Consider the following 55,482-nt stretch of genomic DNA (forward strand, 5'->3'; position numbering starts at 1 on the left):
CGCAGCGGACCGCGGGTGCCAGTCGGCACCCGGTCTTCCCTGCGCCCTCTTGGATGAGAGGGTGAAGTGACCAGGCAAAGCTCGGGCGAAACGCGCCGCGAGGATGAACATGCATGTCCGCAACCACACACTCACTGTCATCGCCCGGCTTGACCGGGCGATCCAGTACGCCGAGACGGTTGTGATTGAATCGATAGGCCGCGGCTTACTGGATTCCCCGCCTTCGCGGGGAATGACAGTGTCAGTTGGAGAACCAGGATGCCGCCTCATACACCGTCATTGCGAGGAGCTCTTGCGACGAAGCAATCCAGAGTCCTTCCGCGGAGGGATTCTGGATTGCTTCGCTCCGCTCGCAATGACGAGGAGAGAGCCAGGGCCAAACTCCGCTCTCGTGCCCCGGACGCAGCGCAGCGCTATCCCGGCGATGCGAAGCATCGTCCGGAGCGGCGGTGCGCTGCAGCGCGTCCGGGGCACGAGAGTGAGGTGGTCGCCATGACCCTGATATCGCCGCGCAATGACGCGCGCGGATCACACGTGCTGGCCGCCGTTGATGTGGATCTCGGCGCCGTTGACGTAGGAACTGGTGTCCGTGCACAGCACGTAAATGATCTTGGCGACCTCGTCGGGCGTACCGAGGCGGTGCATCGGGATCTGCTGGTCGACGATCTTCTCGGTGCCCGGCGACAGGATCGAGGTGTCGATCTCGCCCGGCGCGATCGCGTTGACGCGGACGCCGACGCGGCCGAAGTCGGAGGCCATTTCGCGTGTGAGCGAAGCCAGCGCGGCCTTCGAGGTCGCATAGGCCGCGCCCGCGAAGGGATGTACCCGCGAGCCGGCAATCGAGGTGACGTTCACCACCGAGCCCTTGGCCGCCTTCAACTCTTCGATCAGCCCGCGCGCGATCATGATCGGCGCGAAGAAGTTGACGTGGAAGACGTGCGTCCATGTATCGAGATCGGTGTCGACCGAGCCGAGCCGGGAGCCGCCGGGGCCCTTCGGCGAGATCGCGGCGTTGTTGACCAGCGCATGCAGCATGCCGCCTTCGAGACGGTTGCGGATCTCGGAGATCGCGCGCGTGGTGTCCTGGGGGTTACCGAGGTCGACCTGGATGTGATCCTCGGGGCCTGCGTCCCACGGGCAGTCCTCGGGAAAGGCATGCCGCGAGCAGGTGATGACGCGCCAGCCCGCCGAGGAGAAGCGGATCACGGTGGCGTGGCCGATGCCGCGGCTCGCTCCGGTCAGGAGCAGCGTGCGGCGCGGCGCATTGGACGAATGCGGCATGGACATCTTTCAGGTCGGCCTTTGGCTTACGGATACATCCGCGTCTTGGACCATGGCTGGCCGGCCGCGTCACGGCGAAATTCGATGCGGTCGTGCAGGCGGAAGGGGCGGTCGTGCCAGAACTCGATGCGGACAGGCGCGATGCGCCAGCCGCTCCAGCCCGGCGGGCGCGGCACCTCGCCGATGACGTGCCTGGCTGCGACCTTGGCGATTGCCTGCTCGAACGCGAAGCGGCTCTCCAGCGCCTCGGACTGCTTGCTGGCCCAGGCGCCGATCTGCGCCTGCTTCGGGCGCGTTGCGAAATAGGCGTCGGCTTCCGCATCGGTCACCGGCGTCACGTTGCCGCGGATGCGGACCTGACGGCGCAGCGACTTCCAGTGAAAAAGTAACGCGGCCTTAGGATTTGCGGCGAGTTCGCGGCCCTTTTGGCTGGCGATGTGGCTGTAGAAGACGAAACCCTCGGTATCGAAGCCTTTCATCAGCACCATGCGCACGTCAGGCATCCCCTCGGGGTCGACCGTTGCGAGCGCCATGGCGTTCGGATCGTTCGGCTCGCTCTTGATCGCCTCGTTCAGCCAGGCCTCGAACAGCGCAAAAGGCTCGTCGGCGGCGGTGAAATCACCGGATGTTAAGGGTGTCTGGTGTTTCATCGAGGTCGTGTCGGTCATGTCCGGAGTCCGAGTTGCGTCCCGCGGCCCTAAACGCGTTGTCGTCCGCTACCGCCCTATATAGGGCATGGGGACGCGTTGGCCTATCGGCGATCCGTCCATCCGGCTTTGTCATGACGATGATTCTGATCGGGCTCGGCACCGGCGGCTGCAGCTTTTCCCGCAACGACACCCGCGCCTATGCCAAGGCCGACGACAGCGACCTCACCGGCTCGATCGCGGTGCAGGCGAAAGACGCCGCGCCGACCGAGACGGATCTCGCCTTCGCCCGCAACGCCGCCTCCGATGTCCTGAGCAAAGGCGACAAGGATTCCAGCCAGCACTGGGAAAATCCGGAGACCGGCGCCCGCGGCTCGGTGACGCCGATCGCGCAGTCCTATGCCGCCGAGGACGGCCGCAAGTGCCGCGATTTCCTGGCGAGCTATGTCAATGGCGCCACCGAAAGCTGGCTCCAGGGGGCCGGATGCCAAAGCAGCCGTGGCCGTTGGGAGATTCATACGCTAAAGCCGTGGCGGAGCTGAGCATGATCCGGGAGCCGGTTTTCCGATAAGATCATCCTCGAATCGTCGCGCTTCGGCCGGCGACCCTAGTTGCAAAAATGCCACTCACCTCCCACATGAGGCTCATGCGGGGCGGGGAGCCCTTTGAACAATTCGATTCCGTGAAGGAGACGTGACGGATGCGCGACCCCTATGAGGTCTTGGGGGTGCCGCGGAGCGCCAACGCTGCCGCCATCAAGAGCGCCTATCGCAAGCTTGCCAAGAAGCACCATCCCGACAGCAACAAGGACGATCCGAAGGCCGCCGAACGTTTCGCCGAGATCAATTCGGCCAACGAGATTCTCGGCGACGAGGACAAGCGCAAGCAGTTCGACCGCGGCGAGATCGACGCCGAGGGCAAGCCGCGCTTCCAGGGCTTTCCGGGGGGCGGCGGGCCGCGCGGTCGTGCCGGTCCCGGCGGCTTCGAGAGCTATACGTTCCGCTCCGGCGGCGGCGCCGGCCCGGGTGGCGGTGCCTTCGAGGACATCCTCAACAGCATGTTCGGCGGCGGGATGCGCGGTGCGCGGCCCGGCGCCGGTAGCGCCGGGCAGTTCGAATTCGACACCGGCGGGATCGGGCTCGATCTCGACGTCAACGTCGCCATGTCCGTTTCGCTGGAAGAGTCGGTCAAGGGCGGCGAGAAGCGCGTCCGGCTGCCGAATGGCAAGGAGCTCAACGTCAAGATTCCGGCCGGGGTCACCGAAGGCCAGCAGATCCGGTTGCGCGGGCAGGGTGAGAGCGCCCAGGGCCATCCGCCCGGCGATCTCCTGATCACCATCAGCGTTGCGCCGCACCCGTTCTTCAAGGTCGAGGGCGCGGACCTCAGGATCGACCTGCCGGTCACGCTGTACGAGGCGGTGCTCGGCGGCAAGGTCCGGGTGCCGACCCTCGGCAATGCGGTGGAGCTGTCAGTGCCGAAAAACACCTCCAGTGGCCGGACCTTCCGTCTCAAGGGTAAGGGCCTGCCGAAATCCGGCGGAACCGGGGATCTCTTCGTCACCATCAGGATTATGCTACCGGATGGGAACGACGCCGAGCTTGAGGCATTGATGGAGAAGTGGCGGGACCAGCACCCATACAATCCACGTAGCGGGCTTGGCTAGGGTGGCGAAGAACTGAAGGGGGTCTCCTAAAGGCCTAGCGCATCGCCCAACGGATGATGCTCATCATACACGCGGAGCGTGGTAGCGCTTCATGTGCTCGACGGGTCGGCTGTCCGGCGGGGCCGCCGATAAAAAGGTGCGGCCTCGAGAGGGGGACCAGCGCGGTACCAAAAACCCCAATCGAGGCCGCCCGCGTCGATCGGCGGATCGAACGCCGCTCATAATCGCGTGATCACCCGGTGCGATAATGAGACGCGCCGATGTCTTGATTCGAAATTTTCAATGACGGAATCGAGGCACCGCGTCTTTTGAAGGACGCCCACGCCAAGCTGGGGCTATGGCGGTCTCATTCAGCCGCCGTTTTTTTCCGCCTGGTCGTACACGGCCTGCGCCACCTTGGTCAGCCGCTCGCGGTCGCTGCCGCCGCTGACGACGTAGCCGACGCCGCGCTCGGCCCAGAACAGCGCGCCGTCCTTGTCCGTCTTGGCGTAGCGCATTTGCGTCGCACCATTCTCGGTCTTGGCGGTGTAGATCGTGTACCGCTCGCCCGAGGCGCCCTCATACATCAGGAATGACGCCGGCCCGTTCGGTCCCGGCAGCAGCCGGCCGCCCACCAGCTTCAGCCCGCTAGCCTCCAAATTCGGCGCGAACACGGTCCAGCCGCAGCGCCGGGTCAGCCAGGCCTGGAGATGGTCGCGCTCGTTGCCGCCGACTTCGACCGGGTGGCGGACCTCGACCACGTAGAGGCGGTGGGCGTCAAGCGCGTCCGCGGTGAAGCTCTGGAAGGTCGAGGGCGCGTTGGCGGCGCCATGGGCGACCCAGCCGGCGGTGCCGCCGGCGACGAAGGCCACCAGCACAGCCGCTGCGGCGCCATAGAACCATTGCCGCGGGCGGCGCTCCAATCGCTCGAGCTCCAGCCGGGCCGGCACCGGCTCCTGGGCGACGGCGTCATAACGGGCGTGCAGCATCTCCGCCATGGCCCGCCAGGATTGCACCCGTTCGGCATCGTCAGGGTGGGCCGCGAGCCAGGCCTCGACGTCGGCGCGGCGCTCTGCCGGCAGCTCGCCGTCGACATAGGCGTGCAGCTCGTCCTCGGTAATGGGAATATTGTGGTCGTTCATATCGGTCGTCTCTGGCTCTGCGGCCCAAAAAATTCGGTGCGGTTCAACTGCGCCGCTTCTGTCTCCGTGCAGGAAATGCGGCTTATGCGATGCATCAATCCTGCCATCATTTCACCCGCCTGAGCGCCGGGCGCTCACCCTCCAGCGAGGCTTTGACGTGGGCTCTCGCCCGAGCCAGGCGCGACATCACGGTGCCGATCGGCACGCCCTGGATGTCGGCAACCTCGCGGTAGCTCATGCCCTCCAGCATCACCAGCAGCAGCACCGAGCGCTGCTCCTCGACCAGCGTCGAGAGCGCCTTCTCGATGTCGCGTCCCTCGGCTTCGGTCCCGCTGGCATCCGGATTGTTCTCCGTCAGCTGCGTGAATTGCGGACGTCGTGCCAGCGAGCGCCGCCGATTCTTGTTGAGGTTGGTCAGGATCGTGTAGAGCCAGCTCCTGACGTCGCCTCCGAGAAACAATCGCTCCGAACGCAGCGCACGCACCAGCGTGTCCTGGACCAGATCATCGGCCGCATCCGCATCGCGCGTCAGCGCGCGGGCGTAGCGGCGCAACGCCGGGATCATGGCTTCCACGCTCTGGCGAAACGCATTCATGCCGTCTTCGATGTCCTGCCGTTCGGCGCAAGCGCCACAATCATCATAACACCCGAACGGAACGGCTATTCCGGTGCCCGAAACAGCGTTAACGCCGCGTATTAGGGCTGTACCGCAAGGGAGGGCTGGTGTACCTCCAGACCTAACGAGAGCTCGACGGGACGTGCAAAAATGGCGCAGAATTCAGGTCTGATGCAGGGCAAGCGCGGGGTGATCCTCGGCCTTGCCAACAACCGCTCGATCGCCTGGGGCATCGCCAAGGCATGCCATGCCGCCGGCGCCGAGCTTGCCTTCACCTATCAAGGCGATGCGCTGAAGAAGCGCGTCGAGCCGCTCGCCGCCGAGATCGGCGGCCTCGTGCTCGGCCATTGCGACGTCACGGACGCCGCGACTATCGACGCGGCGTTTGCGGTGCTGCAGGAGAAGTGGGGCAAGATCGATTTCCTGGTGCATGCGATCGCCTATGGCGAGCAGCTCGACGGCCGCTACGTCGACACCACGGCCGAGAACTTTTCCAAGTCGATGCTGATCTCCTGCTACTCGTTCACTGCGGTAGCGCAGCGCGCCGAGAAGCTGATGACCGATGGCGGCTCGCTGATCACGCTCTCCTATTACGGCGCCGAGAAGTGGATGCCGCATTACAACGTGATGGGCGTGGCGAAAGCGGCGCTGGAAGCCAGCGTGCGCTATCTCGCCGCCGATCTCGGCGAGAAGAACATCCGCGTCAACGCGATCTCGGCGGGGCCGATCAAGACGCTTGCCGCGTCCGGCATTGGCGACTTCCGCTATATCCTGAAGTGGAACGAGAACAACGCGCCGATGCGGCGCAACGTCTCGACCGAGGACGTCGGCGGCAGTGCGCTGTATTTGCTGTCAGACCTCTCGCGCGGCGTCACTGGCGAGGTGCACCATGTCGATTCCGGGTATCACGTGCTGGGCATGAAGCGCCCGGACGCGCCGGACATCTCGTTCGGCAGCAAGGACTGACATCTCACTCGGAATGCCCGTGCCCACGATCTATTACCTTCGCCATGGCGAGACCGAGTGGAATGCGCTCGGAAGACTTCAGGGCACCCGGGACATTCCGCTGAATGCACGCGGGCGCAGTCAGGCCGTGCAGGCAGGCCTCCTGCTGGCCGATCTGTTCAAGCGCGATGGCCGCGACAAGGCGGCGTTGCCCTACGTCTCGAGCCCGCTCGGCCGGGCGCGTCAGACCATGGAACTCGCGCGCGGCAAGCTCGAACTACCGGTCGCGGATTACGCGCTCGACGACCGGCTGCGCGAGATCGGCTATGGCGTCTGGGAAGGGCTGACGCTGGCCGAGAGCGAGGCGAGAGATCCCGAAATTTACGCCAGGCGCCTTGCCGACAAATGGACGGTGGCGCCGGCGGGTGCGGAAACCTACGCCGACGTGCAGGTCCGCGTGCGCGCCTGGTATGACGAGCTCAAGGCCGACACCGTCGCGGTCGCCCATGGCGGCACCTGCCGGGCCCTGATGGTGTCCTTGGGGATCGAGACCCCCGCGAGCGCCGCCGAGCTCTACATCGAGCAGGGCACCGTCTACGTGTTCCGCGACGGCCGGCTGGAGAAGTATAGTTAAGCTCTGACTGCGGAGCGGGTTTGACCCCCGGCCCCCCGCGCGTTACCACACGCCGGAACCGAACCTGCGAGCAGCGATGTCATTCAACACCTTCGGCCACATGTTCCGCGTCACCACCTTCGGCGAGAGCCACGGGGTGGCGATCGGCTGCGTGGTCGACGGCTGTCCGCCGATGATCCCGCTCACGGAGGCCGATATCCAGACCGACCTCGATCGCCGCCGCCCCGGCCAGTCGCGCTTCACCACCCAGCGCCAGGAGCCGGATCAGGTCAAGATCCTGTCGGGCGTGATGGCGCATCCGGAGACCGGCGTGCAGGTGACGACGGGCACGCCGATCGGGCTGCTGATCGAGAACACCGACCAGCGCTCGAAGGACTATTCCGAGATCAAGGACAAGTTTCGCCCCGGCCATGCCGACTTCACCTATGAGGCGAAATACGGCCTGCGCGACTATCGCGGCGGCGGGCGCTCCTCCGCACGCGAGACCGCAACGCGCGTCGCCGCCGGCGCTATCGCGCGAAAGGTGCTGCCGGACGTGAGGGTGCGCGGCGCGCTGGTGCAGATGGGTCCGCACAAGATCGATCGCGCGAACTGGGACTGGGACGAGGTCGCCAAAAATCCGTTCTTCTGCCCTGACAAGGACAAGGCCGCATTCTTCGAGACCTATCTCGACGGCATCCGCAAGAGCGGCTCCTCGATCGGCGCGGTGCTGGAGATTGTCGCCGAAGGCGTGCCGGCGGGATTGGGCGCGCCGATCTACGCAAAACTCGATTCCGATCTTGCGGGCGCGATGATGACCATCAATGCCGTGAAGGGCGTCGAGATCGGCGCCGGCTTCGGGGCGGCTGAATTGACCGGCGAGGAGAACGCCGACGAGATGCGCACGGGCAATGACGGCACGCGTTTTTTGTCCAATCATGCCGGCGGCGTGCTCGGTGGCATCTCCACGGGGCAGCCGATCGTGGTGCGCTTTGCCGTGAAGCCGACCTCGTCAATCCTGCAACCGCGCCTCACCGTCGATCGCCAAGGCGCCGACACCGAGATCATGACAAAAGGCCGCCACGACCCCTGCGTCGGCATCCGCGCCGTCCCCGTCGGCGAAGCCATGATGGCCTGCGTGCTGGCGGATCACTTTTTGCGCGATCGCGGGCAGGTCGGCCGCTAGCGCTGTCCGCGCTTGAAGCTTTCGCGTCAAGGTACCAGCCGACCGCGCAGCTTGACGATTTCACAACTTCGTCCGCAAATGCGGACATGCAAAACTCCGATATCCAGCGCATCACCAACTGGCTGATCGACGGCGCGAGGTCGTCGGGGACGCCGTCCCAGATGATCGCCGCAGTCTGCGAGCATCTGGTCGCGGCCGGCCTGCCGCTGTCACGGTTCGGCATCTTCATCCGCACGCTGCATCCGGAAATCTTCGGACGCAACTTCATCTGGCGGGAGGGCCAGAAGGTCGAGATCGGCACCGTCGATTTCGAGATTCTGGAGACGCCCGAATTCGCCAAGAGTCCGCTGAGGATCGTATTCGAGGAGGGGATCGAGGTCAGGGGCCGCATGGACGACCCCGACAGCAGGCGCTTTCCCTTCCTGGACGACATGCGCGCCGAAGGCGTGACCGACTATCTCGCGATGCCGATGCACTATCTCGACGGCTCGGTTCACGCGACGAGCTGGATCACGCGGCGTCCCGGCGGCTTCAGCGACGACGATATCGCGGCGATCCGGACCATCGTGACGCCGCTGGCGCGCGTCAGCGAGATCGTCAGCCTGCGCCGCACCGCCGAGATGCTGCTCGACACCTATGTCGGCAACCGCGCCGGCGCGCGCATTCTCGGCGGCCAGATCCGCCGCGGTCATAACGACACCATGCAGGCCGCGATCTGGCTCTCGGATTTGCGCGGCTTCACCGCGCTATCGGACCGGCTGCCGCCCGAGACCGTGGTCGAGATCCTCAACCATTATTTCGATTGCCAGGTGACCGCGATCCGGGGACATGGCGGCGAGGTGTTGAAATTCATGGGCGACGGCCTGCTCGCGGTGTTCCCGATCGATGAATATGTCGGCGATGCCGCCCATGTCTGCGCGCGCGTGCTGGAGGCCGCGCGCGAATCCCGCGCCAGCGTCGAGGCGCTCGCCTATCCCGTGGGCGATGTCATCGAGCGCTTCCGCTTCGGCGTCGCGCTGCATGTCGGCAACATCCTCTATGGCAATATCGGCGGCGGCAACCGCCTCGACTTCACCTGCATCGGCCCCGCCGTCAATCTCGCGGCGCGGCTGGAGAAGATCGCAGGGAAGCTCGGCCGCACCGTCGTGGTTTCGGAAGTCTTCGCCAATGCCTGCCGCCACGACTGGCGCGAGCTCGGCGAATTTCCGATCGCAGGTTTTTCCAGGGCGCAACGCGTCTACGGGCTCGCCGAGGAGACGCCGGTGGTGATGGCGTGAGGGTGGACGAATTCGATATCAGCCATCGCGGCGCGAACTTGCGCCTTATTCCTCTGGCTCGGTCGTGAATAGCAGCGGATAGCCCTTGGCGCGGCCGGCATCGGTCGCGCGCGTCGCCTTGGTCTCGGCAACGTCCTTGGTGAACACGGCGACCACGCAAGCGCCGAGCTTGTGCGCGGTGATCATCACCTTGTAGGCCTGATCCTCGGTCATGCGGAATTCGGCCTTGAGGATCATCGTGACGAACTCACGCGGCGTGTAGTCGTCGTTGATCAGGATGACCTTGTGCAGCTTGGGCCGCTCGACCTTGGTCTTTGTCCTGGTTTTCGGCGTGGTGACGGTGTCGGCCATCGTGTCCTGAAGCGCCCCGGTGCTGATGAGCTTCCAGCTGCTCCATCATACTGCAGGACCGGGGAACTCTCCAAGGTCAGCGGTGCCCTCGCGATCATGCCGTCAGGGACGGGCAGGAATGCGCGAGCCGCGCGGGGCTCACGGAAGTGTGCGAACGAATTGCATTGCCGCGATGAGAGCGCCCACCGATAACGCCACGGATGCCATCATGTAGATGGCCGAGCTCCAGGTCTGTCCGCGCTCGATCAGATACCAAGCGTCGAGCGAGAAGGTGGAGAATGTCGTGTATCCACCACAGATCCCGACCGTCAGGAAAATCCGCGCGGCTTGCGGCAGGTTCCATCGGGTCGCGAACAGCGCTGCGAAAAGGCCGATCAGGAACGAACCTGTGACATTGATGATGAGGGTACCCCAGGGAAAATCGGTGCCGAACAGACGGCCCGAACCGATCGCAACGAGATAGCGCACGACTGCGCCGAGTGCTCCGCCCGCAGCAACCGCCAGAATGAATTGAACGTTCAACGTCTCGTCCCCCAGTTTGCACTGTGCATGATCATGTGTCCGCCGCAGCCGGGCCGTTGCCGACGCTGAGCAGCCCGACGAGCGCGATCAGTGCAAAGCCGAGTCCGGTCAGGAACGTGCCTGCCGGACCATAGTGATCCCACAGCGCGCCGGCGATCACGCTCGCGGCCAGCACCGCAAGGCCCGTGAACAGGTTGAAATAGCCGAAGGCGGTGCCGCGCAGGCTTGGCGGCGCGGCATCGGCGACCAGGGCCGACAGCAGGCCTTGCGTCAACCCCATGTGAAGCCCCCACAGCACCACGCCGAGCGCGAGGCCCGCAAGGCTCGGCAGCAGCGCGAGTACGAGATCGGCGCCGGCAAGAAAGACGAGGCCGAGCGCGAGCAGGCCGGTCCGGTTGATCCGGTCCGACAGCACGCCGGCCGGGTAGGCGGAGAGCGCGTAGGTGATGTTCATCAGCACCAGCACCGCCGGCACCCACATCGCGTTGAGACCGATGTTCTGCGCACGCAGGATCAGGAAGGCCTCGCTGAAGCGGGCGAGGGTGAACACGACACCGACCGCGACGACGCGCCAGTACACCGATCCAAGCTGCCGCATCGCGGCGCCGTTCAGCGGATTCCTTGCGGGCTCCCGGCTCGGGTCCGGTTCCGGCTCGCTCACCGCAAAGGCAATCAGGCCGAATGACAGGAAGGCCGGCAGCACCGCAACCCAGAAGACAAGGGTGAAATTATCCGCCGTCCACCACATCAGGCCGATCGCCGCGAGCGGTCCGACGAAGGCGCCGACGGTGTCGAGCGATTGCCGCAGGCCGAAGCTCGCGCCGCGCAGGCCCGCCGGCGCGATATCGGCGATCAGCGCATCGCGCGGTGCGCCGCGGATGCCCTTGCCGACCCGGTCGATGAAGCGCGCGGCCACCAGCCATCCGACATTTGGGGCGAGCGGAAACAGCGGCTTTGTCAGCGCGGCCAGCCCGTAGCCGAGCGCGGCGAGCAGCTTGCGGCGGCCGAGCCAGTCCGACAGCGCACCGGAGAAGATTTTCGTGATCGAGGCGGTTGCCTCCGCGATGCCCTCGATGAAGCCGACCGTGAGCGTGGATGCACCGAGCACGGTGACGAGATAGACCGGCAGCAGGGCGTGGATCATCTCGGAGGAGACGTCCATCAGCATCGAAACGAAGCCGAGCACCCAGATGCCCCTGGGCAGCCCGCTGCGTGCCGCATTCGGTGTCGTCGTCGTCACGTCCCGTCCTTCTTTCAGGCAACAAAAAACCCGCCATCGGCGGGTTTGTCCATGCTCCCGCCAAAGGCAGAGGCCCAAACATTGCCCCACCTCAAGCAGGAGTCATCAGCCCACTACGGTGACAGGCCGCCGGGCGGTTATCGGGGGACTCCATCCCCATCTGTGCGTCCAGCCTAGCATGGATATCGCGCCGGACAAGTGGGCGCGGGAACGTCTCCACATGGTGCGTGTTCCAGCGGCGTGGGCGCGGCGACACGATGGCGGCGATGCACTCGAATGTGAAGCGCAAGCGATCTTCGCACTTTGCGGCAAGACGTTTGCATGTCACCATCGCGTCATACGACGGGAGACTGCGATGCGCTTGCTGTTCTCGATCGGGGCTGTGCTGGTGGCCGGCATCCTTGCCGGAGGGGATGTCGCGGGCCTGGCGGCACCAGGGCCCAAGCTTGATCCGCCCAAACAGCAGCCGCAGCGGCTCGCAGCCGACAGGGATGCGCAGACGGTCGATGTCGAGCTGATCCTCGCGGTCGACGTCTCCTACTCCATGGACATGGACGAGCTCGCAATCCAGCGCGAAGGCTATGCGCAGGCGATCCAGTCGAAGGAGTTCTTGCAGGCGCTCAAGCTCGGCCCGAACGGCCGGATCGCGGTGACCTATTTCGAATGGGCCGCTTCCACCGACCAGAAGATCATCATTCCGTGGCGGCTGGTCGACGGACCGGAGACGGCGGATGCGGTCGCCGCCGAGATCATGAAGACTCCGATCCGGCGCGCCTCTCGCACATCGATCTCGGGCGCGATCAGTTTCGCGATGCCGCTGTTCGACGAGGATCCCTATCGTGGACTGCGCCGCGTCATCGACATTTCCGGCGATGGTCCCAACAACAATGGCGGGCCGGTCACCGTGGCGCGCGACGCTGCGCTCGAGAAGGGCATCGTCATCAACGGCCTGCCGATCATGGTCAAGGAGCCGTCCTATTCGACCATGGATATCGATAACCTCGATTACTATTACGAGGACTGCGTCGTCGGCGGTCCGGGCGCTTTCGTGATCGCGATCAAGGACCGCGACAAGTTCAAGGAAGCGATCCGCACCAAGCTGCTGATGGAGGTTGCCGGCCGCGTGCCGGATCGTCCCCTGATGCGTGTCGCCGACAAGGACAAGGAGCCGCGGGTCAATTGCATGATCGGCGAGAAGATCTGGTCGGATCGCTGGGGACGCTGATCGTGCCCTGCGCGTGGGACCATTTGCCCTGTCTCGCCTCCGGACGATCTTAACCATACGTTAATCGCTGCATGGCCCTAATCGGCCTGTTTCCGCCCATGTCCGGACGGTGTCCCGATGTGACGCGTCGGGCGCGTGAACGAAAGCGAGCCCGTCAGACACTCCGCCGAGCAATCAATGGCCGCCATCTCGCCGAGCACCAACCAGATATCACCCGCCAACGAGCGGCTGTATCACCAGAGTGCCCTGGTCGGTGACTGGAAGGGCAATTGGGTCGGCAATAATCAACCCGTCAGCTTCAAAGTGGTGAACATCCGTGGCTCCCGTGCGCAGGTGGAGTACACCCATCAGGGCCACACCGAGCGCGGCTTTGGTCAGGTCAGCGGTACGCTCATCACCTTTAACGGAGTCACGGTCGGCACCAAGGACGGCAAGAACATGGTGCTCTTGTACTCCGTGGGCAATGTTGGCCGGCAGACCGCAAATCTCGAGAAGCAGGCGCCGCCCGCCTCCGACAGCAATTTGATGGGAAGCTGGGGTGGTTATTCCGCCGACAACGGCAAGAGCGCAAGCTTCCGTGTCCTCGCCATCAACGGCAAGGAGGCCACGGTCAGCGTCACCACCGACGGCATCACCCGGCAGGGTACCGGCTATGTCTACAAGAACGCGATCATGTTCGGGCAGTCGCAGATATCGACCGACGACGGCAAGAACGGCAAGATCATCTACCAGGTCGGCAGCAAATCCTTCTCGGTGCCGGTGACGAAATATCCGCCGGCGGATTCGTCCTCCTCCGTGGACAAGACGGCCTGAGCGCGTCTCCGCCGCTTCCTCACCAGTTCGGCTTGCCACAGAAATCATCCACCGTCCTGGCGGCGCTGCGCCGATAGTCGATGCCGACGGCAATCGGCTCACCATCGGCATGGGGACGGACGCCGCGGCCTGACACCGCTGGCCGCGCGCGTCCGGTGTTGGCTCAGACCCGCGCCTCCAGGATCAGGTTGAACGGCGTTTCCGCGGCGCGGCGGAAGCGCGACAGGCCGCCTTCGTCTGCGACTTTGCGCAACCTTGCCTCGCCGGCTTGCGCGCCGAGTGCAAGACCCACCTCCTGATCAAGCGAGGCGGGCGTGCAGATCATGGTCGAGGCCGCATAATAGACGCGCCCGACCGGGTTTAGATTGTCCTCGAGACGGTCGCCTGCGAACGGCTCGACCAGCATGCAGGTGCCGTCCGCGGCCATGGTCTCGCGCACGTGACGGATGGCGCCGACGGGATCGCCCATGTCGTGCAGGCAATCGAAGAAGCAGATGAGATCATAGCCCTCGGCCGGGTACGTCTTGGCCGAGTGCACCGCGAAGCTGACACGGTCGCCCAGCTTCGCTTCAGCGGCTGCCTTTCGCGCTGCCTCGATCGAGCCCTCGTGATAGTCGAAGCCGTAGAAGCGGGAGTTCGGAAAAGCCTCTGCCATCAGCCGGGTCGAGACGCCGTGTCCGCAGCCGACATCGGCGACCTTGGCGCCGCGGTTCAGCTTGTCCACGACGCCGTCGAGCGCGGGCAGCCACGCCTGCACGAGATTGTGCATGTAGCCCGTGCGGAAGAAGCGGGCGGTGCCGCAGAACAGGCACTCGCTGCGCCGATTCCAGCCGACGCCCTTGCCGCTCTTGAATGCGTCCGTGATCTTCGGCTCGTCGAGAAACGCCGCGGCGATGACATTGCCGACCGCGCCGAGAAACACCGGGCTGTTCTCGTCGGCAAGCGCCATCGCCTGCTCCGGGAGCATCGAGAACTTGCCGGAAGCAGAGTCGTATTCCACGTAACCGGAGGCGGCCTGGCTCGCCAACCATTCACGGACGTAGCGTTCGTTTGTTCCGCTGGCGCTCGCCAGCTCGGCGGAATTCATGGGTCCCTTGGCGGCGAGGGCGCGGTAGAGGCCGAGCTTGTCGCCCAGCAGGACCAGCGATGCATTCATCGCCGCTCCGACCTCGGTGATCATCTTACCCATAAAGGCATTCAACCTGTCGGAATTCACCTCCATGACAGCCTCCATGCTGACGCGCCCCTTACGTGGGTCAATCCGGTGCACGGGAAGTTCAACGCGGCGGGAAAACGTGATCCCGGAACCCAAGGGAGGACCGGCGCCACCGTGCTGGCATTCACGATATCCGGAGGGTATAATTCACAGATCTTTTAACGGTCACCTGAATGTCCAACCTTGCACGTTTTTACGGTCTTGCAGCTCTCTTTGCTGTGTTCTGTCTCGGCGAGGCGCCGGCTCATGCGCAAGCCGCACCCCTGCAATATTGGATCCCGGGCGGGCCTTTCGGCTTTGGCGGCCTTGCCGGCCAGAGTGCCGACGCTTACGGCAATTTTCCGAGCTTCGGTGCCGGCGATGCAGGCGCGCGAACCAATTTTGCCAACGGCTTCTTTGTCGACAGCCAGCGTGGCAGTCTGAATTGGAGCGGCCTTGGCCAAACCGGGCTGACCGGTAATTTCAGCGCGCTCTCCTACGACAGCACGCAGTTCGGCTACAACACCAAGACCGCGGGCGGCATGCCGGTCTCATTCTTTGCCGGCTTCAGCTCGCAGAAATACGGCGATGGCATCGGCAGCTCGCTTGCGCCGCTCACCTCTGGCGCCTCGCCCGGTTACAGCGCGTTCGCGGGCGTCGAGTTCAAGCCGACGTCCAATCTCAGCCTGTCGTTCGGGGCCGGGTTCACCCAGCAGGACTCCGGCCGGATGGATAGCGATATCCGATCGAACATGCTGCCTGGCGAATCGCCGGCGCTGAGCGGGCTGCGGCGCTGATCAGCGCGTGAATTTCGCCACCAGCTCGACATGCGGGGTGTGGCGAAACTGATCCACCGGCACGACGGTGTCGATCTTGTACCCGCCATCGATCAGCAGTCGCGCGTCGCGGGCGAAGGTCGCGACATTGCAGGACACCGCGATCACGACGGGCACCTTGCTCGCAGCAAGCTTCAGGGCCTGCGCCTGCGCGCCCTGGCGCGGCGGGTCGAACACCACGGCGTCGAAATCGCGCAGCTCCGGCGGCACCAGCGGACGGCGGAACAGGTCGCGCGGCTCGCACCTGATCGGCTTCAGGCCTGGTGTGCGCGCAGCTTTCGCAAGCGCTGCAATGGCGCCGGAATCGTTGTCGTAGGCGGCGACGCGCGCCCTCTCGGCAAGCCTCAGCGCAAACGGGCCGACACCGCAGAAGAGGTCGAGCACCTCCTTGGCCTTGCCGACGCGCTCGGCGACGAGTGCGGCAAGCGTCTCCTCGCCGGCGACGGTTGCTTGCAGGAACGAGCCCGGCGGCAACGTCACCTCGGCGCGGCCCATCTTCACGATCGGCGCGAGGCGTTGCAGCACCAGTTCGCCATGCCGCGTCAGCCGCGCCAGGCGATGCTGCTCGGCGACGCGCGACAGCGCGGTGACCAGCGGCGTCGGCAGCGGGCCTGAGCCGCGCACATCGATGTCGAGGCCGTTGATGGTGGCGGTGACCTGGATGTCCAGCGGCTTCGTCACCGGCATTTTCGACGTCAGCGGCTCGGCCAGCGCCCAGGCAGCATCGAGCGCGCCTGCGAGCGCGGGATCGAGGATCGGGCAGCGATCGATCGGGATGACATCGTGCGAGCTCATTGCGGAGAAGCCGACCTTGAGGATGTCATGGGTGCCGAAGCGTCCGTGCAGCGTCACGCGCCGGCGGCCTGCGCCATGGGCATCGACCAGCGGCGCCACCGCGCAATCGATGCTGGCCTGCGCCAGCGTCTCGACCACGATGTTGCGTTTCCAGGCGTGATAAGGCTCGGCTGCCCAGTGCTGGATCGCGCAGCCGCCGCAGACGCCGAAATGCGGGCAGAACGGCTCGATGCGCTCGGGGCTTGCGAGATCGACTGCCAGCAGCTTGCGGCGGTCGGGATGATGGCCGGCGACGTGATCGACCTCGACGGTCTCGCCGCCGAGCGTATAGGGCACATAGATCGCCTCGCCGGTCGTGAGTGACACGCCATCGCCGCGGTGGCCGACGTGATCGACCGTCAAACGCTCAACCACGGCGCGCGCCCAGGAAGAATTCGATATTGCCGTCGCCGCCGGCAATCGAGGAGGGGAATACATCGATCTCGGTGCAGCCGAGCGAGGCCGCAAAGGCCGCGATTTCGTCGCAGATCTCTCGATGTACCGCGGCATCGCGAATGATGCCCTTCTTGTTGTGCTTCCGCTCGGCTTCGAATTGCGGCTTGATCAGCGCCAGCAGGCTCATCGGCGCCGCCGCCAGTGACAGCGCCACGGGCAGCACCGTCTTCAGCGAGATGAAACTGACGTCGATGACGACGACGTCGGGCCGCGCCGGCAAGCGCTTTCCCTCGTAACTTCGGATGTCGGTCTCCTCCATCGACATGATTTTGGGATGCCCGCGCAGCGAGGGATGCAGCTGGCTGGTGCCGACGTCGATGGCGAACACGAGGCTCGCACCGTTCGCCAGCAGCACCTCCGTGAAGCCGCCGGTGGAGGCGCCGACATCGAGGCAGACATGGTCCTCGATCTCGATTGGGTAGCGCTCCAGCGCGCCGGCGAGCTTGACGCCGCCGCGCGAGACGTAGGGATGCGCCGGCTCGGCCTGGATCACCGCGTCCTCGGCGATCGTCTCCGAGGGCTTTGCGACCTGCTTGTCGTCGGCCCTGACGAGTCCCGCTTCGATAGCCGCACGCGCGCGGGCCCGGCTCTCGAACAGGCCGCGCTCGACCAGCAGAACATCCGCGCGCTTGCGGGCAGGGGACATCGTATCTCCGAAAGAGGAATAACGCTTATGTAGCGGTCAATCGCGCGGCCGCCATCCGGACGCAAGTCTCGAACGCGGTCAGATCGTGCCAGACGTCGATCGGCATCGCGGCCGGCGTCACCAGCGGGCAGCCGTGCAGCTCCAGCGCATGGATCATCATGAGGTTGTCGACCAGGCCAAAGTCCTCGACCGTCAGCCCGTGCGCATCGACCAGCCGCCCGTCCTCGGACGTGACATTCATGAAGCGCGTGACGCGGTCCGCGTAAGTGGCGGGATCGTTGCAATAGGCCAGGCAAAACTTGCGGCGGCCGGCCATGTAGCCGAGCTCGTAGACGGTGCCGGGATCGGCGCCCGCGCCGCGGAACGGCGTCAGGTTCGCGATGATGGCATCGGCCCCGTCCATCATTGCCTCGTTGGCGCAAAAGATCTGCCGCGAGGCGTCGGGCGCGGTGAGGTCGATCGTGTTGTCGAGCGGATAGAGACCGGTGAGACCATGCGCGGCACAGATCGCGGCCTTCTGCCGCCCGATCTCAACCGCATCCGGCAGGAACACGTCAGGGCCTGCCAGATAGATTTTCATGGGGGCACCGATCGAGGGAGCATCGAGTTGCGGCGGCATCGGCGGTGCAACACCTCTCCCATCGGGAGAGGTCGGCGCGAGGCGCCGGGTGAGGGTTACGCTCTCACGAGGAGCCTGAACCCCTCACCCGGATTGCTTGCGCAATCCGACCTCTCCCGATGGGAGAGGTGGGGTCCAGTGCCTGCCGCGACAGATCAAGCCAGCTTGACCGTCTCGGCCTTGACGTCCTTGCCGAGCGCTTCGAACACCTTGGCGACGATGCCCTTGGCGTCGAGGCCGGCGCGGGCGTACATCGCTGCCGGCGTGTCGTGGTCTTGGAACACGTCGGGCAGCACCATCGAGCGGAACCTGACCATGCCGGTGTCGAGCACGCCCTGATCGGTCAGGAACTGCGCGACATGCGAGCCGAAGCCGCCGATCGAGCCTTCCTCGATGGTGATCAGCACGTCGTGGTCACGCGCGAGCTTGAGCACCAGCTCGGTGTCGAGCGGCTTCATGAAGCGCGCGTCCGCAATCGAGGTCGAAAGGCCGTGGGCGGCGAGCTCGTCGGCCGCTTTCTCGCATTCGGCCAGACGCGTGCCGAAGGAGAGCAGGGCGATCTTGTTGCCCTGGCGGATCATGCGGCCCTTGCCGATCTCTAGCGGAACGCCGACGTCGGGCATCTCGATGCCGCGGCCTTCGCCGCGCGGATAGCGCAGCGAGCTCGGACGGTCGTCGATCGCGACCTGGGTTGCCACCATGTGCACCAGCTCGGCCTCATCCGCCGCAGCCATGATCACCATGTTCGGCAGACAGCCGAGATAGGCGTTGTCGAACGAGCCAGCGTGGGTCGCGCCGTCGGCGCCGACGAGGCCGGCGCGATCGATGGCGAAGCGGACGGGCAGGCTCTGGATCGCGACGTCGTGCACGATCTGGTCGTAGCCGCGCTGCAGGAAGGTCGAGTAGATCGCACAGAACGGCTTATAGCCTTCGCTCGCAAGACCGGCGGCAAAGGTCACCGCGTGCTGCTCGGCGATACCGACGTCGAAGGTGCGGTCGGGGAAGGCCTTGTTGAAGATGTCGACGCCGGTGCCCGACGGCATCGCCGCGGTGATGGCGACGATCTTGTCGTCCTTCTGCGCTTCCTTGACGAGGCTCTGGCCGAACACGTTCTGATAGGCCGGCGCGTTCGGCTTGGCCTTGGCTTGCGTGCCGGTCGCGACGTCGAACTTGACGACGGCATGGTACTTGTCGGCGGACGCTTCCGCCGGGCCGTAGCCCTTGCCCTTCTGGGTCACGACATGGACCAGGATCGGGCCTTCCTCCATGTCACGCACGTTCTTCAGCACGGGCAGGAGGTGGTCGAGATTATGACCGTCGATCGGGCCGACGTAATAGAAGCCGAGCTCCTCGAACAGCGTGCCGCCGTCCATCATGAAGCCGCGGGAATATTCCTCGACGCGGTTGGCGCGGTTGGCGAGGATCTTCGGCAGGCGCTTGTTGATCTGCTTGGCCGCATCACGCAGCGTGCGATAAGTCTTGCCGGAGTAGAGGCGCGACAGATAGGCGCTCATGGCGCCGACCGGCGGCGCGATCGACATGTCATTGTCGTTGAGGATGACGATCAGGCGCGAATTCATCGCACCGGCGTTGTTCATGGCCTCATAGGCCATGCCCGCTGACATCGCGCCGTCACCGATCACGGCGATAACGTTGTTCTTGCCGCCGGAGAGGTCGCGCGCGACTGCCATGCCGAGACCGGCCGAAATCGAGGTCGAGGAATGCGCCGCGCCGAACGGATCGTAATCGCTCTCGCTGCGCTTGGTGAAACCGGACAGGCCGCCGCCGGTGCGCAGGGTGCGGATGCGGTCGCGGCGTCCGGTGAGGATCTTGTGCGGATAGGCCTGATGGCCGACGTCCCAGATCAGCCGGTCGCGCGGCGTGTCGAAGACGTAGTGGATCGCAGTGGTGAGCTCGACCACGCCGAGGCCTGCGCCGAAGTGACCGCCGGTCACCGAGACGGCATCGATGGTCTCCTGCCGCAGCTCGTCGGCCACCTGGCGAACCTGCTCGACCTTGAGCTTGCGCAGGTCTTCCGGCGTCCGGATTGTGTCGAGAAGCGGCGTCTTACTGTATGCGTTCACGGCGATTTCCAATTTGTCAGCGCCGGAAGGTCATTCCGGTGCACGATGGGTTTGCACAATATCGGCGCAGCGCGAGTCCTCAAACCGTCGGAGCCACCTGCCTGGGGCCAAGCCTCTTCTTCAAGCTGACAACCCCGTCTTCAAGCTTAGGTGAGCTTAAGTGCGCTCCGGTTCAGTCTCTGTGATCCCTGTCACTTAGATCGGCTTCGTCCGTCCCCAGCCAATTTCATCAGCAGTTTGAAGCGCTTGTCGTTGGTAATCGGTCCCCACGTCAAGGCTAACAAAAAGCCACACTCCGTGCAGCTTTACACCAAAGCTTGGGCCAAAGCCAACCCGCTGGACCGATTACACGCATAGCAGTGCAACCTGCGGGCCAGAGTGGTTAACCTTGGTGCCGGCGAAGGGGTTCCACGCTTGCCCGGTTCCTCGGCAAGATTTTGGGCGGGAACGCGGCTTTTTCGGTGGGATTTGGCAGGGCGGGGAGGCGTCGCGCCAGAGTTCCATGACAGGGCCGCCGCCGCTTGCGCAGCTCCAGCAGAATCAGCGGCGTGCAATCATGAAAAAATGCAGGCAACCGATGCCTGGGGTGGGCGGCTTAGACCCGCGCCTTACTGGACGTCGAGCGGCGCGGTGCCGGTGGCCTGGCCGCTGGCGTCGGTGGTGATCTTGTCGACCCGCGCCTCGGCCTGGCGTAGCAATTCCTCGCAGCGGCGCTTCAAGGCTTCGCCGCGTTCGTAGATCGTGACGGATTCCTCGAGCGGCACCTTGCCGTCCTCGAGCCGCTTCACAATCGTCTCGAGCTCCTCGATCGCGCGCTCGAAGGTGAGCCTGGAGACGTCGACTTGGGTATTTTCGGCCATATCCGTTTCCGATTGCCCGATTCGCAGTCCCTGAAGAGAAGGCTGGTTTTGCGGGCTTAATGTGGCGGGGTCGGTCTAAGCGCCCATCAGGGCGCCGACATGCGCCGTAACAGATTCTTTCAAACCTTGCAGGTCGTAGCCGCCTTCGAGCACGGACACAACACGCCCGCCTGCGGACTTGTCGGCGAGGTCCATCAGCTTGCGCGTGACCCAGGTGTAGTCCTCCGCGCGCAAATTCAGCGAGGCCAGCGGATCGCGATAATGCGCGTCGAAGCCTGCGGAGATGATCAGCAGCTCGGGGCTGAATTTTTCGAGCTGCGGCAGGATCAGGTTCTCGAACGCGGAGCGGAATTCGGGACCGCCGTCCTCGGAGGCGAGCGGCGCGTTGACGATGGTGTCATGGTCGCCGCGCTCGCTCTTTGCGCCGGTGCCCGGAAACAGCGGCATCTGATGCGTCGAGCAGTACATCACGGTCGGGTCGGACCAGAAGATGTCCTGGGTGCCGTTGCCGTGATGCACGTCGAAATCGACGATGGCGGCGCGCTTGATGCCGTATTTGCGCTGCGCATGGCGCGCGGCGATGGCGACATTGTCGAAGAAGCAGAAGCCCATCGGCTTGCCGATCTCGGCGTGATGGCCCGGCGGGCGCACCGCGACGAAGGCGTTGCGATGCTCGCCGTTCATCACCGCCTCGGTCGCCGCGACCGCGCCGCCGACGCCGCGCATCACCGCTTCCCATGTACCCGGCGACATCGAGGTGTCGCCGTCGATATAGATCTGGCCGCTGGTCGGCGCGATGTGGCGGAGCTCGGTCACGTAATGCTCGTTGTGGCACAGCGTCACGAGATCGAGATCGCCTTCCGGCGCCTGATCACGCACCAGGTACTGAAAACGCTCGACCGACAACGCTTCCTCCACCGCGCGCAGGCGGTCCGGCCTTTCGGGATGTCCAGATGGCGTGACGTGGTCGAGGCAAGCCTTGTGGGAGAGGAGAAGCGTGCTCATCAGGTCGGCCTCACGGGGTACGGGCGCTTGACGTCGTTGGCGCATCCGGCGTCAAAACGCAATGCAAATCCCAATCTATGCGTTCCCTAGGGAATGGCAAAGGCCCGCTGCGGCCCGTTTGATCCGGATCAATTCACGCGCAGGATGCGGGTCGGCGGCAGCGGACCGATCGGCCCGTGCGCCCTGAAGAAGGCGAACAGCGCGTCCGCGTCGTAGCCGCCATATCGTGCCGCCGAACCTTGTTTGGCGACAGTAAAGCCGTCGCCGCCGACGGCGAGGTAATCGTTGACGGTGACGCGGTAACCGCTGCCGGCTTCGATCGGCCTGCCGTTGAGCATCATCTTCTCGAGGGCGATGCGCTCGCCGAACGGCTTCGACGCATCCCAGGTGTAACTGAAGCCGTTCGAGACCTGGAGGATTCGCGGTCGCTTCGGATCGAGCCATTGCTGCTCCAGCATGTCCTTGAGCTGGTTGCCGGTCAGCGTCATGGTGACGAGGCGGTTGCGGAACGGCTGGCTCGCGAACAATTCGCCAAAGGACACCGCACCGTTCTCCTTCGGCACGATGTCGGTGCGGATGCCGCCGGGATTGGTGAGCGCGATGACAGCGCTGCCATCCTTCGCGTCCTTGGTGGCGGCGAGCTGCGCATCGGCGATGACATCGCCGAGCGGGCTTTCGCCGGCCTCGTTCGGAACGCGTGACAGCGTCTGCGTCACCGATCCGGCCGGGCGGTTGGCGATCGGCGCGGACAGCTTGTCATAGGCGTCGATCAGCGCGGTCTGATCAGGGTCTTTCGCCAGCGAGGCGTTGGCGACGATGACGTTCTCGGCCCTGGCGCCGACGATGTCGCGGGTGACAGGATCGAGCTTGAGGTCGATCGCCGTGACCAGCGTGCCGTATCTGTCACCGCTGGTGACGAGCCGCCCGTCAACGTTGCAGACATAGGCACGATGCGTGTGGCCGCTGACCACGACGTCGACGGCGCGGTCGAACTTTTTGACGATGTCGACGATCGGCCCGGTAATGGCTGGGCATTCATTGTAGTCGCCCGAGGGCTCGCCGCCCTGGTGGATCAGCACCACGATCGCCTCGACGCCACGCGCCTTCAACTGCGGCACCAGCGCATTCACCGTCTCGGCTTCGTCGCGGAATTCGAGCCCGGCGATGCCTGCGGGCGAAACGATGCCCGCTGTCTCCTTCAAGGTGAGGCCGATGAAGGCGACGGGGATGCCCTCGAACTCACGGATCTCGTAAGGCGGCAGCACGCTCTTGCCGGTTGCGGTCTCCACGGTGGAGGCTGCGAGATAATGGTACTTGGCGCCCGTGAAGGGATGCGGTCCCTGGCAACCATCGACCGGATGGCAGCCGCCGTTCTGCATCCGCAAGAGCTCGGTCTTGCCCTCGTCGAATTCGTGATTGCCGACCGAGGTGATCGCGAGTCCCATCATCGAGAGCGCCTCGACCGAGGGCTCGTCGTGGAACATGGCCGACAGGAACGGGCTCGCGCCGATCAAATCGCCGGCGGCGACGAAGATGGTGTTCTTGTGCCCCTCGCGCAACTGCCTGACCAGCGTCGCCATGTATTCGGCGCCGCCCGCCGTGACCATGACCTTCCTGGTCTTGTCCTCGGGGTCATTGATCCGGATGCCGCCCGGCGGCGGCCGCAGATTGCCGTGGAAATCATTGATGGCGAGAATGCGCAACTCGACCGGCGCAGCGGTCTGGGCCGCGGCGGGCAGGGCGAGGGCAAGCGCGAATGCGGCAAGGATGGATCGGTATCGCATGGAACCAAGATTAGTCGTTCCGCGCGAAGATTTCACGAAGCATTGTCGTGAATGCGCCGCGATTCTTCCTTCTCCCCCTTGTGGGAGAAGGTGGCGCGAAGCGCCGGATGAGGGGTTCTATCCACGAGGATACATGCGAGTCTCGTAGGGTGGGCAAAGCGAAGCGTGCCCACGTCTTTCGTTGTCGTCGAGAGATCGTGGGCACGGCGCAAGGCGCCTTTGCCCGCCTACGATACCGAACTCGCAGCGCGAGCTCGCTACCGCTTCTTCCGGCTCGCAAACGCCTTGAACGCCGCCACGGCATCGTCCGACTTCAACCGTTCGCCGAACAGATGGGCTTCCTGGTCGATGCGGCGGGTCAGCTCTTCCGGCGGGGTGCGCAGCAGCTTGCGCGAGGTCGCGACCGCCTCGGCGGGCAGCCGGCAGATCTCGCGGGCCACCTTGCGCGCCTCGACCTCGGTATGTCCCGGCGAGACCACGGTGTTGACGAAGCCGGCGGCATGCGCCTCGGCTGCGGTGAAGGTCCGTCCCATGATCAGCATGGCAAAGGCGCGCTGATAGCCCATCGTGTTCGGCATCAGCAGGCTTGCGGCACCGACCGGCACGAGCCCGAGATGGATGTAGGGCGCGGAGAAGGTCGCAGCGGTCGAAGCCAGCACGTAGTCGCAATGGAACAGCATCACGGTGCCCATGCCGATCGAGGCGCCGTCGACGGCCGCGATGACTGGCTTGGTATTGAGGGCGAGCGAATAGAGAAACTTGGCGCCGTTCGACAGCGTCTCCGGGCGCGCCGTGTCGGCCTGGAGAAAATCGTCGATGTCGTCACCCGCGGTGAACACGCCGGAGCCGCCGGTGATGATCATGCAGCGGATATCGGGATTGTTCTGCGCGGTGTCGATCGCGCGGCTCATCTCCCGATACATGTCCTGCGTGATTGCGTTCTTCTTGCCGGGGCGGCGCAGGGTGATGACGCGCGTTCCACGCTCTTCGGTGACGACGATATTGCCGTTCGGCATAAAGACCCCCTGCGGTCGCCGTGACACCTGGCTTTGGCGAGTCTCGCAAGCGTCAGCCTACATCATCTTGCAGGCGTGCCAATCCGCCCACGCGACCTTTTCGGCGACGATCCCGTGAAGAGGCGCATGACACCGCTGTCACGAGTCGCTTCCGTCCGGGAACCGCACCGCACCTGATCATGCCGCCCTGTATCGCTTCGCATAGGCAGTTGCGCATTGCAACAAATGGCTACAATGATTCATTTGAAAAACTAGTGGTTGTGAGGCACGATTGCACCTCATGGCGTTCCATTTGGCCGATTGCTCGATTGATGATTGCCACGACGCGCATTGACGAATCCTCGCTGCACTATCGCGGCTGGCGCGTCGTGCTGGCCTGTTTCCTGATGGCCTTCTTCATGTTCGGCTTCGGCCTGTACGGCCAGGGCGTCTACCTCGCCGAGCTGCAGCGGGCCCATGGCTGGCCGGGCACGCTGGTCTCGGCGGCCAGCACGTTCTCGTTTCTCCTGACCTCCGTGCTCGTCATCTTCACCGACGATCTGCTCGCCCGCATGGGGCTGCGCTCGCTGATCCTGTGCGGCCTGTCGGCGCTTGGCGCATCGACGGTGCTGCTGGCGCTGATGCAGACGCCCTGGCAGCTCTATCTCGCCTATGCGCTGATGTCGATCGGCTGGACCGGCATGGGCACGGTGGTCATCGCGACTTTGCTGAATTCCTGGTTCGAGCGGCGGCGCGGCCTCGCGCTCAGCCTCGCCTTCAACGGCGCGACCTGCGGCGGCATCGTGCTCGTGCCGCTGCTGCTGTCGGTGAGCGCCAGCATCGGTTTCCGTTCGGCGATGCTGGTGGCCACCCTGGCGATGCTGGTGCTGGTGCTGCCGGTGGTCGTGATCTTCATCGGCTGGCCGGCGCAGATGTCGCCGGCAGCGGGCGGACGCTTCACCGCCGACGGGCAGGCCGCGCGGACGTCGCGTCGGACACTGCTCTCCAACCCGGCGTTCTGGACCATGGTGCTGCCGATCGCGATCGCGCTGCTGGCGCAGATGGGATTCATCATCCACCAGGTGACGTTTCTCGAACCGCTGATCGGGCGCGCCGCCGCAGGTCTTGCGGTCACCATCATGGCGGCGATGGCGGTGGTGGGGCGCCTCTCGCTCGGCCTGTTGGTCGACCGGCTCGATCCGAGGCTCGCCTGCGCCGTATCGATGACGAGCCAGGGGGCCGCGCTGTTCGTGCTGCTCCAGAGCACCAGCCCCACGGTGCTGCTTGCGTGCTGCGCCATCTACGGCTTCTCGATCGGCAACATGATCACGTTCCCGCCCCTGATCATCCAGCGCGAGATCGGCTTCGCCGCCTTCGCCGCCGCGATGGGGTTGGGCACCTCGATCAGCGGCATCATCAGCGCCTTCGGCCCCGGTATTGTCGGCTTAGTGCGGAGCTTCACCGGCAGCTACACGACGGCATTCGCGCTGTGCGTGATGCTGGATTTGGTGGCGGCAAGCGTCGTGCTGTGGCGGCCGGGGAAGAGACTGGAAGATTCGCCCACACTATCACCGTCACCCTGAGGTGGCCGCTTCTTCGGCGGCCCTCGAAGGGCGACGGCCCGCCTGCATCTCGGCCGCTCATCCTTCGAGGCTCGCTCCGCGAGCATCTCCAGCGACAACCGCTTCGCGGTTGCGCGGGGATGACGGGATCGACACCCGACCAGCTACCCCAACAGCACCGCATCCGCCGCTGCGACCGACTCCGCGCTCTCCGTCACCGTCCGCTCCAGCGCGCCCGCCTGCACCGCGATGTTCTCGGCGAAGAAGCGCGCAAGCGAGACGTAGCGCGATGCGTCGGGATTGCCGTCGGCCTTCGCTGCGAGTGCTTCGGAGGCCAGCATGCAGCCGCCGAGCGTCGCGCCGAACTGCTGGAGATACGGCGTCGCACCTGCGAGCGCCTCGTTCGGTGCGGAGGCGACGCGTTCCAGCAGCCATTTGCTGGTGCGGGTCAGCGCCTCCAGCGCCTCGCGCAATTTCGCACCCGTGGTGCCGAAGCCAGGATCGTTGGAGGCCTCGACCTGCTTGACGGTCGCCGCGAGCTCGTCGAGCAGCGCCCACACCGAAGCACCGCCATTGGCCGCGAGTTTGCGCGTGACGAGGTCGATGGCCTGGATGCCGTTGGTGCCCTCATAGATCGCGGTGATGCGGGCATCGCGATAATGCTGCGCAGCGCCGGTCTCCTCGATGAAACCCATGCCGCCATGGACCTGCACGCCGAGATAGGCAACCTCGTTGCCGATATCGGTGGAATAGGCCTTCGCCATCGGCGTCAGCAGCGCCGCGCGAGCGGCCGCTTCAGTGCGCACCTTCGGGTCCTTGGCGCGCGTCGAGACGTCGATCGCAACCGCAGTCGCGTAACAGATGGTCCGTGCGGCAGCTGTTTGCGCCCGCATCCGCATCAGCATGCGCTTGACGTCGGGATGGACGAAGATCGCGTCGGAGCCGTCGCCCTTCTTGCCGACTGCGCGGCCCTGCTTGCGCTCCTGCGCGTAAGACAAGGCCTGCTGATAGGCGCGATCGGCGACGCCGACGCCCTCGAGGCCGACGCCGAGGCGGGCCTGGTTCATCATCGTGAACATGCAGCGCATGCCCTGGTTCTCTTCGCCGATCAGGAAGCCGATCGCGCCGCCATGGTCGCCCATGGTCATGGTGCAGGTGGGGGAGGCGTGCATGCCCAGCTTGTGCTCGACGCCCGAGGCGAAGATGTCGTTGCGCGCGCCGAGGGAGCCGTCGGCGTTGACCATGAACTTCGGTACGAGGAACAGCGAGATGCCCTTGGTGCCGGCGGGTGCGTCCGGCAGGCGCGCCAGCACGAAATGCACGATGTTGTCGGTCATGTCGTGCTCGCCATAGGTGATGAAGATCTTCGTCCCCTTGATGCGATAGGTGCCGTCGGCCTGCTTCTCGGCGCGGGTGCGCAGCGCGCCGACGTCGGATCCCGCCTGCGGCTCGGTCAGCTGCATCGTGCCGGTCCACTCCCCGGTGACCAGCTTTGCCAGGTAGATCTTCTTCAGCTCCTCGCTGCCATGCGCATCGAGCGCCTCGATCGCCGAGGCCGTCAGCAGCGGGCAGAGGCCGAAGGCGACGTTGGCGGCGCTCCAGATCTCCGTGCAGGCCGCGTTGATGGCGAGCGGCAGGCCCTGGCCGCCGAAATCCTCGGGGCCCGACACGGCATTCCAACCGGCCTCGGTCCAGCGCTTGTAGGCATCGGGCCAGCCCGGCGCGGTCGTGACCTTGCCGGAATCGAGCTTGATGCCGTGCTCGTCGCCGACCTTGTTGAGCGGCGCCAGCACGTCGGTTGCGAACTTGCCGGCCTCCTCCAGCACGGCGGCAACGATGTCGCCGTCGAAATCGCCGTAATGGCCGGCGTCCATCGCGGCCTTCAGGCCGGCGCCATGGTTGAGCGACAGCAGCATGTCAGAGATCGGCGCGCGGTAGGTCATGGCTCACTCCCCGTGGACATCGTTGGCGCCGTATTCCCATGAAACGGGGGAGGTCTCAATGGGCACGATACGGGACCGCATCGGACCTTTGACGGGGCCATAATAAGGTGTGGCGCGTCCCGGACCGGCGGCTGTGGTATTTTGCCCCTCCAGGCGGTTGAAATGCCGCGCCGCTCCCTATAGACCGGCAGCGAACGACACGGAATCTGCGGGTGCCAGCCCGTTCCGTTCGTCGCCTGATGGGGCGTAGCCAAGCGGTAAGGCAGCGGATTTTGATTCCGCCATTCGGAGGTTCGATCCCTCCCGCCCCAGCCAGAGGCTCCGCTTCCCCTGAAATTGCTGACAAATCCGGCCTGGCTGGGGCGCTGCTGCACAGCGCTGCGACACATCACTGCTGCACAGGATGTCGCTCGCAATGGCTTTCCACATCTTTCGGCGAAAGGTGCGGACCACGACCAATCCGGCCAGGAGGCCGAGGCTCACGAAGGTCAGCTCGATCGCGATCGTCTTCACGATATCCGCCGCCACCAGCACTTCGAGGCCGAGCAACAGCGATCGGCCGATGCTGGTCTTGTAGCGGTCATAGCGCGACGCGACGTCCCGCCCGAAGATGTATCGGGCCGACCAGATGATCCCGACGACGATGATGAACACGCCGAAGATCTCGGTGCCGATGCCGACGAGGTGAATCCAGTGGCTGGTGGCGGTCTCGAAGGTGGAGGCGTGATCGGCGGCGGAATTCATGACTCAGAATCTTCGTTGCGCGCGCAGCGCGGCGTCGCGACGAGCGTGGCGTCCGTCCGATGAGCGCGCATTGATCCACGCTTGCGTCACGCATTGTTGATCAGGATCAACAAACCCGCCCACAAGCGCGGGGATGCTGTCGCCGGCCGGGTCGCCCGGCCGGCATTCGGGCATCGTGAAAGGTAGCGGCATGCAGCTCTGGCTGATCCCCACGCTCTATGCGATTGCGAGCGTCGCGGCCGGCTTTCTGGTGCCGCGCCTGGAAGCGACGTTCCTGGCCGTCAGCCTCAATCTGTCGACCTCCTCCGCACAGGCCTATTTGTCGGCCGTCGCCTCGGGCATGATGGCGCTCACCGGCATCGTGTTCTCGATCGCCTTCGTGCTGGTCCAGTTCAACGCCGTGGTCTATTCGCCCCGCCTCGTGGTCTGGTTTGCACGCGACCGGCTGCTGTTTCACTCGCTCGGCATGTTCGTTGCGACTTTCATGTACAGTCTCGCCACGCTGGCCTGGGTCGATCGCCAAGGTGCTCAAGGCGGCGTTCAAGGCGTGCCGTTTCTCTCGGCCGCAATCGTCGCAGCCATGCTGGTCGCCAGCGTGCTGATGCTTGCGCAACTCGTCCAGCGTTTGAACAATCTCCAGATCATCCGGGTGCTGCAGGCGCTCGGCGATATCGGCCGGCAGGTCATCGCCGCCACGTATCAGGCGGTCCCAGGGCGGACGTCCGGCAACGCCGCGCCGGCGCAACAACCAACCCCTGCGCCGGAGCTGACGGTCAAGCATGTCGGCAATCCGCAGTCGGTGACGTCGATCGACATTGCCGGGCTGGTCGGCCATGCCCGCCGCATGGACGGTCTCATCATGATGGAGTGCGGCGTCGGGGACACGCTGCTCGAAGACAGCGTGATCCTGCATGCTCACGGAGCGAATAGCCTCGCGATGGAGAAGGAGCTGAGTGCATGCGTTCATCTCGACGAGCAGCGCACTTTCGAGCAGGACCCGAAATATGCGATGCGGCTTCTCGTCGATGTCGCGATCAAGGCGCTGTCCCCCGCCATCAACGACCCGACGACGGCCGTGCAAGCCATCGACCAGATCGAGGATATGCTGCGGCGGCTGGCCAAATGTGATCTGGAGGCGTGCCGGGCCTATGACGACAACGGCGTTCTCAGGGTGATCTACCGGATGCCGACCTGGGAGGACTATCTCGCGCTGGCTTTCGACGAAATCCGCCAATTCGGGTCGACCTCCATCCAGGTCATGCGCCGGCTGCGCGCCGCGCTTGCCGAGCTCGGCGACTGCGCCCGCGGGGAGCACGCAAAACTCGTTCGCGACTATCTCGGCCATCTCGATTCCGGGATCGAGCGGTCGAGCTTCGATGCGCAGGACCGCGCCGCGGCCCGCATCGAGGATCGGCAGGGTCTGGGCTTGTCGCATCTCCACGGCGTGGCGGGCCCGACAGCCTCGGACGAAAAAGGGCGGGCCGTCTCGTGATCATGCAAGCCGCCGGATTGACCCGAGCAAAATTGCGCGCCCCGCGCGTGGCGGCCGCGGCGGGGATCCTGTTTTCCCTGCTGCTGCTCGCGGTGTTCTGGCTGATGCGCCGTTCCGTGCCGGCCGATCCGCTCGAACCGGGTGCGTGGCTGCACGGGGGCACCCGCAACGTCGCCTTGGCATTGAACCTCGTGCCCTTCGCGGGCGTGGCGTTCCTGTGGTTCGTCGGCTTTCTTCGCGACCGGCTCGGCGAGCGCGAGGATAAGTTTTTCGCGACGATCTTCTTCGGCAGCGCCGTGCTAATGCTCGCGATGTTGTTCGCCGCCGCGGCCGTCATCGGCGCCGTCATTCTGGCCTTCCACGCGGCGCCGAATGTGCTGATTAATTCCGCCACCTTTCATTTCGGCCGCGGTCTGGCCTACGGAATGGTCAACATCTATCTCGTCAAGACCGCCTCCGTGTTCATGATGACGACGTCGACCATCGCCCTCTACACGGGCCTCACGCCGCGCTGGCTGGCCTATGGCGGGTACGGAGTTGCCGCCGTCCTTCTCATCGGAAGTTATTACATCGACTGGAGCCTTGTCGTCTTTCCATTCTGGGTGCTGCTGGTGAGCATCAACATCTGGCTCAAGAAAGATGATCGCGAGGTGCGCTCGTGAGGACGCTCCGTCAGCTTCTCCAGGGCGAGGAGTTGATCCGGCTCGTCATCCGCCTCGGACTGCTGGCGCTGCTGATCGTCTGGACGCTCGTTCTGATGCGCCCGTTTGGAACCATCCTGGCCTGGGCCGTCGTGCTCGCCGTCGCGTTCAACCCCGTCTTCGTCAGGTTCGCAAAGATGTTGGGCGGCCGGCCGAAGCTCGCTTCGATGCTTATCACCGCAATCAATCTCGCCATCCTCATCGGGCCGGCGGCGTGGCTCGGCATCGGCGCGGTGGAGGGGATCAAGGATTTTGCCGGGCAGTTATCGGCCGGAGAGTTCAAGGTTCCGTCGCCGCCGGAGTCGATCAAGAGCTGGCCTCTGTTGGGATCGCAACTCTACGAGTTCTGGGACCAGGCATCGTCCAACATTCGCTCGGTGCTGCGCCAAGTGACCCCTTACCTGAAGCCGCTGGCCGGAACGCTGCTGGGGCTTGCGGGCGATGCCGGCATTGGCGCGATCAAGTTTCTGCTGGCGGTCGCCGTCGCCGGCTTGATGCTGCCGTATGGCCAGCTGCTTGTGGTGGCGGGACGCAAGCTCCTGTCGCGGATCGTGCCCGAGCAAAGCGAGCACTTCGTCGAGTTGGCGGGCGCAACCATCCGTGCGGTCGCCCAGGGGGTGATCGGTATCGCGGTCATCCAGGCTCTGCTCGCCGGTATCGGCTTCAAGCTGGCCGGTATTCCGATCGCCGGCCTTCTGGCGTTCATCGTGCTGCTGCTTTCAATCGTGCAGATCGGCGCCGCGGTCGTCATGCTGCCGGTGATCATCTGGATTTGGACTGCCAAGGACGTCACCACGGCAGTTCTGCTGACGCTGTTTCTGGTTGCCGTCGGTCTCCTCGACAACGTCTTGAAACCGCTGCTGATGGGCCGCGGGCTGACCACACCGACGCTGGTGATCCTGGTCGGTGTGATCGGCGGGACGCTCGCGCATGGCATCGTCGGCCTGTTCATCGGACCCATCGTCTTGTCGGTCGCCTGGGAATTGATGGTGGCATGGATTGATGCGGGTCGTGGCGGCGTAGCCCCCGATCAGGTCGACCGTTGACCTAAGTCAACGTATCCCGTCCGCCCTCGGGCTCTCAATGAATGCGCGGACAAGAGAGGTCGGAACATGTCGATGGAAACTCCAAATCTGCCGGGCGGCCCTCTGTCCGGGCTCGTTGCTTCGGCGGTCGAATATCTGGTCGACGCAGGACAGCGCAGTGTGCTGTTCCTGGACATCATGCGCCGACGCGGCGACCAGTATCGCGAGCACGTGGCGCAGACGGCTCCGCACGTTCTGCAGTATGCCGCCGAACTGATCATCGACGGCCGCAGGCTCGATGAGCCGGTCAATTACGCGCTGGTCCGCATCATTCCGCCCAAGGGAGTCGAGATTGACCTTGAGCGACGGCCGTTCATCGTGGTCGATCCGCGTGCCGGACACGGCCCGGGAATCGGCGGCTTCAAGGCCGACAGCGAGATCGGTGTCGCGATGAAGGCGGGCCATCCCTGCTACTTCATCGGCTTCCTGCCGGAGCCGATGCCGGGACAGACGATAGAGCGCATTGCCCGCGCCGAGGCGCTGTTCATCGAGAAAGTCATCAGCCTGCATCCGAAAGCCGACGGCAAACCCTGCGTGATCGGCAACTGCCAGGCCGGCTGGGCCGTGATGATTCTGGCATCGTTGCGCCCGGAGCTGTTCGGGCCGATCATCATCGCCGGCGCACCGCTCGCCTACTGGGCGGGTGTGCACGGCAAATATCCAATGCGCTATTCGGGCGGGCTCTTGGGCGGCAGCTGGCTGACGGCGCTCACCAGCGACCTCGGCGCGGGCAAGTTCGACGGCGCCTGGCTGGTGCAGAATTTCGAGAACCAGAATCCCTCGAACACGTTGTGGACCAAGCAATACAACGTCTATTCGAAGGTCGATACCGAAGCTGACCGGTACCTCGAATTCGAACGTTGGTGGGGCGGTCATGTCAATCTGAACGCGGAAGAAATTCAGTTCATCGTCGACGAACTCTTCATCGGCAACAATCTCGCCGCCGGCAAGATCGAGATGTCCGACGGCAAGAAGGTCGATCTTCGCAATATCCGATCGCCTATTCTGGTGTTCTGCTCTGAGGGCGACAACGTCACGCCCCCACAACAGGCGCTGGACTGGATTCTCGATTGTTACGCCGACGTCGACGAGATCAGGGCTTACGGCCAGACCATCGTCTATACCGTCCACCAGAGCGTCGGACATCTTGGCATTTTCGTCTCCGGTGGCGTCGCCAAGAAGGAGCATGCGGAATTCTCCGAGAACATCGATTTGATCGACGTGCTGCCGCCGGGACTCTATGAGGCAACCTTCGAGGCCAAGGACGAGGAGACGACGAGCTCGGATCTGGTTGTGGGCAAGTGGGTCATGCGTTGTGAGGCGCGCACGCTTGATGACATCCGGGCCATGGGCGGCAATTCGCCGGAGGACGAGCGTCGCTTCGCCGCCGCCAAGCGCGTCTCTGAAATCAACCTGGCGGCGTACCGGAAGTTCGTCCAGCCCTGGATCAAGAAGGTCGTGAGCCCGCAATTGGCGGAAACGATGCGTAACCTGCATCCGCTGCGGCTGCAGTACGAAGCCTTCAGCAGCAAGAATCCGCTGATGGCGACGGTGAAGTCCGCTGCGGAAGAGATAGAGGACACGCGCAAGCCGGCGGCGAAGGACAATCCGTTCCTGGCGTTCCAGGAGCAGATGTCCAAGCAGATCGTGCACGCGCTCGACAGCTGGCGCGACGCAACGGAAGCGCTGAGTGAAACGGTCTTCCTGAACGTCTATGGATCGCCGGCTCTGCAGGCGGCGCTAGGAATCGATCCGACATCGGAGGTCTCACGCCGGCGCGAGATGCCAACCGAGCACCGGGCGATGCTCGAGAAGCGGATTGTCGAGCTGAAATCCAGGATCGGCGAGGGTGGCCCTCGCGAGGCGGCCATCCGAAGCCTGCTCTATATCGGCTCGGCCCGCGGGATGGTCGATGAGCGCAGCATCGAGGCGCTGCGCCGCGTGCGGCGCGATTATGGCGGGCCTCGCCTGTCGCTGGCCGAGTTCAAGATGCTGGTTCGCGAGCAGTTCTTCATGCTGCTGCTGGATCAGGAGGGTGCACTCGCCTCCATTCCGAAGCTGTTGCCCGATGACGTTAATCAGCGCCGGGCGTTGGTTGCATCCATGCACGAGGTGCTCTCCGCCAGCGGCGGGGTGACCGGCGAGCGCGCGAACCGCCTCCAGCGGATTGCCACGCTTCTCGGCGTCGAGGTGGGGGAGGGCAGCGCGACCAACGTCGCCCCTTTCGATCAGGCGAGAGCGTCGTAACGGCAGTCAAAAGGATCGGGAGCAACATCATGTCGGCCGATGCCAGCCAATCGCAGTTCTCGAGCAAATATGACCGCCTGATCGCGGCCGCCAAGGCCATCTCTGCAGCTCCGACTGTCGTGGTGCATCCCTGCGACGAGACCTCGCTGCGGGGGGCGGTCGACAGCGCACAAGCCGGGATCATCCGGCCCATCCTGGTCGGCCCCGAAGGCAAGGTCAGGGAGACCGCCAAGAAGTTCGGTCTCGACATTTCGGGCTTCGAGATCGTCGACGCCGCGCATAGCGAGGACGCTGCCGCCAAAGGGGTCGAGCTGATCCACGCCGCCAAGGGCGAACTGCTGATGAAGGGCAGCCTGCACACCGACGAGCTGATGCGGGCCGTCACCGCGAAGGCCGGAGGCCTGCGCACCAACCGCCGCATCAGCCACGTGTTCGTGATGGACGTGCCGGCCTATGCCGAGACCTTGTTCGTGACGGACGCTGCAATCAACATCTTCCCCGACCTCGATGCCAAGCGCGACATCATCCAGAACGCGATTGATCTCTATGTGGAGGCCGGCTTCGGCAAGGCGCCGCGCGTCGCCATTCTGTCGGCGGTCGAGACCGTCACTTCGAAGATTCCCTCGACCATCGAGGCGGCCGCGCTGTGCAAGATGGCTGATCGCGGCCAGATCACCGGTGGCGTGCTCGACGGCCCCCTGGCCTTCGACAATGCGATCGACCCCGAGGCGGCGCGCATCAAGGGCATCAAGTCCGAGGTCGCCGGTAGGGCGCAGATCCTGGTCGTTCCGGATCTCGAGGCCGGCAACATGCTGGCAAAGAATCTTGCTTACTTCGCCAAGGCCGATGGGGCCGGCATCGTGCTCGGCGCCCGCGTTCCGGTGGTTCTGACTTCGCGAGCCGATACCCCGCGCGCGCGAATGGCCTCTTGCGCAGTGGCATCGCTTTACGCGAACGCGCGCCGCCAGCGCGCTCCTACGATAGCCGCATGACCGCCATGGATACCATCCTCGTCGTCAACGCCGGCTCTTCCAGTGTCAAGTTCCAGATCTTCTCGGTGGAGGGCGAGGGTCGGCTGCGGCGACAGATCAAGGGCCAGATGGATGGCATCGGCAGCCGTCCGCGGCTGAAGGCAAGCGGCGCGGCGGGCGATCCCCTGGCCGACCGCGCCTATCCCATCGAAGCGGTGCCGGACGTTTCAACTGCGATGGGCGTTGCCGGCGCGTGGCTGCGCGAGGAGCTTCGTATCCACCCGATCGCGGTCGGGCATCGGGTGGTGCATGGCGGTCCGGATCACGACAAGCCGGTCCTGATCGACCACGGCGTGGTGGCCCGGCTGGAGCGCTTCACCAATCTCGCCCCGCTGCACCAGCCCCACAATCTGTCGCCGATCCGCTCGATCCTGGCGAATTTTCCGGCGCTGCCGCAGGTCGCCTGCTTCGACACCGCATTTCATCGCACGCATGGTGCCCTGGCGGACTATTATGCGATCCCGCATCAGCTTCATGCGGAGGGCGTGCGACGCTACGGCTTTCACGGCCTGTCCTATGAATACATCGCGCGGGCCCTGCCGAGCGTTGCGCCAGAGATTGCGAAGCGCCGGGTAGTCGTTGCTCACCTCGGCAGCGGCGCCTCGATGTGCGCCATGAAGGACGGGCGGAGCGTCGAGAGCACCATGGGTTTCACCGCATTGGACGGCCTGCCGATGGGAACGCGGCCGGGCCAGCTCGATCCCGGTGTCGTGCTCTACCTCTTGGCCGAGAAGGGGATGTCGGCCGCAGGCGTGCAGGACTTCCTGTACCGCGAATGCGGGTTGAGGGGCCTTTCCGGTGTCAGCAACGACATGCGCGAGCTCGAGAAGAGTGAGGACCCCAAGGCCAAGCTCGCGATCGACTATTTCGCCTATCGGATTGGCCTTAACGCCGGCATGCTGGCGGCGGCTCTGCAAGGTCTCGATGCCTTCGTCTTCACGGCCGGGATCGGCGAGAATTCCGCAACCATTCGCGCCCGCGTGGCCGAGCAGCTCGGTTGGCTCGGCGTGACGCTGGATCCGATCCAAAATTCGCGCCATGCGCGACTGATCTCGCAGCCCGGCAGCCTCATTCCGGTTTACGTGGTCCCGACCGACGAAGAGCTGATGATCGCGCAGCATACGCTGTCGCTGCTGATGAACACGCCATCGAGCAACTCCAAGCAGGAGAGGGTGTCATGATTCCCGTCTATCCCGAGACCAAGGTTGCCCTGAAGGGCAAGAAGGGGCTCGTCGTCGGAATTGCCAACGACCAATCCATCGCCTGGGGCTGCGCCGGGGCGTTTCGGGCGCTCGGGGCCGAACTCGCCGTGACCTATCTGAATGACCGCGCGAAGAAGCACGTCGAGCCGCTGGCGCAGGCGCTGGAGGCACCGATCTTCATGCCGCTCGACGTCATGGTTGAAGGGCAGACCGAGCAGGTCTTTGAACGGATCGCAAAGGAGTGGGGGCAGCTCGACTTCCTGCTGCACTCGATCGCCTTCTCCCCCAAGGAAGCACTGCATGGCCGCGTCGTGGACGTCGGCCGCGAGGGCTTCCTCAAGACCATGGAGGTCTCCTGCTGGTCCTTCCTGCGCATGGCCCATCTGGCCGAGCCGCTGATGAAGAACGGCGGCACGATGTTCACCATGACCTATTATGGCAGCCAGATGGTGGTCGAGAACTACAACATCATGGGCGTGGCGAAAGCTGCGCTTGAATCGGCGGTCCGCTATGCGGCGGCCGAACTGGGTCCCAAGGGCATCCGCGTGCATGCGATTTCGCCAGGACCATTGGCGACGCGGGCGGCTTCAGGCATCCCCGAGTTTGATGAGCTGATGGACAAGGCGCAATCGAAGGCGCCAGCACGAAGCCTCGTAAGCATCGACGATGTCGGCAATGCCACCGCATTCCTGGCGCTCGACGGTGCCAAGCTCATGACGGGTGGAGTGCTCTATATCGATGGCGGTTACCACATCATCGATTGAACAACGGGATGGCGCGCTGATCGCGCCAGCACTTACCGATAGTGCAGCGCGATCAGCTCGGCGATACAGGCCGGCTTCGTGCCGCCTTCGATCTCGATCACGAGATGATAGTTGACGCGCAAGCCGTCGGGCGGCACGTCCTCCGCTTCGGCAATGGTCACGCGTCCTCGTAATCTGGATCCAGCCGGCACGGGCGCCAGATAGCGGATCCGATCCGCGCCGTAGTTCAACGTATTGCGCAATCCTTTCAGGCCGATCACCGATCGGATGAAGAGAGGCGCGAGCGCGAGCGACAGCAACCCGTGGGCGATGGTCTTGCCGCCCGGCATCTCCTTTGTGGCACGCTCTTGATCGACGTGAATCCATTGCTCGTCGCAAGTCGCTTCCGCAAACTGGTTGATCCGTTCCTGGGTAATCTCGATCCAGTCGCTCGCTCCGATCTCGGTGCCGACGGCCGCCTTGATCTCTTTGAAGTCGCTGAATATTCGCATCTTGCTTGGCCCGCTCAAATCTTCATTTCGGGGACGCTGTCGCCGACAACCAGCTCAGCTTCCGTGACCGCCATGACTTCGCCGACGCTGACGCCGGGGGCGGTCTCGATCAGCGCCGCTTTGCCGTCGGGAAAGCCGATCACCGCAAGGTCGGTGACCACCAGGCTTACAGCTCGGCTGGACGTCAGCGGCAGGTTGCACTGCTTGACGATCTTCGACTTGCCCTTTGCGGCATGCTGCATGGCGACAATGACGCGCTTAGCGCCGGCCACCAGATCCATGGCGCCGCCCATGCCTGGTACCATCTTGCCGGGGATCATCCAGTTGGCAAGATGGCCGCCTGCGTCAACCTGCAGGCCGCCGAGTACGGTGACATCGACATGGCCGCCGCGTATCAACGCAAAAGACATTGCGCTGTCGAACGTGCTTGCGCCCGGCAGCGCGCTGATCGGCCGGCCGCCGGCATCAGTGAGCAGGGGGTGCGCCAGTCCCTGCTCGGGAATCGGTCCAGTGCCGATCAGCCCGTTCTCCGACTGAAAGAACACTTTCAAGTCCGGCGAGACATAGTTGGCAACCAGCGTCGGAATGCCAATGCCGAGATTGACGAGATTGCCGGGCTTGAGCTCCTGCGCGACACGCCGGGCGATGATCTCCTGTGCGTCCATGAGTTCATCCGTTGGAATTGGTGATGAGATAGTCGACAAGCGGCGCCGGCGTCATGACGTGGTCGGGCGCAATGACGCCGACGGGAACGATGTGCTCGGCGGTGACGATCACCGTATCGGCCGCCATGGCCATCACCGGATTGAAATTCCGAGAGGTCAGCGCATATGAAAGATTGCCGAGGTAGTCGGCGAGGAAGGCATGCACCAGCGCGAATTGCGCACGCAGCGCGGTCTCGAGCAGATATGGCTTGCCGTCGACTTCGATCTGGCGCTTGCCTTCCGCGACCAGCGTGCCAACGCCGGTCGGTGTGAGCACGCCGCCCAGGCCACTGCCACCGGCGCGAATGCGTTCGGCAAAGGTGCCTTGCGGAATGAGATCGACGGCGACCTGGTTTGTCAGCATCTGCTGCTGTGCCTTCGGATTGAGGCCAATGTGGGTGGCGGTCAGCCGCGACACCAGCGTTGCATCGAACAGCTTGCCGACCCCTTTGCCCGGCGTGGCCGCGTCGTTGCTAATGATCGTGAGATTGCTCTTCTTCTGTCGGACCAGCTCGTCGAGCAGGCGCTCCGGCGTCCCGACGCCCATGAAGCCGCCGACCATGAGGCTCGCGCCGGTCGGGATCATCGCGACGGCTTCTTCGACGGATACGGCCCTCATGATCGGAGCTCCGGTCAGTTCGTCGGCGGAATGTTGGCGTGCGGTCAGCGTCGTCCTTTGACTTGAGTCAAGACTTCGCGCCATTTTCGTCGCTCGAAATGTCGATGCTCGCGAGCATTTCGCGCCATAGCTTGCGCACCTCGGCGTGGCGCCGTTCGAGCGCGGAGCTCACGGCATCGCGAAACGGCACGAGGCTTTCGCCCTTCAGGAATATGATTTGCGCTTGCAACAGCCGGCCACTCTCGAACTCGACGCGCCGCAGCGCCATCACGAAAGGATCGTTCGCGTTCGCCTCGACCGGCAGCAGAGCCGCCGGCCGGATGCCGGCATGAACGGCGTGGGCGAAAGTCGCAAGGTCGACGGCGAGCGCCAGCGACTGATCCGGAAAGCCATCTACGGCCGCAGGAAACCAGGTGGTCTCCCAGGCCGTGGCGAGATAGCCGAGGGCGAGGTCCGGCGTCCAAGAGGTGGCGCGCAGGAGCAGCGAGACGATCTCGGACTCGTTGTAGAACTGCGCGTTCAGCTCGGTCTGCCAGGCTGATTCCAGCCGCAGCGGGAGGGCAAGCGCGAAGCGCCGCGCAAGTGCACCATGGGCCGAGATCAGGAAGCTCGCGACGCGGGTCTGCTGCCGGGCAGGCACGCGGCCATTGGCATCGAGTGGACCGAAGAAGGCGCTCATGCGACCGCTCCCGTGACCGGGATTGCGCGCAGATGATCGTAACCGGCAGGAAACGGCATGAGCTCGCCGCCGGCCTCTTCCGGGGCGATCCAAACCGACTTGTTGCCGTGCCAGCGTCCCGCCATCACGTCAGCCGCGAAGCGGGCGAGCAGATCGGCCGTCAGCGCCGGCTTCTCCAGCGTGAAGGCGTGATAAGCCCGCGGAATGATGACGAGCGAGCTGTTGGGAATTTGAACACGCAACGTCTCGTGCAGCGCGCGCGGGGTGAGGAAGTCGAACTCGCCGTTCAGGATCATTGTGGGCATGCCAATCGATGGCAGTTGCGGCGTGAGCGGCTGGAAGTCGAGGAAGGATTCCATCAGGTTCTGCAGGGCGTAGACATCGTTCACGAGCCAGCCCTGTCTCTTCACGCTGTCGAGCCTGTCCAGCACCGGTGCCAGCCATTGATCGGAGACGTTCATCGGCAGCAGCAGGTCCTGCAGGTAGCTGGTGCCGCCAAGGATCAGGCCGGTGCGCAGCGCATTGCCGAGCAGGAACAGTTGCGGCGGGAGCTCGGCAAAGCAACTCATCGGGACCAGCCCGGCCAATCGATCGCCATGCGCGATGGCATAGCGCAACGCGATCAGACCGCCGAAGCTGATGCCGCTCAGGAATACGGGCCCGTTGCAAAGCTCCTGGATCAGGAGGTGCAAGGCCGTAACCTGATCGTCCTGGCTGATGAAGAGTGCGGGCTTGTCGGACTCGCCCTGACCGAGCAGATCGAACGTTGCGACGCGGAAGCCGCGAGCGATGAGCGCATCGCGATAGGCGGCCCACAGCTCGGCATATTGCGTCAGACCATTCACCAGTACGTAGGCCGGCGCGTCGGATGGGCCGTTGAGCTCGTAGCGGATCCGATACGAGCCATGGTTGAGGAAGGGCATTGCGGCGATCCGCGGGTAAATTGGTGCCGAAACATCCTCGGTCAGAACTTCCGCAATCCGTTGAGTTAAGTCAAAGGATGCCGGGCAGCCGCTCCTAGCCTTTGATCAGAACAGTTGCCGGAGGATATCGCCATGAAAGGAAGCGAGGCCATGCGCCGTGTTCTCGTGAGTGTGGTGGTGCTGCTGATCGGCACTTCGCTCGCGCTTCCCCAGCCATTCACGCGCCGCTCGTCGCAGATGCAGCATGACGAGCTGAAGAAGACCTATGAAATCGCGAACTTCCGCCTCGGCGGCAAGTACGATCTCTCCGATCCCTCAAAATGGGAGAACGGCGGCGAGGGCGGCGTCACCCTGGAATCGCTGGGCGCGGGCAAGCTGCGGACGGCCTACATCGCGATCGGCAATGCCCGCCGCAACGCGGCGGGCGAGATCACCAATGCTGTGATCGTCAACTCCTACTATTCCGGCGACTCCACCGACATGTATGAGCAGTGGGTCAAGGGCGCAGCGTTGTCCGGGGGCGTGCCGATCATCGGCCCCGGTCGGCCGATCGATACCGATCGCTATTACGTCGTCATGGTGGATCCGCTCGGCACCTGGGGTGCAAGCAAGCCGTCCGACGGGCTCGGGATCAAGTTTCCACAATATAGCTACTACGACATGGTGCAGGCGAACTACCGCATGCTGCACGATGGCCTGAAGATCGCTCGCGCGGCGCTGGTGACCGGCGTCTCGATGGGCGGCACCCAGACCTATGTCTGGGGCGTTATGCATCCGGAATATGTCAGCGCGATCATGCCGATCGGCGGTACCACGCAATCGGATGGCGATGATCCCGTCGGCAACTGGACCTTCCAGATGATGACGGCCGCGATCGAGGCCGATCCCGTCTGGCAGGCGACCAAGGGCGACTATTACAAGCTGCCCAAGGAGAAGCACCCGGTGCCAGGCGTGGCTTTCGGTTGGTCGATCCTGGGCATGACTGGGTACGACTTTGCCTTCCGCACGAGCCAGAACTGGAAAGCCGTGCAGCCGGAAATCTTCTATTGGGATCCGCCGAACGAGAAGGCGGGGCTGAACGTCACCAATCGTGCCAAGCTCTACGATGCCGTCGATCTCGTCTGGCGCAACCGGGTTGGCGAGACCCACAACATCAATCCCTATCTCGGCCGCATTCGCTCGCGCACCTTGGTGATGCACATCACCAACGACCTTTGGCTGAACTTCAAGCTGGCCGAGAAGGCGGTCGACCGCGTCCCCGGCGCAGACCTCATCGCCCAGGAAAGCCCGGTTGCGCATTACGGCGTGTTCCCGATCATCAACCAGCGCAAGAACGACCCGAAGTTCGTCGCCTTCATGGATGACGTCGCGGCGCTGGATCGCGCGCAGAAGTTCGAGGACAAGAACTACCGGGTCCCCGGCGTAGCGGAAAACATCGATCCGAAGAAGTCCTTCTGGAAGGATTTCGTGACCTATCCTTATCCGGTGAAATACGCCAATGCCAAGGACGAGACCGGCAACTCCTGGCAGATCGGCTACATGGATGAATATGCCGGCTCCGAAAAAGACCCCAAGGTGCTGGTGATCATCCACGGCAAGGGCGCCTTCGCCGGGCATTACGGCAACGTGATGCAATACGCCCTACGCAGCGGCTTGCGTGTGATCGCACCCGACCTGCCGCATTACGGCATGTCCGGTCCCGGCAATCTCGACAAGAGCCCGGCCCGCACGATGCAGGACATGCGCGAGGTGATCTACGACCTCGTCGTCAACCAACTCGGCGTCAAAAAAGCCTATTACCTCGGCCATTCGCTCGGCGGCCAGTTCGTGATGGGCTACGCCTTGACTTGGCCCGATGCGGTCCAAGGTCTCGCCCTCGAGGCTCCTTCCGGGCTTGAGGAATATCCGCGCGACATCACCATCGCGAAGGACAAGAAGGCGAGACTGTTCGATCAGGCTTTTGACCACGACTTCGACAAGTGGAAGGCAACCTGGGGCCCGACCGGGATCCTCGACGCCGAAATCAAACGTTCGGAGCAGAGTGTCCGTGACTTCTTCTATTTCAAGAAGCGCGACCCCGAGACCAACGTGGTGTCAGCGGCCAAGAGCGGCTACTTCTTCGGCGACAGCGAATATGCCCGCTTCCACACCGAGCAGCGCGTCGGTCTGATCAAGGGAAACCCGAAGGAGCTTGAACAGTGGTGCAACGTGTTCATCTACGACATTTACACCATCGGCGCCGAGCTGCAGCAGGATGATCCGAAGAACCTCTACGAGCGGCTCACGCAGATCAAGGCACCGATCTTTCTCTCGTTCGGTGACAAGGAGCCGTTCATTCCGACGCCGGCATTCAACGGATTGACGGATCTCGGCCGCGACGCGATCACGCCCTTCATGTCGCGCATGACCAATGCGGGCAACCGGCCGATTTTGAAGATCTACCCGGAGACCGGGCACTTCATCCACACAGACAATCCGGTGGAGTTTCCGGCCGATGTCGTGGATTTCGTGACCAGGGGAACGGTCGACACCTCTTCCCCGATGGGCACGGATCGCATGATCAAGGGCGCCGTTGTCTCGGCATTGCCGGTGGCGCCGACGCCCCCGGGCGCGGCGCCGACCGCCGGCCTGAACAAATAGGACCTCGATCATGCCAAGAGTGCAGGCGGGCGAGGTCCAGTTGGGCTGGCGGGAGTGGGGACGAGGCGACGTCACGGTCGTGTTCGTCCACGGCAACCTTGCCAGCAAGGACTGGATCGAACTCGCCGCGCCGCTGTTTCCCTCGGGGCTCCGCGTGATCGGGATCGACTGGCGCGGCTGCGGTGACAGCGAGCGGCCGAAGCCGGCTGCCGACTATGTCAATTATTCGATGCAGCAGCATGCGCAGGATCTGCTGGCCGCGCTCGATGCGCTCGGAATCGAGTTCTGCCATCTCGCCACGCATTCCACCGGAGGCATCATCGCTGCGCGGATGCTGCTGATGCAACCGCAACGGTTCGGGCGGGTGTTCGCGCTCGATCCCGTTACGCCGCTGGGCATGGCCTTCAATGCCGGTCAGATCGACGTGTTTCGGGCGATGATGGCGAGCAGGGAGGTGACGCGGGCGGTGATGGCCACCGCGGCCTCCTCATTGTTCGTTCCCGACAGTCTTGCGCCAAACACCATGCCGCGATTTCGAGAGGGGCTTGGAGACATCCCGCGCCTGTTCGAGCGCATCCTCGAGCAGACTTTCACCGTCTCGGAGGGCATCTGGATCGGCACACCCGTCAATCTCAACCGGGAGTGGGAAAGCAAGGAGCTGGAGCATCGGATGGCCGAAATCCGGCATCCGCACCTGGTGCTGTGGGGAGAGCGGGACGGGTGGATCCCGCCGGCTGACCTGAGGACCATGGCGGCCGCTATGCCGGACTGCCGGCTGGTGATCGTGCCCGGTGTCGGACATTCGATGAACCTCGAAATCCCGGCGCTCTATGCCGGCTATTTCGGCGCCTGGTTCGGAGGACTAGCGAGATAGCAGCATCGCTATCGGAAACGAGGGAACGAGGACAATATCATGGCCGGTACGACCAAGCTCTCGGTTGAGAAGGCGCTCGAAAAGCTGCGTCGCGACGAACTGCAGAAAACCGGGTCGGAACAGCGCGATGAGAAGACCGAAGCGCTGCAAAAAGAGATCAAACGCATGAGAGCACAAAGACAGCGCCTCGACCCGATCTCGCGCAAGCCTGGCTGAGCTGCGTTCGGTTCGGATGACAATCCAAATCCTGGCTGGCGGTCTCGTCAGCGCGATCAACATCATGATCCACGCGATTGTGACGGTCGGTGCCATCGGCATCGCTCGGACCGCCGGCTTGAAGCACACGGGCCGACCAAGGCTGCACCTGATGGCGGTGATGGTCGCGACTGCAGCAGTGCTCATGCTCGCGCACACGCTGGAGGTTCTGGTCTGGGCGCTGGCCTATTTGATCCTCGGCGCTGCGCCAGCGGAAGCGGATCTGCTCTATTTTGCCTTCGTCAATTACACCACGCTGGGTTACGGCGATATCACGCCGCATCAAGCATGGCGCTTGACCGGACCGATGACCGCCATGAATGGCATTCTGTTATTCGGCTGGTCAACCGCCGTGCTGTTCGAAGTTCTGCGCAAGACGCTCGAGCACGTCGCCGCGATCGGCGCTTCCGGGGTTAGCCCTGCAGATCGATAGTGGCGAGCTTCCGACGGTCTGACAGCACGATCTGGCGCTGTGTGTTGCCGACAAAGTCGATGATCCCGAACTCGTGGAGCCGGGACAGGGCGCGTGACACGGTCTCCAGCGTCAGGCCAAGATAGTCGGCGATGTCGCGTCGTGACATCGGTAGCGCGATCACGTCAGCCCCGGTCAGCCGCTGGTCCATCTCCAGGATGAAGGCCGCGACCCGTTCCAGCGACGTCTTGCGGCCCAACAGCAGCATGTGATCTTCGGCATGCTGAAGGTTATTCGTCGTCATGCTGAGCAGGTTGTTGGCGACGACAGGATCGCTGTCGGCCACCAGCTTCAGGGTTTGCCTGCGGATCAACCGGACGGTGGTGTCAACAATCGCCTCCGCCGTGAAGCGGTGCGAATCGCTGTTCTCCAGTCCGAAGATGTCGCCGGCAAGGTGAAACGCGCCGATCTGACGCCGTCCGTCCGACAGGAGCTTGTAGCTTCGCACTGCACCCGTCTTGACCTGATACACGTAATCGGCAGGCTCCTTCTCGCCGTAAATTTCAGTCCCTTTCTTGTAAGAAAATTCGCTTAAACTAACCGCCGGATTCAAGCCGCTGGTCATTCCGAGGTCGCGAAGCGAATTTGGGCGGTGGGTGGGATCGGTTGTGATGCGCACGAACATGGGCCAACTCCCCAACGGATGCTGGATTGGTCTCAGATCAGAGTTCCATTCGGGGAATGCGCCGCGCTATCCCACTCCCGTTGAGGTTGATTTACGACTAAAGAGGATATTCCCGTCCATTGTCTCTGGGGACATTGTACTTTGGGACAAGGGTGCAAGGGGCGTGCGCGGAATGAGATGGCCGACGAGTGATCTGCACGGCGTGAAGCGAGGTTTCGATTTGAGGTGTTTCGCCAAGCAGGAGGCAGTTCAGAGCAACGGATTGCCTTCCGATCTAAGCGCCTTGAACTGGCGTACCGCGCAAGCAGCGCGCTGCAACGATACGGCGGCTAGGAGATAGAATTGCCCGGCCTTGTTCATGTGGTGGATGACGACGCTTCGTTTCGCACGGCGATAGAGCGCCGGCTGCGGCTGGCAGGTTACGAAGTCGTCGTACATTCATCGGCGGAGGAGTTGCTCGATCATCTCCCAAGCGGAGAGAAGCCCGCCTGCGTGCTGCTCGACGTCAAGATACCGGGACTGAGCGGTCCTGATCTGCAAAGCCGGTTGAACGATCTTGGTTCGGCATTGCCGGTCATCTTTGTCACAGGGTACGCTGATACGGCAACCACCGTGCGCACCATCAAGGCCGGTGCCGAGGATTTCCTAATGAAGCCGGTGTCATCGGAACAGCTGATCGACGCCATTAAGCGCGCTCTGGCGCGGCACAATGCCGCGCAGAGCCAGCGAACCAAGCTCAGTGGGTTTCGGGCTCTCCTGTCGTCGCTGACGCCGCGGGAGCGGCAGGTGTTCGACCTCATTGTGCGTGGCAAGATCAACAAGCAGATCGCTCACGAGCTCGGAACGACGGAGCGGACGATCAAGGCGCATCGCCACCAAGTCATGGAGAAGATGCGAGTTCATTCGTTCGCAGAACTCGTGTCGATCGCCGAGCGGCTTGGGTTGATCGATGCGAACGCTTCGAGGGACTAGGCGTTTGCGCCCGCAGCCCCGCGTGGCCGCTACCCTGTACGAAGGGCCAATATCATAGGTTATTGACCGGACGACCTTTCAAGGCGCGCAATGCGCGAGGACGGGCTGCGGGGCGCGCTGCCTCCGCTCGTCTCGAAAGAAGGCCGGGTATCGTGCTTGCAGGCAGATCAATTTACGTGGTCGACGATGACCCGTCCTTCCGAAGAAGCATGAAGCGGCTTCTCCGCGAGCATGGTTACGACGCCACGCTGTTCGACTCAGCCGGGACGCTGCTTCAGCATCAAAACTATGATCAGGCTCTTTGCATCGTTCTCGACATCGATCTGGCTGGCCAATCCGGAATCGATCTGCGCCGTCAGCTGGCGGCCAAGGGTATCGAAGTGCCCGTCATCTTCGTCACCGGTAACAACAGCGAAGACTGCCGGTCAGCGGCGATGACGTCTGGTTGTGCGGCTTATCTGAACAAGCCTTTCAACCCAAGTTCGCTCATCGCTTCGGTCGAGGCGGTGTGCGGGCGTCCAGCCTAGCTGAACGATGCCCGGCACCCCTCGCTCCCTTCCCGCCGGTTCAATTGAATTCTGTTGATCTTCATCAACGGTCCAGCGACGGGATGAACTCAGCTTACGCTCGATCACCAGCAAATTGGGAGACGAGCATGACGGGAATTGCGAAGCGTCTTGGACTGATCGCGGCTGCATCGATCTTCATGGTAACGCCGCTGTCACTTCAACCATCATCGACGAGTTTGGTCACCATATCGTTGGATAGTGCCGAGGCCAGGGTCGGGCGACCGCTGACGCCGATGAGCGTGGCGGGGGTCAATCGCCGGGTGCATCGCCGCGCCTATTACGGTGCTGCCGCCGCGGGAGCTGCGGCCTATGGTACGTACCGGTATCCGAGAGCATGTGGGTACTATCCGTATCCACCCTGCTACTGAGGTTCGCGGTGAGGCCCACAGCCCTTCATGGCCAGAAATGGATATGGTCGCTGAGCCTCACCTCGTGCTGTTTGCGGCCGCGAAACAGGAGGTCCTCGTGAAGTCGTCGTCCAAGTTCTTCAGATCAGCCACCCTTGGCGCACTGGCGTTGAGTGCGTCATTGGCCACTCTGGTGCTCTCGGTCAGCAGTGGCCCGGCAGAAGCGGTGGTGTACTGCCAGTACGTCGACTATCCGCCGAGTTGCGTCGCAAGACCCGGCGTCGTGCTCAGGCCGCGACCGGTCGTCCGTGCAGCCGCCCGCGAAGCAGTGCGGCCCGGAACACCAATGAATCGCGGCGGCCCGGTGAACCGGGTCGGACGTCGCTGAATCCGGCGCTCCAGCCTGTGTGATGACAGAACCCCGGCCTTGAGCCGGGGTTTGGTCTTGTCCGGTCCGATGGAGATCGCTGAGGAGTATTACGTAGCGCGCGCTGAATTCGCGCCAGATCAATCTTGCTCTCCAGAGCGCGATCTAGCCTTTGCCATCACGTGCGGCGATGTCCGGAACGGACACAGGTGGAATGGGCAGCATCATGCTTTTCAAGACACTCACGTTGCATTCACTCATCTACATCGCAGGCATGACGACCGCGATGGCCGTTCACCAGGGCATTCCGCTGCCTGGCATGTCGGCGGAACCTCAGTCCTTTCTCGAACAGACCGCAAATCGGCCGGGGAAAAGCGACAGATTGCCAACGATGCAATTAAAGCGCAGAGCGCTGGACAAAGAGCCGGTGCGCCAGCAGCCGCGAGACCTGCTCAAGGCTCGTAAAGCGACCTGCAAGCCGCCAATCGACGTGCCGGGTCGATGCTTCGCGGCGGCCGCACCGATCCAGAGGTTCGGCTAGAAATATAAGCCTCCGCCGAGATGGCGTCGTGCCTCTGCATCAAGGCGCGATCTCGATCGTTGTATTCTGAGGTCCCTGTGTCTGGACCAATTCGAACAGCGATTGCGCCTGCTTGGGCGCCAACCGGATGCAGCCGTGGGACACGGCACGCCCGAGATTGGGAACATCGAATGTCCCGTGAATTGCGTATCCGCCGTGGAAGAAGATCGAATAAGGCATCGGTGTGAAGTCGTAGAGCTTCGAGTAATGCATGCGTTGGAGCGAATAAGGTTGGAATGTGCCGCTGGGCGTGCGGTATCCACGCCGCGCCGTGGAGACTGGCCAAGTCGCATACTCAGCCCCGTCGACGCTGAAGCAGAAGTACGGTCAGAACCTGAACAGAAGGCAGACGCGCAGGCATGTCGTTTCTTTTCAAGCATTCGCCCATTGCGACAGAAAGGTGGCGCCCTGATGTGAACAGGGCTGCCGCTTTTCAGCGCCGGCGCGCCGCTGGGACGCGGCCCCCCAAGTTGCCGCAAGCTAAGTGAATTTCGGCGTGTGTTGTTGATCCGGCGCAAATCCGCGCCTTCGAAGCTTCTTATCGGCTTTTGGCAGTCCGGCCTTTGGAGGTGCTTTGATGACCGATTCGCAAGCGCGTGGCCGGCCGCTCCCCCGGGCAAATACGGATACCACATTGAATTTGCCGCAGATCAAGTCCGCTCGGCTGTGCCCTGCCTAGCATTCATGCATTGTTAATTCAGTCGGAGTTTTTCAGATGCTGATCAGGACCAACACCTCCAGCATCCGTCCGGTTGACGGGCATCTCGCAGCACTCGCCGGCGAGCGCGTGTTCTGCAGCGAATTCAGGTATCGCAGAGGGACGGAAGTCTTCGGCGAAGGCGAGGAAACGGAGTACGTGTACCGGATCATCTCCGGCGCGGTGCGGACCTACAAGCTGCTCGCCGACGGCCGCCGTCAGATCAACTCCTTCCACCTGCCGGGCGACATGTTCGGGCTCGAGAATGGCGCAACCCATCGTTTCACTGCGGAGGCGGTTGTCGAGACCAGGGTCCGCATCACCAAACGGCGCAGCCTTCTCGAGACGATGCAAAGCCGGGAATCCGGCGCTTCCAGCTTTCTTGGCCTCGTCACGCGCAATCTGCAGCATGCCGAAAATCACATGCTTCTGCTTGGCCGGAAGACGGCGCTGGAGCGGGTGGCCGCGTTTCTGCTCGAGATCGACGAGCGGCTCGGCTATCCCGAGGTCCTAGTGCTGCCCATGAGCCGTCGCGACATCGCCGACTATCTCGGATTGACCCTCGAAACCGTCTCGCGCGCGTGCTCCACACTGCGCGACCAGAAGATGCTGAGGTTCGAAGGCGCGACGCAGCGGCAGATCGTGCTGCTCGACCGCAAGGGGCTCGCCGAGTACGACGCCTGAAGAAGGTGCGGGACCGCTTGCTCACTCCTCGATATCTTGCTCCAGCGTCTGCGCCGGCGGTCCATTGTGAGCGGTGCCGAACTGAGCGAGCGGCAGGGCGGTCGACAGCGACAGCAAATTGGAATCGACGACCTCCAGAGTCAGCATCTTTCCCGTGTCCATCTCCTTGACCAGCTTCGGGCTCGCCACATCGCCTGCGATGCAGGCGTTGCTGAGGCACCAATTGTAGGGAACCGGGTGGGGCGCGCTAGCGTCCACCTTCAGCTTGGCAGGTGTCCGCAGGTACATGCCGACCGGCACGAAGATCTGCAGGCGCGCATTGCCGCCTTTCTCGCGTTCGATCAGATCGATCCGAACTGCCATCTGGCCGGTCTCGTAAGTCCCCGAGATGGAGGTCCTGCAAAGCAGCGGCGCGCCGGCAGCCTTGAAGCAGAGCTTCTTCCACTCGCCGTACTTGATGTCATTTGCGGATCGTTGCCCGCGAGGCGTGATCTCGGCGAGCACCGGCGCTGCCATGGCGACGGAGAGCAAAGCCGCAGGGCCAGCCTTGCCAATCCAGCTGCGAACAGAGTTCCGATTGCAAGCATACATGTCGTGCTCCTCCTGACGCCGGCGATGCATCACTTCGGCGCATTGAGAAATTTGGTGACGAGAGGTGACCAGAGCGGAATGGCATCGGGCGAGCCGATGAAATAATGCCCTTCGTTGCCGAATGGCGGCATCAGGCGGTATTCGGCTTTGCCTCCGGCGGCAACGAAGGCCTGATGCATCTGCTTCGACAATGCCGGGCCGAAGAACGTGTCGTTCTCGATGTAGATCCACAGCATCGGCACCCGTGAGGTGCGGCCGAATTCACCCGTGGTCTCAACAAGCTTGTCGGGCGCACAGTTGTTGTTCGGCTTGCCGTCGACCCGGCCGCCGCGGCCTGCGGCGAAGGTGATGATCCCCTTGACCTGCGGCGGGTTCAGGCTCGACAGCGCGATCGACGCCCATCCGCCGGCGGATTGCCCGACCACGATCACGCCGTCCGGCAGGACCCGCTTCTCGGCGACCATGTACTCGATGATCCAGAGGTCAGCCTGGGCGACGGCAAGACCCGCATCGCGGAAATTCGGATTGGTGCACTTTCCGACCTTCGAGAAGAACGGTCCGTAGATCCCGCGCTCGGGAATGTCGATGGCGGAAGCGCCGTATCCCGTGCCGACCGGCGCCACCACCAGATAGCCTTGCCTGGCAAACCATTTGGCCGCATCGCGAAACTCGACCAGAGGAAAGAAACTGCGCTCGGTGGGGTTGAGCGACACGCCGTGGTTCATGATCACCAGCGGAAACGGGCCGTCGCCCACGGGACGCACCAGATAAGCGAACATGGGGAGCGGCAATGGAAGAGCCCAGATCTCTTCCTGAATGCGTCGTGGGGCGGCCTGATCGTCGGCATTGGCCGGCACAATCAAGAGAGCCAGCAACAGCAGCACCGGCCACATTGTTCGTTGGACCGAGGCATAAGTCCGCATCCCATCCTCCTCACCCGGTAAATGTCGCCGCCACGATGATGGGGCCAAGCACCGTCAGGACGACGTTGCCGACGGCATAAGGCACGGCGACGCCGAGCACCGGGGTCTGGCTTTCGGCGACCTCGCAGGCGCCCGTCACGGCTGCGTCGACCGTCATGGCGCCCGCCAGGGCGCCGCAGGTAACCACCGGGTTCATGCGCAGCACGTGATAGGCGAACAGCGTCGCCACGATCAGCGGCACCAGCGTAACGAGGAGACCCATGCCGACCAGCAGCAAGCCATGTGCCTGGATTGCGATCCAGGCTGCATGGCCGTTGCCGAGGCCGATGGCGGCAATGAAGCCGCCGAGGCCGAGGTCGCTCAGCGTCTGCTGCGCAGCGGGCGGCATCGCGCCCATGGTCGGCCGGCGTGACCGCAACCAGCCGCAGACGAGGCCCGCGATCAAGGCGCCGCCGCCGCCGCCGAGCGTCAGCGCGATGCCTCCGACCTTGAAGCTGATCAGGCCGGCCAGCAAGCCGGCGGCAATGCCGGCTGCGAGGAAGGCGATGTCGGTCCGGTCGCCGGCGCGCAAGATCTGCCCGACCTGTGCGGCCGCACGTTCAATGTTGCGGCTGGTGCCGACCAGCGTCATGACGTCGCCGACATAGATGCGCGTGTCAGGGCTGAGCGGCACTTCGCGCCCCATCCGGGTCAGGGTTCGCAGGAACACGCCGCGCGCATTGCTGCCGACGCGGTCGGCGACGTCCTGGACCGAGCGGCCGTGGAGCTTGCGATTGTCGACCAGCACGTCGACGACATTGCCCGGCATCGCTTTAAGGATCTCGTCGGCGTCGATCTCGGTGCCGAGCACGGGCCGCGCGGCGACGATCACCGCTGTCCGTCCGGCGATCACGATGTCGTCGCCGGCCTCGAGCACGGTGTCGAGATGCGGTTCGATGTCGGCTCCCTGACGTACGATCCGCTCAATGACGGTGCGGCTGCCGATCTCGTCCTCGATCGCCTTCACGGTTCTGCCCGCGGCCGCCGAGACGCGATAGGCGCGCGCCTGGAATTTGCGGTAGTGCAGGTTCTCGGTCTTGGGCGGCTCGCCGCCGGCAAGTTCGACTTCGAGCTTCTTGGCTTCGTCCTTGAGATTGACGCCCATCAGCTTGGGCGCGACGAACGGCACGTAGATCAGGGTGAGGATATAGCCGAGGACGTAAGTGACGGCATAGCCGGCCGCGATATTCGCCTCTTGCTGCTCGAGCAATGCCTTCGGCAGACCAAGTTGCGCCAGGGCACCTGAGGCCGTGCCGATCACGGAGGATTGCGTCAGTGCACCTGCAGCGAGCCCCGAAGCGGTGCCTGGATCGAGCCCTACCGTAAAGGCAAACGCCAGTACGATGATCAGACCCGTACCGCCAAGCACGACCGCCATGGCGACCTGGGCCAAAGTGCGGATGCTCAAGGAGGCGAAGAACTCAGGTCCCGATTTGTAGCCGATCGTGAACACGAACAGGCTGAACAGGATGACGCGCAGCACCGACGGAAATGCAAAGCTGCCGAGTTGACCGATGAGAACGGCGACGATGAGCGTGCAGGCGGTTGTGCCGATCGAGAAGCCGCGGATCCTGATCCGACCCAGCACGGTCCCAAGAGCGACGGCGATCAGCAGGAAGATCTCGGGAGCGGTGGAGATGATCCACCTGATGGCGTCCATGGTCGCTATTCCCCAGCGCACGTGTTCCCGAAATTGAATCCTCAAAGCCCATCGGAGCTTTGATTCAAGTCAAGCCTTCTCTGCGCCGGAGCGGCGTCAATCCGCCATTCGCCGGATCGGCGGCAAACGACATCTCGGATATGAGCTCTCAGGCCATTGCTGCGGCTGCATTGCTGCGCCGCGATGAAACGATCACCGTTGCACTGCTGCTGGCTTTCGCTGGCGGCTGCCTGGATGCCTATACCTGGATCGTCCATGGTGTCATGGCGAACGCGCAAACGGCGAATCTCGTTTTTCTCTGGGTTTACGGAGTGGCTGGTGACTGGGTGAGGGCGCTGCATTTCGTCCCTCCGATCATGGCCTTCGCGGTTGGCATCGTGGTCGCCGCCTGGCTGCGCCGCGCTGCTGGCGAGAGAGCCAGCGCGATCAGCATCCTGGTCGAAATCCTGCTTCTGGTCGGCATCGGCATTCTCCATAATCGAATGCCCGAGATAGCCGGCACGTTGGGGATTTCGCTCGTCGCCGCGATGCAGGCCGCGATCTTCACCAAGGTCGAGGGCGCGACGTACAGCACGGTGATGATCACCGGTAACATGCGCCAGGCGATCGAGGGTATCTTCGCAGTGGCTTCCGCAGGTGCCGCTGTCGGGACATTGCGTCGCTCCGGCATCTTTACGGCCGTGTGCGCTGCCTTCGGACTCGGCGCGGCCCTCGGTGCTCTCGTGACCAAGGCTGTCCCGGCCCTCGCGCTTGGGCTTCCTGTGGCTGCCTTGTTGATCGTGATGTTGCGGTGCGAAGCCGGACGCTCCGAGGTGAGCTCATGAAGCCAGCATCTGAACCGCGGGTTGGCTGGAGGCGTCTGTTTCCGGCCTTTAGCTGGCTCTCCGAATACCGGCTGGCATGGTTGCCCTCGGACTCGGTGGCGGGCGCGACGCTGGCCGCGTACGCAATTCCTGTATCGCTCGCCTATGCGGCCCTTGCAGGCTTGCCGCCGCAGATCGGTGTCTACGGCTATATTCTCGGCGGCATCGGCTATGCGCTTCTTGGCTCCTCCCGCCAGCTCGCCATCGGCCCGACCTCGGCCATCTCGCTGATGATCGCGGGCACGGTCGGTTCGCTCGCCGCAGGCGATCCGGTTCGTTATGCGCAGATCGCCAGCCTCGTCGCCTGTGCCGTGGCGCTGCTCTGCCTGATCGCCTGGGCCTTCAAATTGTCCAGCCTCGTCCGTCTGGTCAGCGACAGCATCCTGGTCGGCTTCAAGGCGGGCGCCGGGCTCACCATCATCATGAGCCAGTTGCCGAGCCTGTTCGGCATCCCCGGCGGGGGACGCAATTTCTTCGATCGGGCCATCCACATCACTGGGCAGCTTGGCGACACGAATCTGCTGGTGCTGGCGGTCGGTGCTGTTGCGCTGCTGCTGTTGCTGCTCGGTGAGCGGCTCTTGCCGGGGCGGCCGGTCGGCATCACCATCGTGGCACTCTCGATCGTGGCGGCCACGCTGCTTGGGCTGCCTGCCATGGGGGTGCCGGTCACCGGCAAGATTCCCGAGGGGCTGCCGACCCTTGCCGTTCCGACGCTCGGCCTGGTCGAGCCCGAAGAGCTTTTTCCCATTGCGGCGGGTTGTCTCTTGCTGGCCTATATCGAAGGGGTGTCGGCGGCGCGCAGTTTCGCTGCCAAGCATGGATATACGCTCGACGTTCGGCAGGAATTTCTCGGCCTGGGCGCCGCCAACCTTGCGGCGGCATTCGGCCACGGCTACCCGGTCGCCGGCGGCTTGTCCCAATCGGCCGTGAACGACAATGCGGGCGCACGGACGCCACTTGCGCTGCTGATCTGCTCGGTGGCCTTGGCACTGTGTCTGTTGTTCTTCACAGGCCTGCTCACCAATCTTCCCAAGGCGGTGCTGGCCGCGATCGTCTTTGCCGCCGTGTACAAATTGGTGGACATTCCGGCGCTATGGCGGATGTGGAAGGTCAGCCGGATCGATTTCTATGCGGCGGCCATCGCGCTGGTTGCGGTGCTGCTTCTGGGAATCCTTCAAGGCGTGCTGCTCGCTGCGATCGCGTCGATCTTCCTGCTGCTGGCGCGGGCGTCGCAGCCGAACATCGCCTTTCTCGGCCGCTTGCCGGGGACCGGCCGCTATTCCGACAGCGCCAGACATGAGGGCGTGGAACCTCTCATCGGCG

General features: G+C 63.9%; 53 protein-coding genes, 1 tRNA gene, 2 pseudogenes and 1 riboswitch (1 of these 57 only partly in view). Of the genes and pseudogenes, 28 read left to right on the forward strand and 28 right to left on the reverse strand.

Going from position 1 to position 55,482, the window contains the following annotated elements; genetic code table 11:
- Positions 1–528 precede the first annotated feature (528 nt).
- On the reverse strand, positions 529–1,281 hold the full coding sequence (locus HYH08_RS30735) for an SDR family NAD(P)-dependent oxidoreductase (RefSeq protein ID WP_220013578.1): 753 nt from the start codon (positions 1,279–1,281) through the stop codon (positions 529–531).
- Between the two features lie 26 nt (positions 1,282–1,307).
- The gene (gene pdxH, locus HYH08_RS30740; RefSeq protein WP_220013579.1) at positions 1,308–1,949 is read right to left on the reverse strand and encodes a pyridoxamine 5'-phosphate oxidase; all 642 of its coding nucleotides are present in this window, start codon (positions 1,947–1,949) and stop codon (positions 1,308–1,310) included.
- 113 nt (positions 1,950–2,062) lie between these two features.
- Here pdxH and HYH08_RS30745 point away from each other — a divergent pair, with 113 nt between their 5' ends.
- Both HYH08_RS30745 and HYH08_RS30750 read left to right on the forward strand, forming a co-directional pair.
- Positions 2,063–2,470: an RT0821/Lpp0805 family surface protein gene (locus tag HYH08_RS30745; protein ID WP_220013580.1), complete on the forward strand. Its 408-nt coding sequence runs from the start codon at positions 2,063–2,065 to the stop codon at positions 2,468–2,470.
- Between the two features lie 158 nt (positions 2,471–2,628).
- The gene (locus HYH08_RS30750; RefSeq protein ID WP_220013581.1) at positions 2,629–3,591 is read left to right on the forward strand and encodes a DnaJ C-terminal domain-containing protein; all 963 of its coding nucleotides are present in this window, start codon (positions 2,629–2,631) and stop codon (positions 3,589–3,591) included.
- A 350-nt stretch (positions 3,592–3,941) separates the two neighbouring features.
- On the opposite strand, the gene HYH08_RS30755 is transcribed toward HYH08_RS30750, so the two are convergent.
- Positions 3,942–4,712 carry an anti-sigma factor family protein gene (locus HYH08_RS30755; RefSeq protein WP_220013582.1) on the reverse strand — a complete coding sequence of 257 codons (771 nt, stop codon included), beginning with the start codon at positions 4,710–4,712 and terminating at the stop codon, positions 3,942–3,944.
- Positions 4,713–4,818: 106 nt separating this feature from the next.
- Entirely contained in the window at positions 4,819–5,307 is a 489-nt protein-coding gene (locus HYH08_RS30760; RefSeq protein WP_220013583.1) for a sigma-70 family RNA polymerase sigma factor, read from the reverse strand.
- 171 nt (positions 5,308–5,478) lie between these two features.
- On the opposite strand from HYH08_RS30760, the gene fabI (HYH08_RS30765) reads away from it, so the two are divergent.
- From fabI (HYH08_RS30765) to HYH08_RS30780, 4 genes are all read left to right on the forward strand, one after another.
- Entirely contained in the window at positions 5,479–6,294 is an 816-nt protein-coding gene (gene fabI / locus HYH08_RS30765; protein WP_220013584.1) for an enoyl-ACP reductase FabI, read from the forward strand.
- 13 nt (positions 6,295–6,307) lie between these two features.
- Entirely contained in the window at positions 6,308–6,907 is a 600-nt protein-coding gene (locus tag HYH08_RS30770) for a histidine phosphatase family protein (RefSeq protein WP_220013585.1), read from the forward strand.
- Between the two features lie 76 nt (positions 6,908–6,983).
- Positions 6,984–8,072 carry a chorismate synthase gene (gene aroC, locus HYH08_RS30775; RefSeq protein ID WP_220013586.1) on the forward strand — a complete coding sequence of 363 codons (1,089 nt, stop codon included), beginning with the start codon at positions 6,984–6,986 and terminating at the stop codon, positions 8,070–8,072.
- A gap of 86 nt (positions 8,073–8,158) precedes the next feature.
- Positions 8,159–9,349 (forward strand): adenylate/guanylate cyclase domain-containing protein, encoded by a 1,191-nt coding sequence (locus HYH08_RS30780; protein ID WP_220013587.1) that lies wholly within the window; start codon positions 8,159–8,161, stop codon positions 9,347–9,349.
- Positions 9,350–9,394: 45 nt separating this feature from the next.
- Here HYH08_RS30780 and clpS read toward each other — a convergent pair whose 3' ends face one another.
- The 3 genes from clpS to HYH08_RS30795 form a co-directional block, all read right to left on the reverse strand.
- A complete protein-coding gene (clpS, locus tag HYH08_RS30785; RefSeq protein WP_220013588.1) occupies positions 9,395–9,700 on the reverse strand; it encodes an ATP-dependent Clp protease adapter ClpS in 306 nt (101 codons plus the stop codon).
- A gap of 138 nt (positions 9,701–9,838) precedes the next feature.
- A complete protein-coding gene (crcB, locus tag HYH08_RS30790; protein WP_220013589.1) occupies positions 9,839–10,222 on the reverse strand; it encodes a fluoride efflux transporter CrcB in 384 nt (127 codons plus the stop codon).
- Positions 10,223–10,253: 31 nt separating this feature from the next.
- Positions 10,254–11,462, reverse strand: coding sequence for an MFS transporter (locus HYH08_RS30795; protein WP_220013590.1), 1,209 nt, complete (start codon positions 11,460–11,462; stop codon positions 10,254–10,256).
- 89 nt (positions 11,463–11,551) lie between these two features.
- Positions 11,552–11,629, reverse strand: a riboswitch (Fluoride riboswitch).
- 188 nt (positions 11,630–11,817) lie between these two features.
- Here HYH08_RS30795 and HYH08_RS30800 point away from each other — a divergent pair.
- Both HYH08_RS30800 and HYH08_RS30805 read left to right on the forward strand, forming a co-directional pair.
- Complete coding sequence (locus HYH08_RS30800) at positions 11,818–12,687, forward strand: DUF1194 domain-containing protein (RefSeq protein WP_220013591.1); 870 nt, start codon at positions 11,818–11,820, stop codon at positions 12,685–12,687.
- A 177-nt stretch (positions 12,688–12,864) separates the two neighbouring features.
- Positions 12,865–13,500: a hypothetical protein gene (locus HYH08_RS30805; protein ID WP_220013592.1), complete on the forward strand. Its 636-nt coding sequence runs from the start codon at positions 12,865–12,867 to the stop codon at positions 13,498–13,500.
- 163 nt (positions 13,501–13,663) lie between these two features.
- Here HYH08_RS30805 and HYH08_RS30810 read toward each other — a convergent pair whose 3' ends face one another.
- Positions 13,664–14,722 carry a class I SAM-dependent methyltransferase gene (locus HYH08_RS30810; protein WP_220013593.1) on the reverse strand — a complete coding sequence of 353 codons (1,059 nt, stop codon included), beginning with the start codon at positions 14,720–14,722 and terminating at the stop codon, positions 13,664–13,666.
- A 167-nt stretch (positions 14,723–14,889) separates the two neighbouring features.
- Here HYH08_RS30810 and HYH08_RS30815 point away from each other — a divergent pair, with 167 nt between their 5' ends.
- The gene (locus HYH08_RS30815) at positions 14,890–15,492 is read left to right on the forward strand and encodes a hypothetical protein (RefSeq protein ID WP_220013594.1); all 603 of its coding nucleotides are present in this window, start codon (positions 14,890–14,892) and stop codon (positions 15,490–15,492) included.
- Here the strand turns inward: HYH08_RS30815 and HYH08_RS30820 are convergent, their stop codons facing one another.
- The 8 genes from HYH08_RS30820 to HYH08_RS30855 form a co-directional block, all read right to left on the reverse strand.
- On the reverse strand, positions 15,493–16,740 hold the full coding sequence (locus HYH08_RS30820; RefSeq protein WP_220013595.1) for a class I SAM-dependent RNA methyltransferase: 1,248 nt from the start codon (positions 16,738–16,740) through the stop codon (positions 15,493–15,495).
- Entirely contained in the window at positions 16,733–17,467 is a 735-nt protein-coding gene (locus HYH08_RS30825) for a TlyA family RNA methyltransferase (protein ID WP_220013596.1), read from the reverse strand. Before HYH08_RS30825 ends, HYH08_RS30820 begins: the two co-directional genes overlap by 8 nt.
- 25 nt (positions 17,468–17,492) lie before the next feature.
- Positions 17,493–18,047, reverse strand: a complete 555-nt coding sequence (locus tag HYH08_RS30830; protein ID WP_220013597.1) for a nucleoside 2-deoxyribosyltransferase — start codon at positions 18,045–18,047, stop codon at positions 17,493–17,495.
- A 194-nt stretch (positions 18,048–18,241) separates the two neighbouring features.
- Positions 18,242–20,170 (reverse strand): 1-deoxy-D-xylulose-5-phosphate synthase, encoded by a 1,929-nt coding sequence (gene dxs / locus HYH08_RS30835; RefSeq protein WP_220013598.1) that lies wholly within the window; start codon positions 20,168–20,170, stop codon positions 18,242–18,244.
- Between the two features lie 608 nt (positions 20,171–20,778).
- Positions 20,779–21,030, reverse strand: coding sequence for an exodeoxyribonuclease VII small subunit (locus HYH08_RS30840; protein WP_008132970.1), 252 nt, complete (start codon positions 21,028–21,030; stop codon positions 20,779–20,781).
- A gap of 75 nt (positions 21,031–21,105) precedes the next feature.
- Complete coding sequence (locus HYH08_RS30845) at positions 21,106–22,035, reverse strand: histone deacetylase family protein (RefSeq protein ID WP_220013599.1); 930 nt, start codon at positions 22,033–22,035, stop codon at positions 21,106–21,108.
- 128 nt (positions 22,036–22,163) lie between these two features.
- Complete coding sequence (locus HYH08_RS30850; protein WP_220013600.1) at positions 22,164–23,819, reverse strand: bifunctional metallophosphatase/5'-nucleotidase; 1,656 nt, start codon at positions 23,817–23,819, stop codon at positions 22,164–22,166.
- Between the two features lie 257 nt (positions 23,820–24,076).
- Positions 24,077–24,835 carry an enoyl-CoA hydratase-related protein gene (locus HYH08_RS30855; protein WP_220013601.1) on the reverse strand — a complete coding sequence of 253 codons (759 nt, stop codon included), beginning with the start codon at positions 24,833–24,835 and terminating at the stop codon, positions 24,077–24,079.
- Positions 24,836–25,146: 311 nt separating this feature from the next.
- Here HYH08_RS30855 and HYH08_RS30860 point away from each other — a divergent pair, with 311 nt between their 5' ends.
- Positions 25,147–26,397 carry an MFS transporter gene (locus tag HYH08_RS30860; protein ID WP_220013602.1) on the forward strand — a complete coding sequence of 417 codons (1,251 nt, stop codon included), beginning with the start codon at positions 25,147–25,149 and terminating at the stop codon, positions 26,395–26,397.
- A 143-nt stretch (positions 26,398–26,540) separates the two neighbouring features.
- Here the strand turns inward: HYH08_RS30860 and HYH08_RS30865 are convergent, their stop codons facing one another.
- The gene (locus HYH08_RS30865; RefSeq protein ID WP_220013603.1) at positions 26,541–28,319 is read right to left on the reverse strand and encodes an acyl-CoA dehydrogenase family protein; all 1,779 of its coding nucleotides are present in this window, start codon (positions 28,317–28,319) and stop codon (positions 26,541–26,543) included.
- A 240-nt stretch (positions 28,320–28,559) separates the two neighbouring features.
- On the opposite strand from HYH08_RS30865, the gene HYH08_RS30870 reads away from it, so the two are divergent.
- Positions 28,560–28,634 (forward strand) — tRNA-Gln (locus HYH08_RS30870).
- A 183-nt stretch (positions 28,635–28,817) separates the two neighbouring features.
- Here the strand turns inward: HYH08_RS30870 and HYH08_RS37915 are convergent.
- Positions 28,818–29,063, reverse strand: a pseudogene (locus tag HYH08_RS37915) (DUF1622 domain-containing protein); the annotation flags it as partial.
- Positions 29,064–29,196: 133 nt separating this feature from the next.
- Between HYH08_RS37915 and HYH08_RS30880 the strand changes: the two are divergent.
- The 7 genes from HYH08_RS30880 to fabI (HYH08_RS30910) all read left to right on the forward strand — a co-directional run bounded on the left by HYH08_RS30880 (position 29,197) and on the right by fabI (HYH08_RS30910) (position 37,585).
- Positions 29,197–30,555: a DUF2254 domain-containing protein gene (locus tag HYH08_RS30880; RefSeq protein WP_220013604.1), complete on the forward strand. Its 1,359-nt coding sequence runs from the start codon at positions 29,197–29,199 to the stop codon at positions 30,553–30,555.
- A gap of 2 nt (positions 30,556–30,557) precedes the next feature.
- A complete protein-coding gene (locus HYH08_RS30885; protein WP_220013656.1) occupies positions 30,558–31,217 on the forward strand; it encodes a hypothetical protein in 660 nt (219 codons plus the stop codon).
- The gene (locus HYH08_RS30890; protein WP_220013605.1) at positions 31,214–32,302 is read left to right on the forward strand and encodes an AI-2E family transporter; all 1,089 of its coding nucleotides are present in this window, start codon (positions 31,214–31,216) and stop codon (positions 32,300–32,302) included. Before HYH08_RS30885 ends, HYH08_RS30890 begins: the two co-directional genes overlap by 4 nt.
- 66 nt (positions 32,303–32,368) lie before the next feature.
- A complete protein-coding gene (locus tag HYH08_RS30895; RefSeq protein WP_220013606.1) occupies positions 32,369–34,588 on the forward strand; it encodes a DUF3141 domain-containing protein in 2,220 nt (739 codons plus the stop codon).
- A 29-nt stretch (positions 34,589–34,617) separates the two neighbouring features.
- Complete coding sequence (locus HYH08_RS30900; protein ID WP_228748187.1) at positions 34,618–35,580, forward strand: phosphate acetyltransferase; 963 nt, start codon at positions 34,618–34,620, stop codon at positions 35,578–35,580.
- A 5-nt stretch (positions 35,581–35,585) separates the two neighbouring features.
- A complete protein-coding gene (locus HYH08_RS30905) occupies positions 35,586–36,800 on the forward strand; it encodes an acetate/propionate family kinase (protein ID WP_220013658.1) in 1,215 nt (404 codons plus the stop codon).
- Entirely contained in the window at positions 36,797–37,585 is a 789-nt protein-coding gene (gene fabI / locus HYH08_RS30910; RefSeq protein WP_220013607.1) for an enoyl-ACP reductase FabI, read from the forward strand. Before HYH08_RS30905 ends, fabI (HYH08_RS30910) begins: the two co-directional genes overlap by 4 nt.
- 32 nt (positions 37,586–37,617) lie before the next feature.
- On the opposite strand, the gene HYH08_RS30915 is transcribed toward fabI (HYH08_RS30910), so the two are convergent.
- The 5 genes from HYH08_RS30915 to HYH08_RS30935 form a co-directional block, all read right to left on the reverse strand.
- Positions 37,618–38,076, reverse strand: coding sequence for a MaoC family dehydratase (locus HYH08_RS30915; protein WP_220013608.1), 459 nt, complete (start codon positions 38,074–38,076; stop codon positions 37,618–37,620).
- A gap of 14 nt (positions 38,077–38,090) precedes the next feature.
- Positions 38,091–38,741 (reverse strand): 3-oxoacid CoA-transferase subunit B, encoded by a 651-nt coding sequence (locus HYH08_RS30920; protein ID WP_220013609.1) that lies wholly within the window; start codon positions 38,739–38,741, stop codon positions 38,091–38,093.
- Between the two features lie 4 nt (positions 38,742–38,745).
- Positions 38,746–39,399 carry a CoA transferase subunit A gene (locus HYH08_RS30925; RefSeq protein WP_220013610.1) on the reverse strand — a complete coding sequence of 218 codons (654 nt, stop codon included), beginning with the start codon at positions 39,397–39,399 and terminating at the stop codon, positions 38,746–38,748.
- Positions 39,400–39,466: 67 nt separating this feature from the next.
- Positions 39,467–40,078: a hypothetical protein gene (locus HYH08_RS30930; RefSeq protein WP_220013611.1), complete on the reverse strand. Its 612-nt coding sequence runs from the start codon at positions 40,076–40,078 to the stop codon at positions 39,467–39,469.
- Complete coding sequence (locus HYH08_RS30935) at positions 40,075–41,001, reverse strand: alpha/beta fold hydrolase (protein ID WP_220013612.1); 927 nt, start codon at positions 40,999–41,001, stop codon at positions 40,075–40,077. Before HYH08_RS30935 ends, HYH08_RS30930 begins: the two co-directional genes overlap by 4 nt.
- A gap of 132 nt (positions 41,002–41,133) precedes the next feature.
- Here HYH08_RS30935 and HYH08_RS30940 point away from each other — a divergent pair, with 132 nt between their 5' ends.
- From HYH08_RS30940 to HYH08_RS30955, 4 genes are read left to right on the forward strand one after another with little or no spacing between them, the layout of a single operon-like run.
- Positions 41,134–43,641 carry an alpha/beta hydrolase gene (locus tag HYH08_RS30940; RefSeq protein WP_220013613.1) on the forward strand — a complete coding sequence of 836 codons (2,508 nt, stop codon included), beginning with the start codon at positions 41,134–41,136 and terminating at the stop codon, positions 43,639–43,641.
- A 10-nt stretch (positions 43,642–43,651) separates the two neighbouring features.
- On the forward strand, positions 43,652–44,515 hold the full coding sequence (locus HYH08_RS30945) for an alpha/beta fold hydrolase (RefSeq protein ID WP_220013614.1): 864 nt from the start codon (positions 43,652–43,654) through the stop codon (positions 44,513–44,515).
- Positions 44,516–44,554: 39 nt separating this feature from the next.
- Positions 44,555–44,731, forward strand: coding sequence for a hypothetical protein (locus HYH08_RS30950; RefSeq protein WP_220013615.1), 177 nt, complete (start codon positions 44,555–44,557; stop codon positions 44,729–44,731).
- A 16-nt stretch (positions 44,732–44,747) separates the two neighbouring features.
- Positions 44,748–45,203, forward strand: a complete 456-nt coding sequence (locus tag HYH08_RS30955; RefSeq protein WP_220013616.1) for a potassium channel family protein — start codon at positions 44,748–44,750, stop codon at positions 45,201–45,203.
- Here HYH08_RS30955 and HYH08_RS30960 read toward each other — a convergent pair.
- Positions 45,184–45,867 carry a helix-turn-helix domain-containing protein gene (locus HYH08_RS30960; protein ID WP_220013617.1) on the reverse strand — a complete coding sequence of 228 codons (684 nt, stop codon included), beginning with the start codon at positions 45,865–45,867 and terminating at the stop codon, positions 45,184–45,186. The genes HYH08_RS30955 and HYH08_RS30960 overlap by 20 nt on opposite strands.
- A gap of 342 nt (positions 45,868–46,209) precedes the next feature.
- Here HYH08_RS30960 and HYH08_RS30965 point away from each other — a divergent pair, with 342 nt between their 5' ends.
- The 3 genes from HYH08_RS30965 to HYH08_RS30975 all read left to right on the forward strand — a co-directional run bounded on the left by HYH08_RS30965 (position 46,210) and on the right by HYH08_RS30975 (position 48,663).
- Positions 46,210–46,839 (forward strand): response regulator transcription factor, encoded by a 630-nt coding sequence (locus HYH08_RS30965; protein ID WP_220013618.1) that lies wholly within the window; start codon positions 46,210–46,212, stop codon positions 46,837–46,839.
- A gap of 176 nt (positions 46,840–47,015) precedes the next feature.
- Complete coding sequence (locus HYH08_RS30970) at positions 47,016–47,366, forward strand: response regulator transcription factor (RefSeq protein WP_502789123.1); 351 nt, start codon at positions 47,016–47,018, stop codon at positions 47,364–47,366.
- A gap of 970 nt (positions 47,367–48,336) precedes the next feature.
- Entirely contained in the window at positions 48,337–48,663 is a 327-nt protein-coding gene (locus HYH08_RS30975; RefSeq protein ID WP_220013620.1) for a hypothetical protein, read from the forward strand.
- 39 nt (positions 48,664–48,702) lie between these two features.
- On the opposite strand, the pseudogene HYH08_RS30980 reads toward HYH08_RS30975, so the two are convergent.
- Positions 48,703–48,996 (reverse strand): annotated as a pseudogene (locus tag HYH08_RS30980) (L,D-transpeptidase); the annotation flags it as partial.
- 421 nt (positions 48,997–49,417) lie between these two features.
- Here HYH08_RS30980 and HYH08_RS30985 point away from each other — a divergent pair.
- Positions 49,418–50,083, forward strand: coding sequence for a helix-turn-helix domain-containing protein (locus HYH08_RS30985; protein ID WP_220013621.1), 666 nt, complete (start codon positions 49,418–49,420; stop codon positions 50,081–50,083).
- A 21-nt stretch (positions 50,084–50,104) separates the two neighbouring features.
- On the opposite strand, the gene HYH08_RS30990 is transcribed toward HYH08_RS30985, so the two are convergent.
- From HYH08_RS30990 to HYH08_RS31000, 3 genes are read right to left on the reverse strand one after another with little or no spacing between them, the layout of a single operon-like run.
- The gene (locus tag HYH08_RS30990; RefSeq protein ID WP_220013622.1) at positions 50,105–50,674 is read right to left on the reverse strand and encodes an invasion associated locus B family protein; all 570 of its coding nucleotides are present in this window, start codon (positions 50,672–50,674) and stop codon (positions 50,105–50,107) included.
- A gap of 29 nt (positions 50,675–50,703) precedes the next feature.
- Positions 50,704–51,597, reverse strand: coding sequence for an alpha/beta hydrolase family protein (locus HYH08_RS30995; protein ID WP_220013623.1), 894 nt, complete (start codon positions 51,595–51,597; stop codon positions 50,704–50,706).
- 10 nt (positions 51,598–51,607) lie between these two features.
- Positions 51,608–53,296 (reverse strand): aspartate-alanine antiporter-like transporter, encoded by a 1,689-nt coding sequence (locus HYH08_RS31000; RefSeq protein WP_220013624.1) that lies wholly within the window; start codon positions 53,294–53,296, stop codon positions 51,608–51,610.
- A gap of 140 nt (positions 53,297–53,436) precedes the next feature.
- On the opposite strand from HYH08_RS31000, the gene HYH08_RS31005 reads away from it, so the two are divergent.
- Positions 53,437–54,120 carry a YoaK family protein gene (locus HYH08_RS31005; RefSeq protein WP_220013659.1) on the forward strand — a complete coding sequence of 228 codons (684 nt, stop codon included), beginning with the start codon at positions 53,437–53,439 and terminating at the stop codon, positions 54,118–54,120.
- On the forward strand, positions 54,117–55,482 hold the 5' portion of the coding sequence (locus HYH08_RS31010) for a SulP family inorganic anion transporter (RefSeq protein ID WP_220013625.1). 332 nt of this gene lie beyond the right edge of the window; the window shows 1,366 of its 1,698 coding nt (coding positions 1–1,366); the start codon lies at positions 54,117–54,119; its stop codon lies beyond the right edge, outside the window. Before HYH08_RS31005 ends, HYH08_RS31010 begins: the two co-directional genes overlap by 4 nt.

Origin of the sequence: Bradyrhizobium sp. BR 10289, assembly GCF_019455385.1 — a bacterium.
Taxonomy (GTDB): Bacteria; Pseudomonadota; Alphaproteobacteria; order Rhizobiales; family Xanthobacteraceae; genus Bradyrhizobium.

What these genes read in the sequence shown, in the direction of transcription:
- HYH08_RS30830 (WP_220013597.1), bottom strand. Translation starts at nt 18,047, where the DNA reads ATGAAAATCTATCTGGCAGGCCCTGACGTGTTCCTGCCGGATGCGGTT.
- HYH08_RS30885 (WP_220013656.1), top strand. Translation starts at nt 30,558, where the DNA reads ATGCAAGCCGCCGGATTGACCCGAGCAAAATTGCGCGCCCCGCGCGTG.
- HYH08_RS30975 (WP_220013620.1), top strand. Translation starts at nt 48,337, where the DNA reads ATGGGCAGCATCATGCTTTTCAAGACACTCACGTTGCATTCACTCATC.
- HYH08_RS30895 (WP_220013606.1), top strand. Translation starts at nt 32,369, where the DNA reads ATGTCGATGGAAACTCCAAATCTGCCGGGCGGCCCTCTGTCCGGGCTC.
- HYH08_RS30940 (WP_220013613.1), top strand. Translation starts at nt 41,134, where the DNA reads ATGAAAGGAAGCGAGGCCATGCGCCGTGTTCTCGTGAGTGTGGTGGTG.
- HYH08_RS30840 (WP_008132970.1), bottom strand. Translation starts at nt 21,030, where the DNA reads ATGGCCGAAAATACCCAAGTCGACGTCTCCAGGCTCACCTTCGAGCGC.
- HYH08_RS30920 (WP_220013609.1), bottom strand. Translation starts at nt 38,741, where the DNA reads ATGGACGCACAGGAGATCATCGCCCGGCGTGTCGCGCAGGAGCTCAAG.
- fabI (WP_220013607.1), top strand. Translation starts at nt 36,797, where the DNA reads ATGATTCCCGTCTATCCCGAGACCAAGGTTGCCCTGAAGGGCAAGAAG.
- aroC (WP_220013586.1), top strand. Translation starts at nt 6,984, where the DNA reads ATGTCATTCAACACCTTCGGCCACATGTTCCGCGTCACCACCTTCGGC.
- HYH08_RS30745 (WP_220013580.1), top strand. Translation starts at nt 2,063, where the DNA reads ATGACGATGATTCTGATCGGGCTCGGCACCGGCGGCTGCAGCTTTTCC.
- HYH08_RS30995 (WP_220013623.1), bottom strand. Translation starts at nt 51,597, where the DNA reads ATGCGGACTTATGCCTCGGTCCAACGAACAATGTGGCCGGTGCTGCTG.
- HYH08_RS30905 (WP_220013658.1), top strand. Translation starts at nt 35,586, where the DNA reads ATGGATACCATCCTCGTCGTCAACGCCGGCTCTTCCAGTGTCAAGTTC.
- fabI (WP_220013584.1), top strand. Translation starts at nt 5,479, where the DNA reads ATGGCGCAGAATTCAGGTCTGATGCAGGGCAAGCGCGGGGTGATCCTC.
- HYH08_RS30855 (WP_220013601.1), bottom strand. Translation starts at nt 24,835, where the DNA reads ATGCCGAACGGCAATATCGTCGTCACCGAAGAGCGTGGAACGCGCGTC.
- HYH08_RS30960 (WP_220013617.1), bottom strand. Translation starts at nt 45,867, where the DNA reads ATGTTCGTGCGCATCACAACCGATCCCACCCACCGCCCAAATTCGCTT.
- HYH08_RS30955 (WP_220013616.1), top strand. Translation starts at nt 44,748, where the DNA reads ATGACAATCCAAATCCTGGCTGGCGGTCTCGTCAGCGCGATCAACATC.
- HYH08_RS30800 (WP_220013591.1), top strand. Translation starts at nt 11,818, where the DNA reads ATGCGCTTGCTGTTCTCGATCGGGGCTGTGCTGGTGGCCGGCATCCTT.
- HYH08_RS30865 (WP_220013603.1), bottom strand. Translation starts at nt 28,319, where the DNA reads ATGACCTACCGCGCGCCGATCTCTGACATGCTGCTGTCGCTCAACCAT.
- HYH08_RS30810 (WP_220013593.1), bottom strand. Translation starts at nt 14,722, where the DNA reads ATGGAGGTGAATTCCGACAGGTTGAATGCCTTTATGGGTAAGATGATC.
- HYH08_RS30880 (WP_220013604.1), top strand. Translation starts at nt 29,197, where the DNA reads ATGCTGTCGCCGGCCGGGTCGCCCGGCCGGCATTCGGGCATCGTGAAA.
- HYH08_RS30915 (WP_220013608.1), bottom strand. Translation starts at nt 38,076, where the DNA reads ATGCGAATATTCAGCGACTTCAAAGAGATCAAGGCGGCCGTCGGCACC.
- HYH08_RS30805 (WP_220013592.1), top strand. Translation starts at nt 12,865, where the DNA reads ATGGCCGCCATCTCGCCGAGCACCAACCAGATATCACCCGCCAACGAG.
- HYH08_RS31005 (WP_220013659.1), top strand. Translation starts at nt 53,437, where the DNA reads ATGAGCTCTCAGGCCATTGCTGCGGCTGCATTGCTGCGCCGCGATGAA.
- HYH08_RS30950 (WP_220013615.1), top strand. Translation starts at nt 44,555, where the DNA reads ATGGCCGGTACGACCAAGCTCTCGGTTGAGAAGGCGCTCGAAAAGCTG.
- HYH08_RS30750 (WP_220013581.1), top strand. Translation starts at nt 2,629, where the DNA reads ATGCGCGACCCCTATGAGGTCTTGGGGGTGCCGCGGAGCGCCAACGCT.
- HYH08_RS30945 (WP_220013614.1), top strand. Translation starts at nt 43,652, where the DNA reads ATGCCAAGAGTGCAGGCGGGCGAGGTCCAGTTGGGCTGGCGGGAGTGG.
- HYH08_RS30770 (WP_220013585.1), top strand. Translation starts at nt 6,308, where the DNA reads ATGCCCGTGCCCACGATCTATTACCTTCGCCATGGCGAGACCGAGTGG.
- HYH08_RS30755 (WP_220013582.1), bottom strand. Translation starts at nt 4,712, where the DNA reads ATGAACGACCACAATATTCCCATTACCGAGGACGAGCTGCACGCCTAT.
- HYH08_RS30935 (WP_220013612.1), bottom strand. Translation starts at nt 41,001, where the DNA reads ATGCCCTTCCTCAACCATGGCTCGTATCGGATCCGCTACGAGCTCAAC.
- clpS (WP_220013588.1), bottom strand. Translation starts at nt 9,700, where the DNA reads ATGGCCGACACCGTCACCACGCCGAAAACCAGGACAAAGACCAAGGTC.
- HYH08_RS30860 (WP_220013602.1), top strand. Translation starts at nt 25,147, where the DNA reads ATGATTGCCACGACGCGCATTGACGAATCCTCGCTGCACTATCGCGGC.
- HYH08_RS30925 (WP_220013610.1), bottom strand. Translation starts at nt 39,399, where the DNA reads ATGAGGGCCGTATCCGTCGAAGAAGCCGTCGCGATGATCCCGACCGGC.
- HYH08_RS31000 (WP_220013624.1), bottom strand. Translation starts at nt 53,296, where the DNA reads ATGGACGCCATCAGGTGGATCATCTCCACCGCTCCCGAGATCTTCCTG.
- HYH08_RS30850 (WP_220013600.1), bottom strand. Translation starts at nt 23,819, where the DNA reads ATGCGATACCGATCCATCCTTGCCGCATTCGCGCTTGCCCTCGCCCTG.
- HYH08_RS30990 (WP_220013622.1), bottom strand. Translation starts at nt 50,674, where the DNA reads ATGTATGCTTGCAATCGGAACTCTGTTCGCAGCTGGATTGGCAAGGCT.
- HYH08_RS30930 (WP_220013611.1), bottom strand. Translation starts at nt 40,078, where the DNA reads ATGAGCGCCTTCTTCGGTCCACTCGATGCCAATGGCCGCGTGCCTGCC.
- HYH08_RS30735 (WP_220013578.1), bottom strand. Translation starts at nt 1,281, where the DNA reads ATGCCGCATTCGTCCAATGCGCCGCGCCGCACGCTGCTCCTGACCGGA.
- HYH08_RS30985 (WP_220013621.1), top strand. Translation starts at nt 49,418, where the DNA reads ATGCTGATCAGGACCAACACCTCCAGCATCCGTCCGGTTGACGGGCAT.
- HYH08_RS30780 (WP_220013587.1), top strand. Translation starts at nt 8,159, where the DNA reads ATGCAAAACTCCGATATCCAGCGCATCACCAACTGGCTGATCGACGGC.
- HYH08_RS30825 (WP_220013596.1), bottom strand. Translation starts at nt 17,467, where the DNA reads ATGTCCCCTGCCCGCAAGCGCGCGGATGTTCTGCTGGTCGAGCGCGGC.
- HYH08_RS30900 (WP_228748187.1), top strand. Translation starts at nt 34,618, where the DNA reads ATGTCGGCCGATGCCAGCCAATCGCAGTTCTCGAGCAAATATGACCGC.
- HYH08_RS30815 (WP_220013594.1), top strand. Translation starts at nt 14,890, where the DNA reads ATGTCCAACCTTGCACGTTTTTACGGTCTTGCAGCTCTCTTTGCTGTG.
- pdxH (WP_220013579.1), bottom strand. Translation starts at nt 1,949, where the DNA reads ATGACCGACACGACCTCGATGAAACACCAGACACCCTTAACATCCGGT.
- HYH08_RS30760 (WP_220013583.1), bottom strand. Translation starts at nt 5,307, where the DNA reads ATGAATGCGTTTCGCCAGAGCGTGGAAGCCATGATCCCGGCGTTGCGC.
- HYH08_RS30845 (WP_220013599.1), bottom strand. Translation starts at nt 22,035, where the DNA reads ATGAGCACGCTTCTCCTCTCCCACAAGGCTTGCCTCGACCACGTCACG.